The organism is Methylopila turkensis (assembly GCF_027922325.1).
GTDB classification, from domain to species: domain Bacteria; phylum Pseudomonadota; class Alphaproteobacteria; order Rhizobiales; family Methylopilaceae; genus Methylopila; species Methylopila turkensis.
The window spans coordinates 1,066,278-1,118,790 of record NZ_BSFL01000003.1; the positions used below are offsets into that span (position 1 = coordinate 1,066,278).

At 69.7% G+C, this 52,513-nt stretch carries 40 protein-coding genes (1 of these 40 running past the window's edge); 23 read left to right on the plus strand and 17 right to left on the minus strand.

Features of this window, described 5'->3' with window-relative positions:
- The 8 genes from PKE78_RS16220 to PKE78_RS16255 form a co-directional block, all read right to left on the minus strand.
- On the minus strand, positions 1-539 hold the 5' portion of the coding sequence (locus PKE78_RS16220; protein WP_271201937.1) for a DUF72 domain-containing protein. The gene continues 265 nt to the left of window position 1, outside the view; only the first 539 of its 804 coding nucleotides appear in the window; the start codon lies at positions 537-539; the stop codon falls past the left edge of the window.
- On the minus strand, positions 539-1,228 hold the full coding sequence (gene purQ, locus PKE78_RS16225) for a phosphoribosylformylglycinamidine synthase subunit PurQ (protein ID WP_271201938.1): 690 nt from the start codon (positions 1,226-1,228) through the stop codon (positions 539-541). The genes PKE78_RS16220 and purQ overlap by 1 nt, the downstream gene beginning before the upstream one ends.
- Positions 1,229-1,250: 22 nt before the next feature.
- Positions 1,251-1,805, minus strand: coding sequence for a hypothetical protein (locus PKE78_RS16230; protein WP_271201939.1), 555 nt, complete (start codon positions 1,803-1,805; stop codon positions 1,251-1,253).
- Positions 1,806-1,813: 8 nt separating this feature from the next.
- Positions 1,814-2,056, minus strand: a complete 243-nt coding sequence (gene purS, locus PKE78_RS16235; RefSeq protein WP_271201940.1) for a phosphoribosylformylglycinamidine synthase subunit PurS — start codon at positions 2,054-2,056, stop codon at positions 1,814-1,816.
- Between the two features lie 32 nt (positions 2,057-2,088).
- Complete coding sequence (locus PKE78_RS16240; RefSeq protein ID WP_271201941.1) at positions 2,089-2,670, minus strand: hypothetical protein; 582 nt, start codon at positions 2,668-2,670, stop codon at positions 2,089-2,091.
- Positions 2,671-2,759: 89 nt separating this feature from the next.
- On the minus strand, positions 2,760-3,563 hold the full coding sequence (gene purC, locus PKE78_RS16245) for a phosphoribosylaminoimidazolesuccinocarboxamide synthase (protein ID WP_271201942.1): 804 nt from the start codon (positions 3,561-3,563) through the stop codon (positions 2,760-2,762).
- Positions 3,564-4,366: 803 nt separating this feature from the next.
- Positions 4,367-6,436: a glycogen debranching protein GlgX gene (gene glgX / locus PKE78_RS16250; RefSeq protein ID WP_271201943.1), complete on the minus strand. Its 2,070-nt coding sequence runs from the start codon at positions 6,434-6,436 to the stop codon at positions 4,367-4,369.
- Positions 6,437-6,552: 116 nt separating this feature from the next.
- Positions 6,553-6,843, minus strand: coding sequence for a DUF2934 domain-containing protein (locus PKE78_RS16255; RefSeq protein WP_271201944.1), 291 nt, complete (start codon positions 6,841-6,843; stop codon positions 6,553-6,555).
- 114 nt (positions 6,844-6,957) lie between these two features.
- On the opposite strand from PKE78_RS16255, the gene PKE78_RS16260 reads away from it, so the two are divergent.
- The 16 genes from PKE78_RS16260 to PKE78_RS16335 all read left to right on the plus strand — a co-directional run bounded on the left by PKE78_RS16260 (position 6,958) and on the right by PKE78_RS16335 (position 37,674).
- Positions 6,958-8,958: an alpha-1,4-glucan--maltose-1-phosphate maltosyltransferase gene (locus PKE78_RS16260; protein ID WP_271201945.1), complete on the plus strand. Its 2,001-nt coding sequence runs from the start codon at positions 6,958-6,960 to the stop codon at positions 8,956-8,958.
- Positions 8,958-12,269 (plus strand): maltose alpha-D-glucosyltransferase, encoded by a 3,312-nt coding sequence (treS, locus tag PKE78_RS16265; protein WP_271201946.1) that lies wholly within the window; start codon positions 8,958-8,960, stop codon positions 12,267-12,269. The genes PKE78_RS16260 and treS overlap by 1 nt, the downstream gene beginning before the upstream one ends.
- Entirely contained in the window at positions 12,266-14,452 is a 2,187-nt protein-coding gene (gene glgB, locus PKE78_RS16270; RefSeq protein WP_271201947.1) for a 1,4-alpha-glucan branching protein GlgB, read from the plus strand. Before treS ends, glgB begins: the two co-directional genes overlap by 4 nt.
- Before the next feature lie 159 nt (positions 14,453-14,611).
- Positions 14,612-16,750, plus strand: a complete 2,139-nt coding sequence (gene glgX, locus PKE78_RS16275) for a glycogen debranching protein GlgX (protein WP_271201948.1) — start codon at positions 14,612-14,614, stop codon at positions 16,748-16,750.
- A gap of 4 nt (positions 16,751-16,754) precedes the next feature.
- Positions 16,755-18,509, plus strand: coding sequence for a malto-oligosyltrehalose trehalohydrolase (gene treZ / locus PKE78_RS16280; protein WP_271201949.1), 1,755 nt, complete (start codon positions 16,755-16,757; stop codon positions 18,507-18,509).
- Positions 18,506-20,593: a 4-alpha-glucanotransferase gene (gene malQ / locus PKE78_RS16285; protein WP_271201950.1), complete on the plus strand. Its 2,088-nt coding sequence runs from the start codon at positions 18,506-18,508 to the stop codon at positions 20,591-20,593. Before treZ ends, malQ begins: the two co-directional genes overlap by 4 nt.
- Positions 20,590-23,229, plus strand: a complete 2,640-nt coding sequence (gene treY / locus PKE78_RS16290) for a malto-oligosyltrehalose synthase (protein ID WP_271201951.1) — start codon at positions 20,590-20,592, stop codon at positions 23,227-23,229. The genes malQ and treY overlap by 4 nt, the downstream gene beginning before the upstream one ends.
- 156 nt (positions 23,230-23,385) lie before the next feature.
- Entirely contained in the window at positions 23,386-23,616 is a 231-nt protein-coding gene (locus PKE78_RS16295; protein WP_271201952.1) for a hypothetical protein, read from the plus strand.
- A gap of 127 nt (positions 23,617-23,743) precedes the next feature.
- The gene (locus PKE78_RS16300) at positions 23,744-26,254 is read left to right on the plus strand and encodes a glycogen/starch/alpha-glucan phosphorylase (protein WP_271201953.1); all 2,511 of its coding nucleotides are present in this window, start codon (positions 23,744-23,746) and stop codon (positions 26,252-26,254) included.
- Between the two features lie 106 nt (positions 26,255-26,360).
- Entirely contained in the window at positions 26,361-27,623 is a 1,263-nt protein-coding gene (gene glgC / locus PKE78_RS16305) for a glucose-1-phosphate adenylyltransferase (protein WP_271201954.1), read from the plus strand.
- A gap of 7 nt (positions 27,624-27,630) precedes the next feature.
- Positions 27,631-29,070, plus strand: coding sequence for a glycogen synthase GlgA (glgA, locus tag PKE78_RS16310; RefSeq protein WP_271201955.1), 1,440 nt, complete (start codon positions 27,631-27,633; stop codon positions 29,068-29,070).
- A 153-nt stretch (positions 29,071-29,223) separates the two neighbouring features.
- Positions 29,224-30,531: a UDP-glucose dehydrogenase family protein gene (locus PKE78_RS16315; protein ID WP_271201956.1), complete on the plus strand. Its 1,308-nt coding sequence runs from the start codon at positions 29,224-29,226 to the stop codon at positions 30,529-30,531.
- A 179-nt stretch (positions 30,532-30,710) separates the two neighbouring features.
- A complete protein-coding gene (locus PKE78_RS16320; RefSeq protein ID WP_271201957.1) occupies positions 30,711-31,328 on the plus strand; it encodes a L,D-transpeptidase in 618 nt (205 codons plus the stop codon).
- A 41-nt stretch (positions 31,329-31,369) separates the two neighbouring features.
- Entirely contained in the window at positions 31,370-32,890 is a 1,521-nt protein-coding gene (gene amaB / locus PKE78_RS16325; protein ID WP_271201958.1) for an L-piperidine-6-carboxylate dehydrogenase, read from the plus strand.
- 67 nt (positions 32,891-32,957) lie between these two features.
- Entirely contained in the window at positions 32,958-34,208 is a 1,251-nt protein-coding gene (locus tag PKE78_RS16330; RefSeq protein WP_271201959.1) for a metallophosphoesterase family protein, read from the plus strand.
- Positions 34,198-37,674, plus strand: coding sequence for a YhaN family protein (locus tag PKE78_RS16335; protein WP_271201960.1), 3,477 nt, complete (start codon positions 34,198-34,200; stop codon positions 37,672-37,674). The genes PKE78_RS16330 and PKE78_RS16335 overlap by 11 nt, the downstream gene beginning before the upstream one ends.
- A gap of 6 nt (positions 37,675-37,680) precedes the next feature.
- Here the strand turns inward: PKE78_RS16335 and PKE78_RS16340 are convergent, their stop codons facing one another.
- From PKE78_RS16340 to PKE78_RS16350, 3 genes are all read right to left on the minus strand, one after another.
- Positions 37,681-38,883, minus strand: a complete 1,203-nt coding sequence (locus PKE78_RS16340; RefSeq protein ID WP_271201961.1) for an ABC transporter substrate-binding protein — start codon at positions 38,881-38,883, stop codon at positions 37,681-37,683.
- A 157-nt stretch (positions 38,884-39,040) separates the two neighbouring features.
- Positions 39,041-39,451 carry a DUF930 domain-containing protein gene (locus PKE78_RS16345; RefSeq protein WP_271201962.1) on the minus strand — a complete coding sequence of 137 codons (411 nt, stop codon included), beginning with the start codon at positions 39,449-39,451 and terminating at the stop codon, positions 39,041-39,043.
- Positions 39,452-39,571: 120 nt separating this feature from the next.
- Positions 39,572-41,548 carry an acyl CoA:acetate/3-ketoacid CoA transferase gene (locus PKE78_RS16350; RefSeq protein WP_271202012.1) on the minus strand — a complete coding sequence of 659 codons (1,977 nt, stop codon included), beginning with the start codon at positions 41,546-41,548 and terminating at the stop codon, positions 39,572-39,574.
- Positions 41,549-41,909: 361 nt separating this feature from the next.
- Between PKE78_RS16350 and ygfZ the strand changes: the two genes are divergently transcribed.
- Positions 41,910-42,770 (plus strand): CAF17-like 4Fe-4S cluster assembly/insertion protein YgfZ, encoded by an 861-nt coding sequence (gene ygfZ / locus PKE78_RS16355; protein WP_271201963.1) that lies wholly within the window; start codon positions 41,910-41,912, stop codon positions 42,768-42,770.
- Positions 42,767-43,357 carry a DNA-3-methyladenine glycosylase I gene (locus PKE78_RS16360; RefSeq protein ID WP_271201964.1) on the plus strand — a complete coding sequence of 197 codons (591 nt, stop codon included), beginning with the start codon at positions 42,767-42,769 and terminating at the stop codon, positions 43,355-43,357. The genes ygfZ and PKE78_RS16360 overlap by 4 nt, the downstream gene beginning before the upstream one ends.
- A 56-nt stretch (positions 43,358-43,413) precedes the next feature.
- Here PKE78_RS16360 and PKE78_RS16365 read toward each other — a convergent pair whose 3' ends face one another.
- From PKE78_RS16365 to PKE78_RS16375, 3 genes are all read right to left on the minus strand, one after another.
- Positions 43,414-43,680 carry a Txe/YoeB family addiction module toxin gene (locus tag PKE78_RS16365; RefSeq protein WP_271201965.1) on the minus strand — a complete coding sequence of 89 codons (267 nt, stop codon included), beginning with the start codon at positions 43,678-43,680 and terminating at the stop codon, positions 43,414-43,416.
- Entirely contained in the window at positions 43,677-43,934 is a 258-nt protein-coding gene (locus tag PKE78_RS16370) for a type II toxin-antitoxin system Phd/YefM family antitoxin (RefSeq protein ID WP_271201966.1), read from the minus strand. The genes PKE78_RS16365 and PKE78_RS16370 overlap by 4 nt, the downstream gene beginning before the upstream one ends.
- A 62-nt stretch (positions 43,935-43,996) precedes the next feature.
- Positions 43,997-45,331 carry a dicarboxylate/amino acid:cation symporter gene (locus PKE78_RS16375; RefSeq protein ID WP_271201967.1) on the minus strand — a complete coding sequence of 445 codons (1,335 nt, stop codon included), beginning with the start codon at positions 45,329-45,331 and terminating at the stop codon, positions 43,997-43,999.
- A gap of 185 nt (positions 45,332-45,516) precedes the next feature.
- Between PKE78_RS16375 and PKE78_RS16380 the strand changes: the two genes are divergently transcribed.
- The 3 genes from PKE78_RS16380 to PKE78_RS16390 are packed head-to-tail and all read left to right on the plus strand — an operon-like array spanning position 45,517 to position 47,676.
- A complete protein-coding gene (locus PKE78_RS16380; RefSeq protein ID WP_271201968.1) occupies positions 45,517-46,134 on the plus strand; it encodes an HD family hydrolase in 618 nt (205 codons plus the stop codon).
- Between the two features lie 58 nt (positions 46,135-46,192).
- Positions 46,193-46,705: a tyrosine phosphatase family protein gene (locus tag PKE78_RS16385; RefSeq protein WP_271201969.1), complete on the plus strand. Its 513-nt coding sequence runs from the start codon at positions 46,193-46,195 to the stop codon at positions 46,703-46,705.
- Positions 46,702-47,676 (plus strand): NUDIX hydrolase, encoded by a 975-nt coding sequence (locus PKE78_RS16390; protein ID WP_271201970.1) that lies wholly within the window; start codon positions 46,702-46,704, stop codon positions 47,674-47,676. The genes PKE78_RS16385 and PKE78_RS16390 overlap by 4 nt, the downstream gene beginning before the upstream one ends.
- Positions 47,677-47,849: 173 nt before the next feature.
- Here the strand turns inward: PKE78_RS16390 and PKE78_RS16395 are convergent, their stop codons facing one another.
- Together PKE78_RS16395 and PKE78_RS16400 are read right to left on the minus strand one after the other, a co-directional pair.
- Positions 47,850-48,587, minus strand: a complete 738-nt coding sequence (locus PKE78_RS16395; protein ID WP_271201971.1) for an endonuclease/exonuclease/phosphatase family protein — start codon at positions 48,585-48,587, stop codon at positions 47,850-47,852.
- 24 nt (positions 48,588-48,611) lie between these two features.
- The gene (locus tag PKE78_RS16400) at positions 48,612-49,970 is read right to left on the minus strand and encodes a phospholipase D-like domain-containing protein (protein ID WP_271201972.1); all 1,359 of its coding nucleotides are present in this window, start codon (positions 49,968-49,970) and stop codon (positions 48,612-48,614) included.
- 229 nt (positions 49,971-50,199) lie between these two features.
- On the opposite strand from PKE78_RS16400, the gene PKE78_RS16405 reads away from it, so the two are divergent.
- The gene (locus PKE78_RS16405) at positions 50,200-50,925 is read left to right on the plus strand and encodes a 4'-phosphopantetheinyl transferase family protein (protein ID WP_271201973.1); all 726 of its coding nucleotides are present in this window, start codon (positions 50,200-50,202) and stop codon (positions 50,923-50,925) included.
- A gap of 6 nt (positions 50,926-50,931) precedes the next feature.
- On the opposite strand, the gene PKE78_RS16410 is transcribed toward PKE78_RS16405, so the two are convergent.
- Positions 50,932-51,648 (minus strand): type 1 glutamine amidotransferase, encoded by a 717-nt coding sequence (locus tag PKE78_RS16410; protein WP_271201974.1) that lies wholly within the window; start codon positions 51,646-51,648, stop codon positions 50,932-50,934.
- Positions 51,649-51,715: 67 nt separating this feature from the next.
- On the opposite strand from PKE78_RS16410, the gene PKE78_RS16415 reads away from it, so the two are divergent.
- The gene (locus PKE78_RS16415) at positions 51,716-52,114 is read left to right on the plus strand and encodes a rhodanese-like domain-containing protein (protein WP_271201975.1); all 399 of its coding nucleotides are present in this window, start codon (positions 51,716-51,718) and stop codon (positions 52,112-52,114) included.
- Positions 52,115-52,513: the final 399 nt, after the last annotated feature.

Sequence of the window (52,513 nt, forward strand, 5' to 3'; positions counted from 1 at the left end):
ATGGGATGGTCCGGATCGTCGAGGACGACCTGCGCCACATCGGCCTCGGCCGCGCGCAGCATGTCCACGAAGCGCGGATCGCCGAAGCTCTCGTGACGCGCCTCTACCGCATGGCGCAGCCTGACGCCGTGGCGCTCGGCCGGAAGCAGCTTCAGGAAGCCGCCGAGGTCGTCCGGATCGAAGCGCTTGGTCGCGGGCAGCTGCCAGAGGATCGGGCCGAGCTTCGCGCCGAGCTCCGTCACGCCGCCGTCGAGGAAGCGCGCGACCGATTCAGCGCCCTCCGCGAGCACACGGCGCTGCGTCGCGAAACGCGGCCCCTTGACCGCGAACACGAAGTTTTCCGGCGTCTCCGAAGCCCACTTGCGGAAGCTCTCGGGCTTCTGCGCGCCGTAGAAGGTGGCGTTGATCTCGATCGCGGTCAGGCGCTCCGCGGCGTAGGCGAGTTCGCGCTTCTGAGGCAGGCCGTCCGGATAGAACGCGCCGCGCCAGGGTTCGAACGTCCAGCCTCCGATCCCGACCCGGATCGCTCCGGCCGCCATCACGCCGCCTTCGCGAGCCCCGCGAACATCGCGAGGCCGTCCACGCCTCCGACGGCCGCGTCGATCAGGTTCTCAGGATGGGGCATCATGCCGAGAACGTTCAGCTGCTCGGAATAGACGCCGGCGATGTCGTTGATCGAACCGTTGGCGTTGGCGAAGCCGCCGAGGTTTCCTGCGGCGTCGCAATAGCGGAACGCCACCAGCCCCTCGCCCTCGATCCGCGCGATCGTCTCGGGGTCGGCGAAGTAGTTGCCCTCGCCGTGGGCGCAGATGACCTCAATGACCTGGCCGGGCTTGTACCCGCTCGTGAAGCGGGTGTCGGCGCGCTCGACCTTGAGATGCTGGGTCTTGCAGACGAAGCGCAGGCCCTTGTTGCGGGTCAGGATGCCCGGCAGCAGTCCGCTCTCGACCAGAATCTGGAAGCCGTTGCAGATGCCGAGGACATGGCCTCCGCGGGCGGCGTGGGCGCGCACCGCGTCCATAATGGGCGCCCGCGCAGCGATCGCGCCGCAGCGGAGATAGTCGCCGTAGGAGAACCCGCCCGGCAGCACCACGAGGTCCGTGCCGTCGGGAAGCTCGGTCTCCGCGTGCCAGACCATGGCGGGCGTCTTGCCGGAGCCCGCCTTCAACGCCGCCGCGACGTCGCGCTCGCGGTTGGAGCCGGGAAAGACGATGACGGCGGCGTTCATGGCCTAAGGTCCTCGACGAGCGCTACTGCGTGATGTGGACCGAGGCGAGCAGGGCCTCGATCTTCGGCTGGTGCGCCGCCCAGCTCTCGGACGGCGTCACGCAGTTGAAGGCGACGTCGTAGCCTTTCGCGGCGACGAGGAACAGCCCGAAGCGCAGATTGCCGGGCGCGCCCTCGGCCTTCAGCTCGGCCCAGTGCCCCGCGTTTGGCCCGAAGCGCCTGGGCGTGAACGGAGCGACGTAGTCCGTCTTGAACTCTTTCGGCGCGTTGGCGAGCACGCCGTCGCCGAAGGCCTTTGCGGTCTCGTCCGGCAGGGTCACGCCCGGCCGCGCCTTCTCGTCGGCCCGCGTCTGGATGGTGCAGAACACGCGCTCGCCGCCGCAGGCCTTGTCGACGCATTTCACGCCGATCTGCCGCACGGTCTGGAACTTCTCCCAGCTGGCGCCGTCGGGCAGCAGTCGGAACGAGCCGTTCGGGCCGATGATGTCGGGCACCCCTTGCGCGGAAGCCGCGCCGGCGGCGAGCAGGAGGGCCGCCGCGGCGGCGAGGCCGCGCGCGAGGCTTGAGCTTTCGGTCATGATCGGGATCACCCCACGATGTCGTAGCGATAGCTCTCGATGACGGTGTTCGCGAGCAGCTTTTCGCACATGGCTTTCAGCGTGGCTTCGGCCTCGGCGCGGTCCTCGGTCGCGAGCTCGACGTCGAACAGCTTGCCCTGGCGCACGCTCTCGACGCCTGCGACGCCGAGGGAGCCGAGCGCCCCCTCGATCGCCTTGCCCTGAGGATCCAGAACCCCGTTCTTGAGGGTGACGGTGACGCGCGCCTTCATGACCGGGAGAACCTCGCTGGCGGTGGAGCGGACTACAATGTGGCGTCCAGCGCTTGCGCGATCTTCGCGGCGCTGTCGTCCCGCAGCTTGAGAGCAGCGCTCTCGCCCTTCGTCAACACCTGAACCGCCATCAGCCGCTTCGCCTTGGCGTCGAAGATCGTCGCCATCACGGCGGAGGAGCCGTCCGGGCAGCCGCCCGCGCTGTCGATCTGGACCCGGCTGTCGCTCAGCTTCTTGACGTCGTAGGTCTTGAACGCGCAGCCGGTGGCCTTCATCGACTCCTCGTTGCCGTATTTGAAGCTCGGCAGCGCGCCGTTCGGATCGGCGACGATCTTCTTGAGGTAATCGTCGCTCGGCTTGGCCGCGCTGACCCCGAGCACGCCGCGGCCGCCGCAGCTGTCCTTGTCGCAGATGTAGGTCACGCTCTCGCCCGTGGCCGAGTGCTTGGTCCACCCGGCGCCGACCTCGCCCAGCACCTTCTCGATGTTGATGGACGGTCCCGCATCGTCGGCCTCCGCCGCGGCGGGCGCGGGAGCCGGCGCTTGCGCGGCGACCGAGCCCGCGAACGCCACGCAGCTGACGGCGAGCGCCAAAGCCCTGATCTTTATGGGCATATTATTATCCTCCCTTCCGAAACGACGACGCCCCGCTCGGGGGAGCGGGGCGTCGGCAGTTCTATGAACGCGGCGTCAGAGACGCGCCATCAGTCTTTCGACGTCACCAGCACCGGACCGCGGCCATTGGGGACCTCGGACTCCGGCAGGATGCCGAGCCGGCGCGCGACCTCGGAGTAGGCCTCCACCAGCCCGCCCATGTCGCGGCGGAAGCGGTCCTTGTCGAGCTTGTCGTTCGACTTGATGTCCCACAGCCGGCACGAGTCGGGGCTGATCTCGTCGGCGACGACGATCCGCACCGTGTCGTTCTCCCAGAGCCGGCCGGTCTCCATCTTGAAGTCGACGAGGCGAATGCCGACGCCGAGGAACAGGCCGGACAGGAAGTCGTTGACGCGGATGGCGAGCGCCATGATGTCGTCGATCTCCTGAGGGCTCGCCCACCCGAAGGCGGTGACGTGCTCCTCGGAGACCATCGGGTCGTTCAGCGCGTCGTTCTTGTAGTAGAACTCGATGATCGAGCGCGGCAGCTGGGTGCCCTCCTCGATGCCGAGCTTCTGCGCCAGCGAGCCGGCGGCCACATTGCGCACCACGACCTCGAGCGGGATGATCTCGACTTCGCGGATCAGCTGCTCGCGCATGTTCAGCCGACGGATGAAATGCGTCGGCACGCCGATGTCGTTGAGGTTCTGGAAGACGAACTCGGAGATCCGGTTGTTCAGGACGCCCTTTCCGTCGATCACCTCATGCTTTTTGGCGTTGAAGGCGGTGGCGTCGTCCTTGAAATGCTGGATCAACGTGCCGGGCTCGGGTCCTTCATAGAGGACCTTCGCCTTGCCCTCATAGATGCGGCGGCGGCGGTTCATCGGCGTATACCGTGGCTTGAGGAAATCCATATCACCTGCCGGTTTTTCGTGTCTGACCGGATGGTCGTCGGTCCGGCGGCGCGCAGGAATCGGTCGTCTCCGTCCGGACGGAGACGCCATGCGCGCGGCCGGACCCTAGCCGATCAGGGGGGCAAGCACAACGAGAGCGGTGAAAGGGGCTGAGGCGATCGTGCCGGAGGCGCGCTGGAATCGCAGCGCCCCGCCCCGTCTCCCCGCGCGTCTCAGGCCGATGCGCGGAACGCGCCCGATCGCTCCGCGGCGGGGCGCCGGGGAGGCCGCTCGGTCGGGGCTTGCGAAACGACGGATGGAGGCACGGGAACGCCGCGACGCCTCTGAGTGAATTGCGCTTTGATCTGACGCCGCGGCGTCCCCATGCGCGGTTTTCGGCAGGATCGAGACGCTCTGGACACGCCCCGGTCGTAGTGCCGGGGGTATGACGTGTTGCCGACGGAGCATTCCATCTCCGCCCCACGATCCGGTTCCCGGGACAGGAGGGCCGGTCCCTCCTGGCGCAGGCTCCGCCCGCCTCCCGCGCCGCCGGACGGCCCGGCGACGCCTCCATGGATGGGAGACGGCAGAGACACGATGCCCAATCTTGCTGCGAACGGCAAGAAAAAATTCCTATAACCGCAACCGCTGCAGTCTTGCTTCGCGTGACGCGGGGTCTCTACGGCCTTCTTCGCGAGATAGCCCTCACTCGGCGCATTCGTGTCTCGGCGGCGAGGGGTGGAGCGCGACGCCCGGGGCGTCGACGCCGCGGGGGATGTTATCCGCCGCGGCGTTGCGCAGGATCCCTCGCGGCCGACCGCGTTTCACTCCAGCAGCAGCAGCGAGCGCGCCGCGACGTCGAAGGCTTCGCCGCCGGCGAGCTTGCGGGGGTCGTCGTCCGGGGCCGCGGTGTCGATCAAGGCCGACCATTCAGCGCCCCCGTCGCGTTCGGGCAGCGTGAAGGGCACCGCGCCGTCATGGGCGTTGAAGATGAGGATGACCTCGTCGTCCTCCGTCTTCAGCTTCAAGCCGATGCAGTCGGCGTTTCCGTCGCCCCATTGCTCGGCGGTCTGCTCGCCGCCGCCGGGGTTCAGCCACGTCACCTCCATGCCGTCGCGGAAGCTCGCGCGGCGCAGGATCGGGCGCTCCGCCCGCAGCGCGGTGAGGCGCTTGGTGAAGCCGAGCAGCTTCTCGTTGTTCTCGTTGAGGTCCCAGTGGACCCACGAGATTTCGCTGTCCTGGCAGTAGCCGTTGTTGTTGCCGCCCTGGGTGCGGCCGAACTCGTCGCCCGCAAGGATCATCGGCGTGCCGTGAGAGAACAGCAGCGTCGCCAGGAAGTTTCGCTTCTGCCGTTCGCGCGTGGCGACGATGCCCTCGTCGTCGGTCTCGCCCTCGACGCCGTAGTTGTAGCTGCGGTTGTCGGAATGGCCGTCCTTGCCGTCCTCGCCGTTCGCCTCGTTGTGCTTCTCGTTGTAGGTGACGACGTCGTGCAGCGTGAAGCCGTCATGGGCGGTGACGAAGTTCACGCCCGCCCAGGGCCGACGCCCTTGCCGGTCGTAAATGTCGCCGGAGCCGGTGACGCGGGCGGCGAAGTCGCCGAGATGGCCGGCGCCCGCCTTCCAGTAGTCGCGGACGTTGTCGCGGTACTTGTCGTTCCACTCCGCCCATCCCGGGGGGAAGCCGCCGACCTGATAACCGCCGGGGCCGATGTCCCAGGGCTCTCCGACCAGCTTCACGCCGCGCAGCACCGGATCCTGGCCGATCGCGTCGAAGAAGCCGGAGCGGGAGTCGAAGCCGTAGGTCTCGCGGCCCAGAATGGTGCCGAGGTCGAAGCGGAAGCCGTCGACATGCATCTCCTCGACCCAGTAGCGCAGGCTGTCCATCACCATCTGCAGCACGCGGGGATGGCTGATGTTGACCGTGTTTCCGGTGCCGGTGTCGTTGATGTAGTAGCGGTGGTTGTCGGGCAGCGTGCGGTAGTAGCTCAAGTTGTCGATGCCCTTGAACGACAGGGTCGGCCCGAGCTCGTTGCCTTCCGCGGTGTGGTTGTAGACGACGTCCAGGATCACCTCGAGACCGGCGTTGTGGAGCGCGCGGACCATGTGCTTGAAGCTTGCGAGCTTGGCCCGGCCGGATTTGTTCGGATCCCCGGCGTAGCGCCCCATCGGCGCGAAGAAGCCGATGGTGTTGTAGCCCCAGAAGTTCTTCAGGCCCTTGCCCTCGAGGTGCTGGTCGTCGAGGAAGGCGTGGACCGGGAGCAGCTCGACGGAGGTCACGCCGAGCGCCTTGATGTGGTCGATGACCTCTTTCTGAGCGAGGCCGTCAAAGGTGCCGCGCAGCCCCTCGGGCACGGCCGGATGCAGCATGGTGTAGCCGCGGACATGGGTCTCGTAGAACACCGTCTTGTCCCACGGGATGTCCGGCTTGGTGTCGCGCGTCCAGTCGAAGGCCGTGTCGGCCACCTCGCATTTCGGGGTGAACGGCGCGCTGTCGCGCTCATCGAAGGTGAGGTCCTTGTCCGCGGCGTGGAGGTCGTAGGCGAAGTGAGCCTCGTTCCATTCGATCGAGCCGACCAGGCTCTTCGCGTAAGGGTCGATCAGCAGCTTGTTGGGGTTGAAGCGGTGCCCCTCTTCGGGGCGGAACGGCCCGTGGACGCGGTAGCCGTAGATCTGGCCGGGATGCACCCCGTCGAGATACCCGTGCCAGACCTCGTCGGTGTACTCGGGAAGCGTGATCCGCTCGACCTCGTTCTGCTTCTCATCGAACAGGCACAGCTCCACCCGCTCCGCGTGGGCTGAGAACAAGGCGAAGTTCGTGCCCGCTCCGTCGAACGTCGCGCCGAGCGGGTACGGCCGCCCGGCCTCGGCCCGGCGGTTCGTCTTGATATCGCCCATGTAAGTGTCGCCTCGCCTGAAAGCGGACCGTGACGCCCGCGTGGTCCCGCCATCACAACGGCGGGAAACGAACGGCGTTCCAGCGTGATCGCGCGTTCAGAACAGGAAAAGGCGCCTCATTCCTTCGCCGCTTTGGGTTTTTTCGCCTTTTTCGGCTTCGGGACGACGGCCGGCGCGGACGCCGCCGCTTCGGCCGCCGCGCGCTTGGCGGCCAGCCCCTTAAGAATCTTGGCCCGCTGGGCCTTCGACATGGTTTTCTTCTTTTTCGGCGCCGCGGGCGGCATCCACTGTGCGGCGTAGCGCCGCTCCGCTTCGGCCCAGTGGTCGCCGTCACGCCCTTCGGGCCGGCCTTCCTCTTCCCAGATCCGGTACGCAAGCTCGCTGATCCGGGCGTCCCGATCGCTCATGCTCCGCTCCTTTAGCTCACCCTGCGGGGTTGTCGGACACAACCGCTGACCGACCTATGGGTCCGCTGCTGCACACCCAAAGCCGTCACAAACCGAATGACCGCGGAGAGACGCATGACCGACGCCCCCCTCGACGCCATCGAAGCCGCCCGCCGGCCAAGGATCGCGATCGAGGCGGTCTCCCCGACCGTCGACGGAGGGCGTTTTCCGGTCAAAACCGTAATCGGGCGGGGCATCGTGGTCGAGGCCGACGTGTTCGCCGACGGGCACGAAGTTCTGCGCGCCGAAGTCGTCTGGCGTCCCCGCGGCGCAAGCGATTGGCGCCGCGCCGAGATGGCCGAGCTGCCGAACGACCGCTGGCGCGCCGCGTTCACGCCCGACGCGATCGGGCGGCACGAGTTCGCTGTCGAGGCGTGGTGGGACGACTTCGGCACCTTCCGCCGCGACCTGACGAAGAAGCGGGAGGCCGGCCTCGACGTCGCCCTTGAGACCGACGAAGGCCTGATACTGCTGGAGGAAATCGCCTCGACCGCGCCCCAGCAGGCGGCGAAGGCGCTGGCGGACATCATCCTCGCCACGCGGGCGCTCGGCGTCTCGGATCGGGTCGCCGCGCTGCTGTCGCCGGAGACGCACGCCGCCGTCGAGGCCGCCGGCCACCGCGCGTTCCTGACGCGGAGCGCCGCCTACGGGCTCGAAGTGGACAGGGTCCAGGCCGCCTTCGCGAGCTGGTACGAGCTCTTCCCGCGCTCCGAGAGCGGCGATCCGACGCGGCACGGCACCTTCCGCGACGTCATCCGCCGCCTGCCGCAGATCCGGGACATGGGCTTCGACGTGCTCTACTTCCCGCCGATCCACCCGATCGGAAAGACCAACCGCAAGGGTCCGAACAACACGCTGACCCCCGGCCCCAGCGACGTCGGCAGCCCCTATGCGATCGGCTCGCCCGACGGCGGCCACGACGCGCTGCATCCCGAACTCGGGTCGCTCGAAGATTTCCGGGCGCTGGTGGCCGCGGCGGCGGACAGCGGTCTGGAGATCGCCCTCGACTTCGCCATCCAGTGCTCGCCGGATCACCCCTGGCTCAAGGACCATCCGGGCTGGTTCAAATGGCGGCCCGACGGCTCGATGAAATACGCCGAGAACCCGCCGAAGAAGTATCAGGACATCGTCAACGTCGACTTCTACGGCCCCGACGCGGTCCCCGGACTGTGGGCGGCGCTTCGCGACGTCGTGCTGTTTTGGGCTTCGGAGGGCGTGAAGACCTTCCGCGTGGACAATCCTCACACCAAGGCGTTCCCGTTCTGGGAGTGGATGATCGAGGAGGTGAAGCGCGAGCATCCCGACGCCATCTTCCTGTCGGAGGCGTTCACCCGTCCGAAGGTGATGTATCGACTGGCGAAGCTCGGCTATTCGCAGTCCTACACGTATTTCACTTGGCGCAACCACAAGGCCGAGATCGCCGACTACCTGACGGAGCTGACCACCACGGCGCCGAAAGACTTCTTCCGCCCGCATTTCTTCGTCAACACGCCGGACATCAACCCTTACTTCCTGCAGACGTCCGGCCGCGCCGGCTTCCTGATCCGAGCGGCGCTCGCGACCACGCTGTCGGGCCTGTGGGGCATGTACAACGGCTTCGAGATCTGCGAGAGCGCGCCGCTCCCGGGCAAGGAAGAGTATCTCGACAGCGAGAAGTACGAAATCCGTATCCGCAACTGGGCGCAGGCCGGCAACATCATTCCGGAGATCACGCGGCTCAACCGCATCCGGAAGGAAAACCCCGCCCTGCACAGCCATCTCGGCGTGCGGTTCTACAACTGCTTCGACGATCACGTGATCTACTACGGCAAGCCGCGCTTCGCCGAGGACGGCTCCGGCCGGATCGAGGACATGGTGCTGGTGTTCGTGAACCTGGACCCGTTTACGGTGAAGGACGCGCCTTACGAGGTTCCGCTGTGGGAGTTCGGCCTGCCCGACCAGGGGACGATCGCGGTCGAGGACCTGATGCGCGGCAACCGGTTCACGCTCACCGGCAAGCAGCACCGGATCCACCTTAATCCGAACGAACTGCCGTTCCACGTGTGGCGGCTGACGAACCTTTCGGGAGGAGCCTGATGAACGCCCCGGTCGCCCACGCGGAGCTCAAGCAGCCCAGCGGAACCGTCGTGTCGCGCGAAGGGATCGACCCGACGTGGTACAAGGACGCCATCATCTACCAGCTGCACGTGAAGTCGTTCTTCGACTCGAACGGCGACGGCATCGGCGACTTTCCCGGCCTGATCTCCAAGCTCGATTACATCGCCGACCTCGGCGTAAGCGTGATCTGGCTGTTGCCGTTCTATCCGAGCCCCCGGCTCGACGACGGCTACGACATCGCCGAATACAAGGGCGTCTCGCCGGACTACGGCACGCTCGCCGACGTGAAGCGCTTCATTCAGGAAGCGCACAAGCGCGGCCTGAAGGTGATCTCCGAGCTGGTCATCAATCACACGTCCGACCAGCATCCGTGGTTCCAGCGCGCGCGCAGGGCGAAGAAGGGCTCGGCGCACCGCAACTTCTACGTGTGGTCGGACAACGACACGCTCTATTCCGGCACGCGGATCATCTTTCTCGACACCGAACGCTCGAACTGGACCTGGGACCCGGTCGCCGGCCAGTACTTCTGGCACCGGTTCTACAGCCACCAGCCCGATCTGAACTTCGAAAACCCGGCGGTGCTGAAGGCCGTTTTCGGCGTCATGAAGTTCTGGCTCGACCTGGGCATCGACGGCCTGCGCCTCGACGCCGTGCCCTACCTGATCGAGCGCGACGGCACGTCGAACGAGAATCTCCCCGAGACCCACGACATCTTGAAGAAGATCAGGGCCGAGCTCGACCGCACCTATCCCGACCGGTTTCTGATCGCCGAGGCCAACATGTGGCCCGAGGACACCAAGGACTACTTCGGCGAGGGCGACGAATGCCACATGGCGTTCCATTTCCCGCTGATGCCGCGCATGTACATGTCGATCGCGCGGGAGGACCGCTTCCCGATCACCGACATCATGCGCCAGACGCCGGCTATCCCCGACAACTGCCAGTGGGCGATCTTCCTTCGCAACCATGACGAGCTGACGCTCGAGATGGTGACGGACAAGGAACGGGACTACCTCTGGAACACCTACGCCTCTGACAAGCGGGCGCGCATCAATCTGGGCATCCGCCGGCGGCTCGCCCCTCTGATGGAGCGCGACCGCCGGCGCATCGAGCTGATGAACGCACTGTTGCTGTCGATGCCCGGAACGCCCGTCATCTACTACGGCGACGAGATCGGCATGGGCGACAACATCCATCTCGGCGACCGCGACGGCGTGCGGACGCCGATGCAATGGTCGATCGACCGCAACGGCGGCTTCTCGCGCGCCGATTTCGCGTCGAACGTGCTGCCGCCGATCATGGACCCGCTCTACGGCTATTACGCCGTGAACGTCGAGGCGCAGGCGCGCGATCCGCACTCGCTGCTGAACTGGACCCGCCGCATGCTCGCCACGCGCCGGCAGCACGCGGCCTTCGGGCGGGGAACGATCCGCTTCCTGTTCCCGTCGAACCGCCGCATCCTCGCCTATCTGCGCGAGCATGACGGCGAGACGATCCTGTGCGTCGCCAACATGGGGCGCAGCCCGCAGGCGGTCGAGCTTGAGCTGTCGGAGTTCGAAGGCCGCGTGCCCGTCGAGCTGACGGCCGGCTCGGTGTTTCCGCCGATCGGCCAGCTCACCTACCTGCTGACGCTGCCGCCCTACGGCTTCTACTGGTTCGTGCTGACGACCGCGCAAGCCGCGCCAGCCTGGCACACGCCGGCGCCCGAGCCGTTGCCCGACTACGTGACGCTGGTGCTGCGCGCCGGCGTCGACGACGCCATGCAGACCGAGGCGCGCAAGACGCTCGAGACGGCGGTGCTGCCGGCCTATCTCGCCAAGCGCCGCTGGTTCTCGGGGAAGGACCAGAAGCAGATTCTTCCGCGCATTAAGTCGCTGACCCGCCTGCCGTCGCGCGGGCAGGACATCGCGCTCGTGGAGGTGGAGGTCACAGGCGGTGCGGAGCCGACCCGATGGCTGCTGCCGCTTGCGGTCGTGTCCGAGGATGAGACGCTCACGGCTCTGCCCAGCCGGCTCGCCCTGGCGCGCGTCCGCAAAGGCCGCGAGGTGCACCTGCTTACCGACGCCTTCGCCCTTCCAAGCTTCGCCTTCGCGATCGCCCGCGCGCTCAAGGACGGCTCCGCGATCCCGACCGCGAACGGCGAGGTCCGGTTCGAGAAGGCGGAGGGCGTCGAGATTCCCGCGCTCCCGGACGACGCCGAGATTCTCTGGCTGTCGGCGGAGCAGTCCAACTCGTCGCTGATCGCCGGCGACCTCATGATGATCAAGCTGCTGCGCAAGATCGCCCCCGGACGCCACCCGGAAGCGGAGATGGGCCGCTATCTCACCGAGCAGGGCTACGCCGCCGCGGCGACGTTCCTCGGCGAGATGGTGCGCGTCGACGCCGACGGACAGCGCGCCACGCTCGCAATCGTCCAGGGTTTCGTGCGCAATCAGGGCGACGCCTGGAGTTGGACGCTCGACCACCTGACCCGCGCGCTGGACGACTTCGGGGCCCGCGGCGGAGGCGCGATGTCGGAGGACCACCGCTTCGGCGAATTCACCGAATTCGCCGCGACGCTTGGGACCAGGCTTGGCGAACTGCACGCGACGCTTGCGCGGCCGAGCGAGAACCCGGACTTCGACCCGCGTCCGGCCACCACCGCGGATGTCGAGAGCTGGAAGACGCGCGCGCTGTCGCTGATCGACGACGCGTTCCACGCGCTGCAGGCGAAGCCCGGCTGGGACGCCGAGGAGCAGGGCCGGCGCGCGGCCTCGCTGGTCGCGCGGAAAGGGGCGCTCGTCTCCGCGATCGGCCGCCTCGCAGAGGCGGGGGTCGGCACGACCGTCAGCCGCATTCACGGCGACCTGCATCTCGGCCAGATCCTCGTCGCGAGCGGCGACGTCGTGTTCATCGACTTCGAGGGCGAGCCCGCGCGGCCGCTCGATGAACGCCGCGCCAAGGCGAGCCCGCTCCGCGACGTCGCGGGCGTCATGCGCTCGTTCGATTACGCCGCGGCGATGGTCGGACGCAACGAGCAGGCGTCCGCCCATGTGGGCGGTCAGCGGCGCGAGGAGTTCCTCGAGCGCTTCCGCGCCGACGCCGAACAGGCGTTCCTGTCCGCGTACCGCACCAGCATCGAAGCCGCCGGCGGCGGCGTCTCGACGGAGCTGCTCGACATGTTCCTGATCGAGAAGGCGGCCTACGAGATCGCCTACGAGGCCGCGAACCGGCCGGCCTGGATCGACGTTCCGCTCGGAGGCCTGCACGCGCTCGCCGCTCGGCTGGCGCCCGAAGGAGATTCCGCATGACGCTCACGACCACGCTCGACCGCGCGACGCTGGAAGCTCTGGCGCATGGGACGCATGCCGATCCGTTCGCGGCGCTTGGGCGCCGGGACGACGGCGCCGGCCCCTATGTGCGCGCCGTGCTGCCGGGCGCCGAGGCCGCCGAGGTCGTGGCGCGTTCGGACGGCGCAGTGGTCGGCACGCTCGCCGAGATCGACGGCTCGGGCGTGTTCGAAGGACCGGTGCGCGGCGCCGATCCGTACCTTTTGCGCGTCACCTGGCCGGGCGGCGTGGTTCACGAATCCGAAGACCCTTACGCTTTCGGACTTCTGCTGGGCGATCTCGACCTGCATCTGCTCGGCGAGAGCCGCCACTTCGAGCTCGCGTCCGCGCTCGGCGCGAACGCGCTGACGATCGACGGGGTCGCGGGCGTCCGCTTCGCGGTCTGGGCGCCGAACGCGCGCCGGGTCGCGGTCGTCGGCGACTTCAACGCCTGGGACAGCCGCCGCCATCCGATGCGGCTGCGCCATCCTTCGGGCGTGTGGGAGCTGTTCGTGCCCCGCATCGGACCGGGCGAACGCTACAAATATGCGATCATTGGAGCTGACGGCGCGAGACTGCCCGACAAGGCCGACCCCGTCGCCCGAGCCAGCGAAAAGGCGCCGGCCACGGCCTCCGTCGTCGCCTCGCCGGAGCCGTATGTCTGGACCGATGGCGACTGGCTCGCCGGGCGCGACGCGCGCCACCGGCCGGATGCGCCGCTGTCGTTCTACGAGGTCCACCTCGGCTCCTGGATGAAGCCCGACGGCCGCGAAGTCGACTGGGCGTTCGCGGCGGAGAAGCTCATCCCTTATGTCGTCGGCATGGGCTTCACCCATCTGGAGCTCCTGCCGGTCAGCGAGCACCCGTTCGGGGGATCTTGGGGCTACCAGCCGCTCGGGCTGTTCGCGCCGACCGCGCGCTATGGCGCGCCGGAGGACTTCGCGCGCTTCGTCGACGCGGCGCACGCGGCGGGCGTCGGCGTCGTGGTCGACTGGGTGCCGGCCCACTTTCCGACCGACGCCCACGGTCTCTACCGCTTCGACGGCACCGCGCTCTATGAGCACGCTGATCCGCGCGAGGGGTTCCATGTCGACTGGAACACCGCGATCTACAATTTCGGCCGCAAGGAGGTGCAGAACTACCTGATCGCGAGCGCGCTGCACTGGATCGAGGTTTTTCACGTCGACGGGCTGCGCGTCGACGCCGTCGCCTCGATGCTCTACCGCGACTACTCCCGCAACGCCGGGGAGTGGGTCCCGAACCAGTATGGCGGACGCGAGAACCTCGAGGCCGTCCAGTTCCTGCAGCACCTCAACGCGGTGGTGCGGGAGCGCGCGTCCAGCGCGATCATGGTGGCGGAAGAATCGACCGCCTGGCCCGGCGTCACGCGCACGACCGAAGAAGGCGGCCTCGGCTTCCATTTCAAGTGGAACATGGGTTGGATGCACGACACGCTCCATTACATGGAGCAGAATCCGATCTACCGTCAGTACAACCATGACGGGATCACCTTCGGGCTCGTCTACGCTTTCTCCGAAAAGTTCGTCCTGCCGCTCAGCCATGACGAGGTCGTGCACGGCAAGGGCTCGCTGCTGGGCAAGATGCCGGGCGACGCTTGGCAGAAGCTCGCCAACCTGCGCGCCCTGTTCGGGCTGATGTGGACCCATCCCGGCAAGAAGCTGCTGTTCATGGGCTGCGAGGTGGCCCAGGGGCGCGAATGGAACCATGACGATCAGGTCGACTGGGGTCTGCTTGACGACCCTGGCCACGCCGGCGTCCAGCGCCTGATCCGCGACCTGAACCGCATCTACGTCGGCGATCCTGCGCTGCATGGCCGCGACGCGGAGCCAGAGGGCTTCCGCTGGGTCATCGGCGACGACCGCGCCAACTCCGTGTTTGCCTTCCTGCGCCTTGGGCCGGAGGGGACGCCGCCGGTTCTCGTGGTCGCCAACATGACGCCGGTGCCGCGCAGCGACTATCGCGTCGGCGTGCCGACCGCAGGGTTCTGGAGCGAGATCGTCAACACCGACTCCAACCTCTATGGCGGCTCCAACCTGGGCAACGGCGGCGGCGTGGCGACGACCGACGTCGCAAGCCATGGCGAAGCGCAGTCGCTGCTGCTGACGCTGCCGCCGCTGGCCGTCGTCGCCCTGCGGCTCGCCTGAGCCCCGCATCGGCGGGGGGCGCGACCTCGTGTCCCGCCGATCCGCCGCGACCGACGGTGATCCAAGCGTCAGAATGAGACGGGCAGGATCGCGCCGCTCGGCGGACGCGCGCTTTCCGCGCTAAGCTCCGCCGTCGTCCCGATTTCATTCCCGAGGCTCATGACCACGAAGCTCGAACCCGGCTCCCCCTACCCGCTCGGCGCGACCTGGGACGGGCTCGGCGTGAACTTCGCCGTGTTCTCCTCCAATGCGGAGCAGATCGACCTCTGTCTGTTCGATCCCTCCGGGCGCCGCGAGATCGCGCGGGTCGCGCTTCCGGAGAAGACCGACGAGGTGTTCCACGGCTACCTCGCCGGCGCCCGCGCTGGCCTGCTCTACGGCTTCCGCGCCCACGGCCCCTACGACCCGCAGCACGGCCATCGCTTCAACCCCAACAAGCTGCTGCTCGACCCCTACGCCAAGCAGATTTCCGGCGAGGTGCGCTGGTCGGACGCGCTCTATGGCTACCGGCTGCACAGCCCACGCGGCGACCTGTCCTACGATCGGCGCGACAGCGCGCCCGGCATGCCGAAGGCGATCGTCACCGACGACGCCTTCAACTGGGGCGACGACCGGCCGCCGAACGTGCCGTGGTCGGAGACGGTGATCTACGAGGCGCACCTGCGCGGCCTCACGATGCAGCGCCCCGACATCCTGCCGCACGAGCGGGGCACCTTCGCGGCCCTCGCCAGCCCGCAGATGATCGAGCATTACAAGCGGCTCGGCGTCACCGCCGTGGAGTTGCTGCCGATCCACGCCTTCGTACAGGACAGGCGCCTGATCGAGCAGGGCCTCAGGAACTACTGGGGCTACAACACGCTCGGCTTCTTCGCGCCGGAACAGCGCTACCTCTCGGATGGCTCGCTGACCGAAATCAAGGTCGCGGTGCGCCGGCTGCACGCGGCCGGGATCGAGGTGATCCTCGACGTGGTCTACAACCACACCGCCGAAGGCAGCGAAGAAGGCCCGACGCTGTCGTTCCGCGGCCTCGACAACTCGAGCTATTACCGTCTGGCGCGGGAGGACCGGCGCTACTGCGTCAACGACACCGGCACCGGCAACACGGTCAACGTCAGCCATCCGCGCGTGCTGCAGATGGTGATGGACAGCCTGCGCTACTGGGTCGATGCCTACCATGTCGACGGCTTCCGCTTCGATCTCGGCGTCACGCTCGGACGCGAGGAAGACGGCTTCGATCCGGGCTCCGGCTTCTTCGACGCCATCCGTCAGGATCCCGTGCTCCAGCGCGTGAAGCTGATCTCGGAGCCCTGGGACATCGGCCCCGGCGGCTACCAGCTCGGCCATCATCCGCCCGGCTTCGCGGAGTGGAACGACCGCTACCGCGACAGCGTGCGCCGGTTCTGGCGCGGAGACGGCGGCCAGCGGCCGGAGATCGCGGCGCGGCTCGCGGGCTCGTCCGACCTGTTCGACCGGCGTTCGCGCAAGCCCTGGGCGTCGATCAACTTCGTGGCGAGCCACGACGGTTACACCCTCGCCGACGCCACCTCCTACGAACGGAAGCACAACCTCGCCAACGGCGAGGACAACCGCGACGGCCACGGCGAGAACTACTCCTCGAACTGGGGCGTCGAAGGCCCGACCGACGACGAGGCCATTCTCGACATTCGCGCCCGCGCGGCCCGCGCGATGCTCGCGACGCTGCTGTTCTCCAGCGGTACGCCGATGCTGCTCGCCGGCGACGAGTTCGGCCGCACCCAGAACGGTAACAACAACGCCTACGCTCAGGACAACCCGACGTCGTGGGTCGACTGGACGCTCGCGGCCTCTCCGGCCGGACGCGACCTGACCGCTTTTGTCGCGCGCCTGATCCGGCTGAGGGCCGCGCACACGATCCTGCGCTGCAAGAACTTTCTGCACGGACGCGAGGAGCCCGCCCCCGGCGTGCTCGACATCGCCTGGTTCGACGAAGCCGGGCTCGAACTCACCGCAGGCGCCTGGAACGATGGCGGAGAACGGACGTTGACGCTTCGCCGCGCCACGCGGGGCGCCGGCGGCTCCGCTCCGATCCTGACCCTGATGCTGAATCCCACTGCCGACGACCGCACGTTCCGGGCGCCTCCGCCCGCGTTGCCGACGACGGTGCTTCTCGACACGGCGGCGCCGGACGCGCCCGAACGGCCGCTCGAAGGCGACACGATCGTGGTCGCCGCCCGAAGCGCAGTGCTGCTTTACGCCGTGGCGTCGTCCGGACGCCGCCGGAACCACGCCCCTCCACCGAACGACCTGACTGGAGAATGACCGCTTGAGCGCCGCCTTCGAACGCAAGCTGCCTTTCGGCGCCTCAGCCGGCGCGGATCAGACGCTCTTCCGGTTCTGGGCTCCGGCGCATCCCGAGGTCCGTATCGAAATCGAAGGTTCGGATCCCGTCGCCATGGCGCCTGAGGACGGCGGCTGGTTCTCGGCGGCGCTTCCGGCACCCGCGGGCTCCCGCTACCGCTTTCACCTGCCCAGCGGCCTCGCCGTGCCGGACCCCGCGTCGCGTTTTCAGGACGGCGACATCCACGGCTGGAGCGTCGTGGTCGATCCCAAGAGCTATGACTGGAAGACCGGCGGCTGGACCGGGCGTCCGTGGGCGGAGACGGTGGTCTACGAGCTCCACGTCGGCTGCTTCGGCGGCTTCGCCGGCGTCACCGAGGCGCTGCCGCTGCTGGCCGAGCTCGGCGTCACCGCCGTGCAGCTGATGCCGATCGCGGACTTCCCGGGCGCGCGGAACTGGGGTTACGACGGCGTGCTGCCCTACGCGCCGGACGCCGCCTACGGGACGCCGGACGAGTTGAAGGCGCTGATCGATCGCGCGCACGGGCTCGGCCTGATGGTGTTCCTCGACGTGGTCTACAACCACTTCGGACCGGACGGAAACTACATCGGAGCCGCGGCGCCGACCTTCTTCCGCGACGATCTCCAGACGCCTTGGGGCGGCGCGATCGACTTCCGGCTGCCGGAAGTGCGGAGCTACTTCACCGAGAACTCGCTCTACTGGCTGATGGAGTACCGCTTCGATGGCCTGCGGCTCGACGCGGTGCACGCGATCTCCGAGCAGGACTGGATCGACGAGATGGCCGCGGCGGTCCGTTCGACCGTCGAGGCCGGCCGCCACGTCCACCTGATCCTCGAGAACGAGCACAACCAGCAGTCCCATCTCGCCGGCGACGTCGACGCGCAGTGGAACGACGACTTCCACCACGTCATCCACGTGCTCCTGACCGGCGAGCGCGAAGGCTATTACGAGGACTACGCCGACGACGCCGCGGCGAAGCTCGCGCGGACGCTCTCGGAAGGTTTCGTCTATCAGGGCGAGCCGTCGCCGCATCTCGACGGCAAGCCGCGGGGCACGCCGAGCGGCCATCTGCCGCCGACGGCCTTCATCAGCTTCCTGCAGAACCACGACCAGATCGGCAACCGCGCCTTCGGCGACCGGCTGACGGCGCTCGCCGACCCGCGCGGCGTGGAGGCCGCGACCGCCGCTCTGCTGCTCATCCCGCACATCCCGATGATCTTCATGGGGGAGGAGGTCGCGAGCGAGACGCCGTTCCTGTTCTTCACGGACCACAATGACGAGCTCGCCGAGGCCGTGCGCGTCGGCCGGCGCAAGGAGTTCGCCAAGTTCGCCGCCTTCGCCGGCGCGGAGATTCCGGACCCCAACGCGCCGTCGACGTTCGAGCGCTCGATCCCCGAGCCGCACCCGGAGCGCGCCGAGGAGCGGACGGCGCTCTACCGCAGGCTGCTCGCGCTGCGCGCCGCGAAGATCACGCCCGGCGTCCCAGGCGCGAAATCGGCGGGCGCTGAGCCGCTCGGCCCGAAGGCCGCGCTCGCCCGCTGGAAACTGGGCGACGGCTCGCGCCTCACCGTCGCGCTGAACCTCGCTGAAGCGCCCGCGTCGATCGCGCCGATCGAAGGCCCGGTTCTGTTCGAGACCACGCCAGGCGCCGCCGACGCCGCGCGCTCCGGCCAGCTGCCCGGCTACGCCACCATCGCTCTCCTGGAACCCGCCGCGTGAATCACGACGAGGCCGTTCTTTCGCTGGCGCGCCGCGCCGGGTTCTCTGTCGACTGGATCGACCAGACCGGACGCAGCCAGACCGTGACGCCAGACAGGCTGCGCCGCTTGCTGGAGGCGATGGGGCTGCCGTGCGAAACCGGCGCCGAGGCGGCGGACTCGATCCACCGGCTCGAGGCGATCGACGCCGCGCGCCCTGCTCTCGTCACCGCCCGCGTCGGCGAGCCGTTCGCCTTGAAGGCCGCGGTGGGGGCGTCCGCCAGATTTGTCCGAGAGGACGGCGCTACGTTCGACGTGACGCTCGGCGAGGGCTCCGATGGCCTGGCGCTGATGCGCCCCGTGATGGAGCCTGGCTACCACCGGCTGCTGGTGGGCGACGAGGAGACCATTCTCGCGGTCGCGCCGCAGAGCGGCCTGAGCATCGTCGCGGCCGGCGGCGGGCGGCGGATGTGGGGGCTTGCGGCGCAGGTCTACGGGCTGACGCGCTCCGGCGACGGCGGGATCGGTGACCTCGGCGGCGTCGCCGCGCTGGCGGAGGTCGCGGCGCGCGCCGGCGCCGACGCGCTGGCGCTGTCTCCGTTGCACGCCGGCTTCACCGCCGACCCGCACCATTTCGGCCCCTACTCGCCGTCGAGCCGCCTGTTTCTCAATCCGCTCAACGGCGATCCCGACTTCCTGTTCGGGGAGGAACGGGTGGCGGCGGCCTCGGACGTCGCGGGCGTCTCGGGCGTTCGCGCGCGTCATGAGCGGGCGGCCCTGATCGACTGGCCCGACGCGGCTCGCGCGAAGCTCGCCACGCTGCGCGCGCTCTACGACAGCTTCCGCGATTTCGAACTCGCCGAGGCGTCGCCCGGCCGTCTCGCCGCGGATTTCGCCGCGTTCCGCGCCGAGGGCGGCGCGCTGCTCGAGGAGCACGCCCGGTTCGAGACGCTGCACGGCGCCCGCTTCGCCGCCGACGCCGGCCAATGGAGCTGGCGGCGCTGGCCCGAGGCGCTGAGGAACCCGGCGAGCGGGGACGTCGCGGCCTTCGCGGCCGAGCACGCCGACACGGTGACGTTCCACGTCTTCCTGCAATGGATCGCCGACCGCTCCTTCGCCGCGGCCCAGAAGGTCGCGCGCCAGGCCGGCATGGCGATCGGGCTGATCTCCGACCTCGCGGTCGGCATGGACGCCGGCGGCAGCCACGCCTGGGGCCGGCAGGACGACGTGCTGGTCGGCCTCTCGGTCGGCGCCCCGCCGGACCTGTTCAACGCCGACGGCCAGGCCTGGGGTCTCGCCACCTTCTCGCCCATCGCTCTGAAAAAGAGCGGCTTCGCGCCGTTCCTCGCCACGTTGCGCGCCTGCATGAAGAACGCTGGCGGCGTGCGCATCGACCACGCCATGGGTCTGACGCGGCTCTGGATGGTCCCCGAGAACGAGGGCGCGGAAAACGGGGCCTACCTTGCCTATCCCGCCGACGACATGCTCCGTCTCGTCGCGCTTGAATCCCATCGCAACCGCGCGGTCGTCGTCGGCGAAGATCTCGGCACGGTGCCGGACGGCTTCCGCGAGCGGCTCGCGGCGACGGGAATCGCTGGCATGCGCGTGCTGCAGTTCGAGCGCGACGCCGCGCGGTTCTATCCGCCGGACTATTATCCAGACGACGCGCTCGCGATGACCACGACCCACGACCTGCCGACCACGGCCGGTTGGTGGCGTGGGGCCGACATCGATCTCCGCGCTGGCATCGCGGGCGACCAGTTCGGCGAAACGGCGGCGAACGACCGCGCCACGCGCGCCGAGGACAGGAGCAAGCTGTGGGCCGCCTTCGTCGCGGCGCGGGTCGCCGAGGGCGCTCCGCCGCCGCAAGAAGAGCCTGACGCCGCCGTCGACGCGGCCGTGAGCTTCCTCGCTTTGACGCCTTCGAAGCTCGCGCTCGTCCCGCTTGAGGACGCGCTCGGGCAGACCGAGCAGCCCAACCTGCCCGGCACCCTCGACGAACACCCCAATTGGCGACGCCGGCTCCCCGCGCCGGCCCCCGAGCTTCTCGCCGTGCAGGCGGCGAAGGACCGGCTCGCCAGCCTCAACCGGAGACGAGACCCGTGACCGCAGCGCCGCCGCCCCCGCCCTCTCCCCCGCGGGCCACGATGCGCCTGCAGTTCCACAAGGACTTCACCTTCGCGGACGCAATCCCGCTGGTCGGTTACCTCAAGGCGCTCGGGATCAGCCACCTCTACTCGTCGCCGATCCTGACGGCCCGTGCGGGCTCGATGCACGGCTATGACGTGGTGGACCCGACGACCGTGAACCCGGAGCTCGGCGGCGAGGACGGTTTTCGCGCGCTGGTCGCGGCGCTTCGCGCGGAGGGGCTCGGCGTCATCGTCGACATCGTCCCGAACCACATGGCGGTGGGCAAAGACGACAACGCCTGGTGGCTCGACGTTCTGACCTACGGGCGCGGCAGCCGGTTCGCGCATTTCTTTGACATCGACTGGGAGCCGGCTGATCCCGCGCTCCACGGCAAGATCCTGCTGCCCACGCTCGGCTCGACCTATGGCGAAGCGTTGCGCAACGGCGACCTTCAGATCACGCGCGAAGGCAAGCGCGGCGGCCTCGTGGTGCGCTACGCCGACCACATGTTCCCGCTGCGCCCGGAAGACCGCTACGAGATCGAGAACGTCGGCCTCGAGGCCTACGATCCCTCGACGGACGAGGGCCGCGAGCGCTTCCACGCCCTGCTCGAGAAGCAGAACTGGCGGCTCGCGCACTGGATGGTCGCGGGCGACGAGATCAACTGGCGGCGCTTCTTCGACGTGAACGAGCTCGCGGGCCTGCGCATCGCCGACCCCGCCGTGTTCGACGCGACCCACGAGCTGTTGCTGCGGCTCTATGGCGAGGGGCTGATCGACGGCTTCCGCGTCGACCACATCGACGGGCTGATGGACCCCGGCGGCTACGCGCGCCGCCTGCGCGAGCATCTCGACGCGGTCCAGCGCGACCGGCCGGGCCCGCTCGCCGAACAGCGCGCCTATCTCGTGATCGAGAAAATCCTGGGCCCCGGCGAAGAGCTCGCCTCGGACTGGGCGGTGGACGGTGCGAGCGGCTACGACTTCATGGACGACGTCAGCGCGCTTCTGCACGACGCCGCCGGCGAAGCCCCGCTCGCGGCGTTCTGGGCCGAAGTGAGCGGGCGGCCCGCGGACTTCCATGCCGAGGAGGAGATCGCGCGCCGCGAGATTTTGGACCGCTCTTTCTCCGCCCAGCTCGACCAGGCGGCGCATGCGCTGCATCAGGTGGCCCGGCTGGACTACGACACGCGCGACACCTCGCGCGCCGCGATCCGACGGGCGCTCGTCGAATTGCTGGCGCACTTCCCCGCCTACCGCACCTACGCCAACGCTGCGGAGCCGCGCGGCGAGGCCGATCGCGCGCTGTTCGAGCGGGCGATGGAGAAGGCGCGGCAATCCATCCTGCCGGCCGATCTCAGCGTGCTGGAGCTGCTCGACGGCTGGCTCGGCGGCGCGGTCGGCCCCGAAGACCAGCGTCTGCTGCGCGACAAGGCCATCCGCCGCTTCCAGCAGCTCTCAGCCCCGGTCGCGGCCAAGGCGGTCGAGGACACCGCGTTCTATCGTTACGGCAAGCTTGTCTCCCGCACCGACGTCGGTTTCGACGTCGCGACCTTCGCGATCGACGTCCCGACGTTCCATGCCCGGACCGCCGCGCGGGCCCGCGCCTTCCCCGACGCGATGCTCACGACCGCGACCCACGACCACAAGCGCGGCGAGGACGTGCGCGCCCGCGTCGCGGTGCTGAGCGAGATTCCGGAGGAGTGGATCACGACCGCGCGGCGTTGGCGCGAGCTCGCCGAGCCGCTGCGGGCTCCCGACGCGCCGTCGGCCGCCGACGAGCTGATCCTGTTCCAGATCCTCGTGGGAGCGTGGCCGGACGACCTGTCGCCGGACGACGCCAAGGGCTGCGCGGCCTTCGCCGAACGCGTGGCGGGCTGGCAGCTGAAGGCGATGCGCGAGGCCAAGCTCGCGACCGATTGGTCGGCCCCGAACGAAGCCTATGAGGCCGCGGCGAGGCGTTTGCTCGACGGCGTGCTAACCGGTGGCGACCCGACGCTCCGCCGCGCGATCGCGGCCTTCGCGGAGCGGATCGGCGCGCCCGGCGCCGCGAACGGGCTGCTGCAGGCACTGCTGAAGCTCACCATTCCGGGCGTTCCCGACACGTACCAGGGGACGGAGTTCTGGGACCTGACACTGGTCGATCCGGACAACCGGCGGCCCGTCGACTACGCCGCCCGAGCCGACGCGCTGGCGCGGGGCGAGACCGCCGGCGCGGCGGCGGCCCATTGGCGCGACGGCGCCGTCAAGCAGGCGCTGATCGCCGCGGCGCTCGGCGAACGCGCCCGGCGGCCGTCTCTGTTCGCCCGCGGCGCCTACGAACCCCTCGCGGTGGATGGTCCCGTCGCCAGCGACGTCATCGCCTTCGCCCGTTCGCTCGATGGCGAGACAGCGGTCGCAATCGGTCTGCGCGCGACCGCGGGACGGCTGGCCGCGAACGGGTCGATCGCGCCCGACGCCATCGCTCTGCGCGATACGACTGTCTCCCTGCCGTCACAGCTTGCGGGAAAGACGCTGACCGATTGCCTGACGGGACGGCGGCTCGAACCGGGCGGCGCCCTGCAACTGTCTGAATTGACTGAGCTTCCGGTCGCGCTTCTGGTCGCGACGGACTGACGCGCCGGCCGTTCGTCGTATGTCAATCTGTCGACTTCGTGGTTCAATCGAATCGTTCTAGGCGGCGTCTCGGGGGAGAACCGGCTATGGCCGGATCGCCGTTGCGGTGCGCGCGCATTGCGCGCGCCGCCGGACAGATCGTCGGGGAAGACGTCGATGAGCACATTCAAAGTTCCGTTGTCGGAGCAGGACGCCGAACTGATCGCGCAGGCCCTCGACGTCTACGCGACGACGCTGATGTGCGCGCCGCTGGGTCTCGGCCTCGAGCTGCTGATGGACGTGCGCGAGCTGCGCAGCCGGATCGCCGCGGCGTCCGACGAGCATGAGGCCGCGCAGGATGCGCCGACCGCGGCTGGCGGCAACGTGGTGGCCTTCGCCCGCGCCTGACGTCTCCCCGCGACCGCGGCGAGTTTTTTCGTCCGATCCCGCATCGCAGCATTGCCAAGCCGAGGTCGTGCGTGCCTGACTGGCGCGATCGCGCCGGTGCGGGCGCCGCGACTGAGGGAGACCTCGCATGAACGATGCAACGACCCCACCGGACGACGACGTCGCTCGCCGTCCAGTGCGTGAAGCGGGTCTCGTCGGGACCGCCGACGCCGGCGTCGACGCCAAAAAGCTCCAGAAGGAAATCCTCGCCGAACTGACCTACTCGGTCGGCCGTTCGCCGGAGACGGCGAGCCCGCGGGATTGGTTCGTCGCGACGGCCTATGCGGTGCGCGACCGCATCGTCGACCGCTGGGTCGTCGACCACGCGACCAAGCAGAACAAGCCGGAGAAGAGGGTCTACTATCTCTCGCTCGAGTTCCTGATCGGGCGCCTGCTGTTCGACGCGCTCAACAACCTCAACCTGACGGAGGTGGCCCGCGAGGCGCTGTCGGGCCTCGGCGTCGATCTCGACCGCATCCGCACCGCCGAGCCGGACGCGGCGCTGGGCAATGGCGGCCTTGGCCGTCTCGCCGCCTGCTTCATGGATTCGATGGCCTCGATCGGCGTGCCGGCCTTCGGCTACGGCATCCGCTACGACCACGGCCTGTTCCGCCAGGGCATGCGCGACGGCTGGCAGCAGGAGTATCCCGAGGACTGGCTGTCCTTCGGCAATCCGTGGGAGTTCGCCCACCCCGAGATCGACTACCCCATCGGCTTCGGCGGCTATGTCGAGCAGATCAACGAGGGCGGCGCGGCGAAGCACGTCTGGCGGCCGGCCGAGACCGTCGAGGCGGTGGCCTTCGACACCCCCGTCGCCGGCTGGCGCGGGCGGCACGTCAACACGCTGCGGCTGTGGTCGGCGCGCGCCGGCGACGTGCTGAAGCTCGACGCCTTCAACCGCGGCGACTACGTCGGCGCGCTGGCCGACCGTGTTCGCGTCGAGTCGATCTCGAAGGTGCTCTATCCCTCGGACGAGACCCCGGCGGGACAGGAGCTGCGGCTCCGGCAGGAGTATTTCTTCGCCTCCGCTTCGCTGCAGGACCTGGTGCGCCGCCATCTCGAGGAGTGGGGCGACCTTCGCTCCCTGCCCGATCATGTGGCGATCCAGCTCAACGACACCCATCCCGCGATCGCGGTGCCGGAGCTGATGCGCATCCTCGTCGACCTTCACGGCGTCGCCTGGGGCGAGGCGTGGAAGATCACGGTCGCCACCTTCTCCTACACCAACCACACCTTGCTGCCCGAGGCGCTGGAAAGCTGGCCGGTGCCGCTGATGGAGCGGCTGCTGCCGCGCCACATGCAGATCATCTATCTGATCAACGCTCTCGAGCTCGACGCCGCCCGCAAACGCCACCCGGGCGACGACGCCCTGCTGGCGTCGGTCTCCCTGATCGAGGAGACGAACGGCCGGCGCGTGCGCATGGGCCAGCTCGCCTTCACCGGCTCGCATAAGGTCAACGGCGTCTCGGCGCTCCATACCGACCTGATGAAGCAGACGGTGTTCCGCGACCTGCATCGCCTGCACCCCGGCCGCATCGTCAACAAGACCAACGGCATCACGTTCCGCCGCTGGCTCGCGCAGGCCAATCCCGGGCTGACCTCGATCCTGATCGACGCGGTCGGCCCCGAACTGCTCGACGACCCGATGCGGCTCGAGAAGCTGCTGCCTATGGTCGGGGACACCGGCCTGCACGAACGCCTGACCGAGTCGAAGCGCGCCAACAAGATCGCGCTCGCCAAGGTGATCGCGGATCGGCTCGACGTGCAGGTCGACCCGGACGCGCTGTTCGACGTCCAGATCAAGCGCATCCACGAGTACAAGCGCCAGCTCCTGAACATTCTGGAGACGGTCGCGATCTACAACGCCATGCGCGCCCAGCCGATGCGGGCCTGGATGCCGCGGGTGAAGATCTTCGCCGGCAAGGCGGCGGCGAGCTACCATCAGGCCAAGCTGATCATCAAGCTCGCCAACGACGTCGCCCGGGTGGTGAACTCCGACCCCACCGTGCGCGGCTTGCTGAAGGTGGCGTTCCTGCCGAACTACAATGTCAGCCTCGCCGAGATCATCATCCCGGCCGCCGACCTGTCCGAGCAGATCTCGACCGCCGGCATGGAGGCCTCGGGCACCGGCAACATGAAGCTGGCGCTGAACGGCGCGCTCACCATCGGCACGCTCGACGGCGCGAACGTCGAGATCAAGGAGCATGTCGGCGACGAGAACATCTTCATCTTCGGCCTGACGGCGCAGGAGGTGGAGGCGCGCAAGCGCCGCGGCTACGACGCCCACGCCGCGGTCGAAGCGTCCTCGACCCTGCGCGAGGTGCTGGAAGCGATCCGCAACGGCGTGTTCTCGCCCGACGATCCCAACCGCTACCGCGGATTCGTGGACGGACTGCTCGCGCACGACACCTTCCTGGTGACGGCCGATTTCGACGCCTACTTCGCGGCCCAGCGGCGGGTCTACAAGCTCTGGCGCGACAGGGCGGCCTGGATGAAGGCGAGCGTCACCAACACCGCGAAGGTCGGCTGGTTCTCCTCCGACCGCACCATCGCGGAATACGCCGACGATATCTGGGGCGTAACGCCTGCGAACGGCTGAACCTGCGTCTCCAATTCGGCTAGCATGACTCAACCGGCGCGCGTCGCTCCCCTGACCGGGGAGCTGCGACGACGACCGGACCACAACATTTCAGAGGAACGCCGCCATGTCCGCCAAAGCGCCGCTCGGCCCGCCCTACGCCCGCGGGGCGATGGCCTATGTGCTCGCCGGCGGCCGCGGCTCGCGCCTGATGGAGCTGACGGACCGCCGCGCCAAGCCCGCGGTCTATTTCGGCGGCAAGACGCGCATCATCGACTTCGCGCTCTCGAACGCGCTGAACTCCGGCATCCGCCGCATCGGCGTCGCCACCCAGTACAAGGCGCACAGCCTGATCCGCCACCTGCAGCGCGGCTGGAACTTCTTCCGCAGCGAGCGCAACGAGAGCTTCGACGTGCTGCCCGCCAGCCAGCGGGTCTCGGAGGAGGCCTGGTATCTCGGCACCGCGGACGCCGTCTATCAGAACCTCGACATCATCGAGGACTACGCGCCGCGCCACATGGTGATCCTCGCGGGCGACCACATCTACAAGATGGACTACGAGCAGATGCTCGCGCAGCACGTCGAGAGCGGCGCCGACGTCACGGTCGGCTGTCTCGAGGTCGCCCGCTCGGAGGCCTCCGGCTTCGGCGTGATGCACATCGACGAGCGCGACCGGATCATCGACTTTCTGGAGAAGCCGGCTGACCCGCCCGCGATGCCCGGCAAGCCGGACGTCTCGCTCGCGAGCATGGGCATCTACGTCTTCGACACGCCCTTCCTGTTCGACCTGCTGCGCAAGGACGCGGAAGACCCGAACTCATCCCACGATTTCGGCAAGGACATCATCCCGGCGATCGTGAAGGGCGGCAAGGCGGTGGCCCACCACTTCGCACGGTCGTGCGTGCGCTCGGCCACGGAGCAGGAGCCCTATTGGCGCGACGTGGGCACGGTCGACGCCTATTTCGAGGCCAACATCGACCTCACCGATTTCGTGCCGGCGCTGGACCTCTACGACAAGGAATGGCCGATCTGGACCTTCGCCGAGATCACCCCGCCGGCGAAGTTCATCCACGACAAGGACGACCGCCGCGGCCGCGCGATCTCCTCGCTCGTGTCCGGCGGCTGCATCGTGTCGGGCGCCGGCGTGAAGGAATCGCTGCTCTTCACCGGCGTGCGGGTGAACTCCTACGCCGACGTCGAGCGCGCGGTCATCCTGCCTTACGTCGAGATCGGACGCCATGCGCGTCTCCGGAACGTGGTCATCGACCGCGGCGTCGCAATCCCGGAAAAGCTGGTCGTCGGCGAGGATCCTGAGCTCGACGCCCAGCGCTTCCGCCGCACGAGCAAAGGCGTCTGCCTGATCACGCAGTCGATGATCGACCGGCTGTGAGACGCCGATGACCGCTGTTCTGTCCGTCGCCTCCGAAGCTTATCCGCTCGTCAAGACCGGCGGGCTGGCCGACGTGGTCGGCGCGCTCCCGGGCGCCCTCGCCCCGCACGGGGTCGCCGTGCGGACGCTGCTCCCGGGCTACCCGTCGGTTCTTTCCGCCATGCCAGACGGGGAGACCGTCGCGCATTTCGACGACCTGTTCGGCGGACCCGCCGAGATCGTGGCGGCCGCGCCGCGCGGGCTCGACGTGCTCGCGATCGACGCGCCTCACCTCTTTGGCCGCCAGGGCAATCCCTATGTCGGTCCCGACGGTCGCGACTGGGACGACAACGCCTTGCGTTTCGCGGCGCTCGGCAAGGTCGCGGCCGAGGTCGGACGCGGCGTCGCAGGACTGCCGGCGCCGGATATAGTGCATATGCACGACTGGCAGGCGGGCCTTGCCGCCGCCTACCTTGCCTTCGCGCCCCATCCCCGGCCGAAGACGGTGGCGACCATCCACAACATGGCCTTCCAGGGCTGGTTTCCGGCCTCCGTCTTCGGCGCGCTCGGCCTGCCCGAGGCGGCCTTCGGGATCGACGGCGTCGAATACTTCGGCGGCGTCGGCTATCTCAAGGCCGCTCTCCAGTTCGCGGACCGCATCACCACCGTCTCGCCGAGCTACGCCGCTGAGATCATGGAGCCGGACGGCGGGCTCGGGCTCGACGGGCTGTTGCGCGCCCGCGCCGACGTCGTCTCGGGCGTCCTGAACGGCGTCGACGTCGAGGTCTGGAATCCGGAGACCGATCCGGCCCTGGCCTCGCCCTACTCCGCCGCCAATCCCGGCGGCAGGGATGCGAACCGCCGCGCGCTGGCGCAGGAGTTCGGGCTCGACGTGGGCGACGGCGTGCTGTTCGCGGTCATCAGCCGCTTGTCGAGCCAGAAAGGTCTCGACCTGCTCGCCGACGCCATGCCCACGCTTCTCGGCGTCGGCGGCACGCTCGCGCTCGTCGGCGCGGGCGAACCCTGGCTCGAAGAGCGCTTCAGCCGCCTCGCGGCAGAGCATCCCGGGCGGATCGGCGTCTTCATCGGCTACGACGAGCGCAAGGCGCATCTCGTGCAGGCCGGCGCGGACGCGCTGCTCGTGCCCTCGCGGTTCGAGCCCTGCGGCCTGACGCAGCTCTGCGCGCTCCGCTACGGCGCCCTGCCGGTCGTTTCACGCGTCGGCGGCCTCGCCGACACCGTCATCGACGCCAACCCGGCGGCGATCGCCGCCGGCGTCGCGACCGGCGTCCAGTTCTCGCCGACGTCTCAGGGCGCGCTGGAGGCGGCGCTTCGCCGGACCGCTGCGTTGCACGCCGACAGCGACCTCTGGACCGGGATCCAGCGCAACGGCATGCGGTCCGACGTGTCGTGGGACGCGTCGGCCCGGACATACGCCAAACTCTACGCGGAACTCGCGCGGACGTGACGCTGCGGCGGTGGGGCGCATCCCTGCCTCGTTTTGTTGCGTTTGCGAAGGTGCTCAAATAAGAAACATTCGTCGCGTTGAGCGACGTAACAGGCGCGGCTTCGTGCTGGCGTCGGCAGATGAACGCAAGATGACTTCCCTGGGGGATTGCGCATGCGCGTGACGATGATCGGTTCAGGCTATGTCGGGCTCGTGTCCGGCGCATGCTTCGCGGACTTCGGCCACGAAGTGACCTGCGTCGACCTTGACCAGGCCAAGATCGACGGACTGAAGCGCGGCGTAATGCCCATCTTCGAGCCGGGCCTCGACGATCTCGTCGCCCGCAACGTCGAGGCTGGCCGCCTCACCTTCACGACCGAACTCGCGCCCGCCGTGAAGGACGCGGCTGTGGTGTTCATCGCAGTCGGCACGCCGTCCCGTCGCGGCGACGGCCACGCCGACCTGACCTACGTCTACGAAGCCGCCCGCCAGATCGGCCAGGCCGTCAACGGCTACACGGTGATCGTCGACAAATCGACCGTCCCGGTCGGCACCGGCGACGAGGTCGACCGCATCCTGCGCGAGGCCAATCCGAGCGCCGACGTCTCGGTCGCCTCGAACCCCGAATTCCTGCGCGAAGGCTCCGCGATCGGCGATTTCAAGCGCCCGGACCGCATCGTGGTCGGCGTCGAGGACGATCGCGCCAAGGACGTGATGGAGGAGCTCTACCGTCCGCTCTACCTCAACGTCGCGCCGCTGGTGTTCACCGGCCGCCGCACCGCCGAGCTGATCAAGTACGCCGCCAACGCCTTCCTTGCGACCAAGATCACCTTCATCAACGAGATCGCCGATCTCTGCGAGAAGGTCGGCGCGAACGTCCAGGAGGTCGCCCGCGGCATCGGCCTCGACAACCGCATCGGCTCCAAGTTCCTGCACGCCGGCCCCGGCTTCGGCGGTTCGTGTTTCCCCAAGGACACCCGCGCCCTCGTGCGGACCGGCCGCGACTACGGCGCGCCGATCAAGATCGTCGAGATGGTCGAGGAGGTGAACGAGGCCCGCAAGCTCGCCATGGCCGAGCGCATCATCGCGGCGAGCGGCGGCGACGTCTCGGGCAAGCGCATCGCGGTGCTCGGTCTCGCGTTCAAGCCGAACACCGACGACATGCGCGAAGCGCCCTCGCTCGCGATCGTTCCGGCGCTCGAAAAGGCCGGCGCCACCGTCGCCGCGTTCGACCCGGAAGCGATGGAGCAGGCCAAGCCGCTGCTGCCCAACGTCGTCTACGCCGAGGACGCCTACTCCGCGATCAAGGACGCCGATGCGCTCGTGATCCTGACAGAGTGGGACCAGTTCCGCGCGCTCGACCTCGCCCGCGTGAAGTCCACGCTGAAGTCCCCGGTCGTCGTGGACCTGCGCAACGTCTACCGCCCCGACGACATGGCCCAGCGCGGCTTCACCTACAGCGGCATCGGCGCCGCCGGCTAAGCCGGACGACGTCCACTGTGGCGCCGGGGCGACAAGGCCCCGGCAAACGCAAGCGGCGCTCGTGATCCATCGCGCCGCGTGGCCAACCGCGCCCTATTCTCACCGCCAAGGCGACAAGAAGCCGTCGACGGACAGGGCTCCGTGAACGGCCGCGTCGGGCGTGAGGGCAGGTCGGTTCGATGACATCCGCGTTTCGTGCTTTCCCGGCGGCGCGCTCCGCGCTCGCGTCCGTAGGCTTCGCCGTCCTGCTCGCCGGCTGCGGCGGCTCGTCCTCGCTGTCGACCACCGGCGGAGCGCCCGGCGTCGTCGCCGCCATGTCGACGAGCTACCCGTCGGCGCTGCCGGTGCAGTACCGCCGCACGGAAGTGACGGACCCGACCGGCGAAGCGCCGGGCACCGTCGTCATCGACACCGCCGACAAGTTTCTCTACCTCGTCGAGCCCAACGGCCGCGCGGTCCGCTACGGCGTCGGCGTCGGCAAGGAAGGCTTCGGCTGGAGCGGCGAGGCCGTGGTCGGCGCCAAGCAGGAATGGCCGGACTGGGTGCCGCCCCCCGAGATGCTGCAGCGTCGGCCGGACCTCCCGCTGCGCATGGCGGGCGGGCCCGAGAACCCGCTCGGCGCGCGAGCGCTCTATCTTCACCGCGGCGGCCGGGACACGCTGTTCCGCATCCACGGCACCAACGAGCCCCACACCATCGGCCGGGCGATGTCGTCGGGCTGCATCCGCATGATCAATTTCGACGTCGAGGACCTCTACACCCGGGTCCCGATCGGCGCGAAGGTGGTGGTGCGCTGAGACGGACGGGCCTGCGCGCGGCCTGAAGGAACGGAACCGACGTGACCACCGAAGGCGCGCCCGCCGAAGCCCAGGCTTTGCTCGCCGCGCTCGGCGTTCCGGCGGAACGCCTCGTCGGCGGGCCCGCCACCCGGACGCCGATCACAGGCGAGACGCTGGCCGAACCGCGCCTAGCCGACGCCCCGGCGCTGGACGCGGCGATCGGGCGGGCCTCCGCCGCGTTCGAGAACTGGCGCGAGGTCCCCGCCCCGCGCCGCGGCGAGCTCGTGCGCCTGTTCGGCGAGGAGCTCCGCCGCTCCAAGGCGGAACTCGGCCGTCTCGTCACGCTCGAGGCCGGCAAGATCGTCTCCGAAGGCCTCGGCGAGGTGCAGGAGATGATCGACGTCTGCGACTTCGCCGTCGGTCTTTCGCGCCAGCTTTACGGACTGACCATCGCGACCGAGCGTCCGGACCATCGCATGATGGAGACGTGGCGGCCGCTCGGGGTCGTCGGCGTCATCTCGGCCTTCAACTTCCCCGTCGCGGTGTGGGCGTGGAACGCGGCGCTCGCGCTCGTCTGCGGGAACGCGGTCGTCTGGAAACCGTCGGAGAAGACGCCGCTGACGGCGCTCGCGACGCAGGCGTTGTTCGAGCGCGCAGCGGCTGAGTTCGGCGACGCGCCGGACGGCCTGTCGTCCGTCGCCCTCGGCGGGCGCGACCTTGGCGAACGACTGGTCGACGACGCCCGCGTCGCGCTGGTCTCCGCGACCGGCTCCACGGCCATGGGCCGCGCCGTCGGCCCGCGCGTCGCGGCCCGGTTCGGGCGCTCGCTGCTGGAGCTCGGCGGCAACAACGCCGCGATCGTGCGGCCCTCGGCCGATCTCGACCTCACGCTGCGGGCGGTAGCGTTCTCCGCCATGGGCACCGCCGGCCAGCGCTGCACCACGCTCCGGCGCCTGTTCGTGCACGGCGAGGTCTACGACAGCCTGCTGCCGCGCCTGCGCCAAGCCTACGCCTCGGTCGCGATCGGGGACCCGCGCGAACCCGGCGTTCTGGTAGGCCCGCTGATCGACGGCGACGCTTTCTCGGCCATGGGGCGGGCGCTCGAACGCGCGCGGCTCGCGGGCGCCACGGTGTCCGGCGGCGAGCGTGTGGAAGGCCCCGGCGGCGCCGAAGCGTTCTATGTGCGTCCCGCGTTGGTCGAGATCGCGGAGCACGCCGGCCCGGCGCTTGAGGAGACCTTCGCGCCGATCCTCTACGTGCTGCGCTGCGACGACCTCGACGAGGCGATCGCGCTCAACAACGCCGTTCCGCAGGGCCTCGCCTCCGCGATCTTCACCAACGACCTGCGCGAGGCGGAGCGCTTCCTCTCCGCGCGGGGGTCCGACTGCGGCATCGTCAACGTCAACATCGGTCCCTCGGGCGCCGAGATCGGCGGGGCCTTCGGCGGCGAGAAGGAGACCGGCGGCGGCCGTGAAAGCGGCTCGGATTCGTGGAAGGCCTACATGCGCCGGGCCACCAACACCGTGAACTACGGCGCGACGCTTCCGCTCGCGCAGGGCGTGCGGTTCGATATCGACTGAACTGCCCACAGGCTTGTTCGCCGCAGCGCCTGCATCGGCCCTGCCGGCGGAGTAGGCTCGCCTGCGCATGACCGGCTTCAGCTTCCTCCACGCCGCCGACCTGCACCTCGACAGCCCGCTCATCGGGCTCGCCGGGCGCTCGCCCGACTTCGCCGAGCGCGTAGAGAACGCGTCCCGCGCCGCGCTCGACGCGCTGGTCGAGCTGGCGATCGCGGAGGATTGCCGCTTCGTCCTGCTGGCGGGCGACGTGTTCGACGGCGACCTGCGCAACATCCGCGCCGGGCTTTATTTCGTGTCCCGCATGCGGCGGCTGGCGGAGGCCGGCGTGCCGGTCGTGGTCATCCTCGGCAACCACGACGCCGAGAACCGGTTCATGAGCCGCCTGGAACTGTCGGACAACGTCCGGTTAATTTCAGCGCGCAAGCCCGAGACCGTCCGGATCGACGGACTGGACGTCGCGATCCACGGCCGCAGCTTCCCGCAGCGCGACGTCACCGAGAACCTCGCCCGCGCCTATCCGCCCCCCGTTCCCGGCTGCTTCAACATCGGCCTGCTGCACACCGCGCTGATTGGGCACGAGGGCGAGCACGCGGCCTATGCGCCGTGCTCGCTCGAGCAGCTTCGGCTGCACGGCTACGACTACTGGGCGCTCGGGCACGTTCACGACCGCCAGGTTCTCTCCGAGCGGCCGCATGTGGTCTATCCCGGCAACCTTCAGGGCCGCAGCGTGCGCGAGACCGGGGCGAAGGGCGCGTCGCTCGTGCGCGTGCTCGACGGCGAGGTCACGGCCGTCGAACATCGCGCCCTCGACGCGGTGCGCTGGGACAGCGCCGTCGTCAGGCTCGACGGCGTCGCGGACCGCCCCGCCGCGCTCGATCGAATCCGCGCGGCGATGGTCGAGGCGCTGGACAAGGCCGGCGGGCGTCCGCTCGCGCTGCGGCTGCGGCTCACCGGCGAAACGCCGCTTGCGGGGGCGTTCGCGCTCGGCCGCGGCGAGCTGCGCGACGACGTCGAGACGCTTGCGGCGGGTCTGTCGGGCGATCTCTGGCTCGAAAAGCTGTCGCTCGGCCTGACGCCGCCGTCGGCCCGCTCCCCATCGCTCGATCCGACCGTCGCCGGACGGCTCGACGCCGAGATCACGGCCATCGCCGACGACGCCTCCTTCGCCGCCCGCAGGGACGCCCGGCTGGCCGAGGTGCTGGCGAAGCTGCCCCAATCCGCGCGCGCCGCCGAGTTCGCGGCGCAGATCCGCGCCGAGGCCGGCGCCCGCGCGGCGACGCTCGCCCGCGCCCTCGTGGAGGGCGACGATGCGCTTTGAACGGCTGACGCTCGAGCGCTACGGCGCGATCGAGACGCGCGAGATCGCCTTCTCCGGCCACGGGCTGACCGTGATCTACGGGCCGAACGAGGCCGGCAAGAGCACGGCCCTGTCGGCGGTGGGCGACGTGCTGTTCGGCGTGCCGGCCAGAAGCGTCCGCGGCGCGGTGTTCGGCAACGACGCCATGCGCCTCGGCGCCGAGATCACGCGGGCGGACGGGAGTTCGCTCTCGGTCCGCCGGCGCAAGGGCAAGGCCGGCCGCACGCTGACCGGCGAGGACGGCGCGGCGCTGGACGAGGCCGCGCTGGCCGCGCTTCTCGGCGCCACCACGCGCGAGCGCTTCGAGGCGCTGTTCGGGCTCGATCACGAGCGGCTGCGGGACGGCGGCGAGTCGCTGTTCAAGGCCGACGGCGAGATCGGCCGCCTCATCGTCGAGGCGGGCGGCGGGCTTCGCGCGCTGGTGGCGCGGCTCGAGCGCATCGATCAGGAGCGCGACCGTCTCTTCGGCGCCCGGAAAAGCGACCAGCGCGTCTTCTATCGCGCGCTCGACGCGTTCGACGCCGCGGACGGACAGGTCAAGGCCGGGCTTCTCACCCGCGAAGCCTACGAGCGCGCCAAGGCCGCCCACGCGGAGGCGGCCGCCGCCTGCGAGCGGCTGCGCTCCGAACGGCGCGCGGCGGTGGTGACCGTTTCGGCGCTGGAGCGCCTCGGCCGCGTGGCCCCGCTGCTGCAGCGGCTCGACCGGATCGAGGCCGAGGCGGAAAGCTTCGTCGATCTGGCCGAGCTGCCGCCCGCCTTTGACCGCGAGGTCGGCCAGGCGCTCGCCGCCGCCGCCGAGGCCGGCCGCGCGCTGGAGGACGCGGAAGCGGCCGTCGCCGCGGCGGAAGCCCGGTTGCGCGGCGTGGCGGTCGATCCCGCACTGCTGGCGCAGGAGGTCGCGATCCGCGACATCGGCGTCGCCGCCGTCCATGTCGCGGAAGCGCGCGAGCACCGGGCGAACCGGCAGGTGGAGCTGGCGCAGGCGGAGGCGAAGCTCGCGCGACTGCGACGACGGCTCGAGGTCGCGCCGGACGCGGACCTCGCCGCCCGGCTGCCGCCGCCCGAGGCCATCGAAGCCGTCCGGCGTCTCGCCGCGGCGGCCCAAACCCGCGCGCCGTCCATCGTCGCAGAGGACGCCCGGATTCGCGAACTCGCCGCCCGTCTCGCGGCGCTCGACCAGCGCATCGCGGACGCCGACGCGCGCGGCCACGACCGGCCCGCAGGCGTGACCGCGGCGGAATTCGCAGGCCTCTCCGCCGCCGACGCGGCGGCCCGGGCGCTCGGGACGGAAGCGGACGCCGCCGCCGCGCTGGCGCAGGAGCGGCTGCAGGCGCTCGGCTTCGCCGATTTCGCCGCGTTGGCGGCGTTGCGCACGCCGGACCCCAACACGCTCGCGGCGCTTCAGGCCCGCGACGACGCGGCGGAGGCCGAGCGGCTCCGCCGTTTCGGCCAGCGCGACGACGCGCGCGGCCGGCGCGAGGCCGCCGAGATCGAGATCGCGCGGCTGACCGCCGGCGGCGAGATCGCGACCGACCAGGCGCTCGGCGAGGCGCGGCGCGCGCGCGCCGACGCCTGGAGCGCCATCCGGCCCGCCTATATCACGGGCCGGAGCGACGACGACGAGACGACGCGGAGGCTGCGCGCGACGCATCTGGAGCGCGCCGTCGCCGAGGCGGACGAACTCGCCGACCGGCGCGCGGCGGAGGCCGGCCGCGCCGCGGCCCTGGCCGAGGCGGAACGGCGTCGCGGCGAGGCACGAATCCAGTTCGAGGCTTCCGAACGCGCCCTTGCCGCCATCGCTGAAACCCGCAAGGAAGCTCTGGCGACGCTGGCCGGTGATTTCTCCGAAGCGTGCGCGCGCGCCGCTGGACTGCCGGCCCTCCGGGCGTTCGCGGAGGAGCGCCGCACCGTTATCGAGCTCGGCGAAGCCGCGACGCGGCGGCGGCGGGAGGCCGAGGCGGCGCGCGCCGCCCTGTCGACGGCCCACGCGGCGCTCGCCTTCGCGGAACGGCTTGGAGGTCTGTCCGCCGATGCGTCCACTCTGCTCACCGACCGGGTGCGCGCCGCGCAGGGCTCGCTGGCGCGTCATGAGGAGGCGCATGTGGAGCGCCGTCGCGACGCGCGCGACCGCGACGAGGCGCGCGCGTCGCTGGACGCCGCCCGCGCCCGGCGCGACGCGCTCGGGGAGGAGGCGGAGCTGTGGCGGCGGGCCTGGGAGCCCGCCGTCGCGCGGCTTGGCCTGACCGCCGACGCGACGCCGGACGACGGCGCCGACGCTGCGCTGGAATGGGCCGAGGCGCGCGGCGTGATGGATTCCCTGGAGCTCATCCGCCGCCGCCTCCGCCGGATGGACGAGGACGAGCAGGCTCTCGGCGTGGCCGTCGCCGCAGCGGGCGGCGCGGTTGGGCTCGCGCTGCCGCAGGATGCGGTCGCGGCGGCGCGCATGCTGCAGGAGCGCTTCGCCGAGAACGACGCCCGCCGGCGCGAGCGCGAAACCCTGACGCCCCATCTCGAGGACGCGACGGCCGCCGTCGAACGCCGCCGCGCGGGAAAGGCGGCGGCGGACAATCGGGTCGCCGCCCTGGCGGCGCTCGCCGGCGCGTCATCGCCCGAAGAGCTCGCCGCCGTCGCCGCCCGGCACGCGGAGCGACGGACGCAAGCCGAGGAGGCGCGCCGCCTGCGCGACACCATCGACGCCGCCGGCGACGGGCTGTCGCTCTCGGCCCTGCGCGCGGAGGCGGAGGGGCGCGAGCCGGACGGCCTGCGCGCCGATCGCGAGGCCGCGATCGCGCGCGCCGAGGCGATCGAGCGCGAACTCGACGCCGCCGCGCGCGCCGAACACGAGGCGGAGACGGCGCTTGCGGCCTGTTCCGATCCGGCCGGCGTCAACCGCGCGGTCGCGCTGCGCGAGGCCGCCATCGCCGAACTGCATGAATCGGCCGAACGCTACGTGGAGCTCTCGCTCGCCCGCGATCTGGTGGAGGCCGCGATCGCGCGGGTGCGCACCGAGCGGCAGGACCCGCTGATCGCGCGCGCCGGCGCGCTGTTCGCGCTCGCGACCCGGGACGCGTTCTCGGGCGTCGCCGCCGACGTCGACGCGGACGGCCAGCCGGTCGTGGTCGGCGTACGTGCGGGCGGCGGCGCCGTGCCGGCCAAGGCCATGAGCGACGGCACCCGCGACCAGCTCTTCCTGGCGTTCCGGCTCGCGAGCATCGAGAACTACAACGCCTCGACCGAGCCCCTGCCCTTCGTGGCCGATGACATCCTCGTGCATTTCGACGACGCCCGCAGCCGGGCGGCGCTGGAGCTGCTGGCGGCCTCCCCTCGGGACGCGCAGGCACTGCTGTTCACCCACCACCGCAGCGTGCTGCGCATGGCCGAGGAGCTGGCCGCCGAGGGCCGCTGCGGGATCGCGACCCTCGGCTGAGCCCAGTCATTGCGCGAGCGGGCAGCCGCTTTCGGACGGCTTGATGTAGGCCTGATCGCCGGGGACCGTCGCGACCACCTTGTAGTAGTCCCACGGCTTGGTGCTCTCCTCCGGCTTCTTCACCTCCATGAGGTACATGTCGTAGATCAGCCGGCCGTTCTTGCCGACGCTCGCGCCGCGGCCGAACACGTCGTCCACCTTCATCTCGTGCAGCTTCGCCGCCACCTTCTCGGTGTCGTCGGAGCCCGCGGCCTTGATCGCCTTGAGGTACTGCGTCACGGCCGAGTAGGTGCCGGCGTGCACCATGTTGGGCATGCGCTGGGTGCGGTCGAAGAACCGCTGGGAGAAGGCGCGGCTGTCGTCGTCGCGGTCCCAGTAGAACCCTTCAGTGAGCGACAGCCCCTGCGCCGCCTGCAGGCCGAGGCCGTGCACCTCGGACAGCGTGAACAGCAGCGCGGCGAGCCGCTGGCCGCCCTCGACGATGCCGAACTCCGACGCCTGTTTGATGGCGTTGGCGGTGTCGAGGCCGGCGTTGGCGAGCCCGATCACCTTGGCGCCGGAGGACTGGGCCTGCAGCAGGAACGAGGAGTAGTCGGCGTTGCTCAGCGGGTGCCGCACGGAGCCCGCGACCGATCCGCCCTGCCCCGTGACGAACTTCGTGACCTGCGCCTCCAGCGAATAGCCGAAGGCGTAATCGGCGGTCAGGAAGAACCAGGTGTCGCCGCCCTGCTTCACCAGCGCGCCGCCGGTGCCGACCGCGAGCGCGTTGGTGTCGTAGACCCAGTGGAAGCCGTAAGGCGAGCACTGCTTGCCGGTGAGTTCCGTCGTCGCCGCGCCGGTGACGATGTCGATTTTCTTCTTCTCCTTGGACAGGCCCTGCACCGCGAGCGCGACCGACGAGGTCGTCAGCTCCATGATGCTGTCGACCTGGCCGGTGTCGTACCACTGGCGGGCGATGTTGGAGGCGATGTCGGGCTTGTTCTGATGGTCGGCGCTGACGATCTCGACCGGCGCGTCCAGAACCTTGCCGCCGAAGTCCTCGACCGCCATCTTCGCCGCCTCGACCGACCATTTGCCGCCGAAGTCGGCGTAGACGCCGGACTGGTCGTTCAGGATGCCGATCTTCACCTTTCCATCCGACACCTGCGCCGCGGCGGGCAACGCGCTCGCGGCGAACAGGACCGCGGCGACGGTCGCTGAAAGCTTCATGCCGATCTCCTCCCGAGACGGGCCGCTCGTTCTTCACGGGGGTCGCTCCCCGCGCCGGCGGCCTTCCGCTCCGCCCGATCTTCGCCGGGCGGGTCGACGGTAGCACCGGAAGCGGCGCCATCAAGCGTCAAGTTCGGATCGGCTTTCGCTCCGCGCCTCAGCGCCAGAGGCCGTAGCGCTCCCAGTCCTGCTCGGGGATCGGCGCTCCGAGCGTGTAGCGCAGGGCCGTCACCGTCATGCGGTCGGGCGTCGCGCTGCAGGTGAAGGCGAGCCGACGCCAGACGCCGCCCGCCCGGACGGCGGCGCCGGTTCCCGACAGCGTGTCGCCCTTCCGCTCCGGCTCGGCCAGCGCGTCGATCGCCATGCGGTCAGGCTTCAGCTCCGGCTCGTTCTTGCGGATCTTCTCCATGGCCGCGAGGTCGCACACCTGGTTGAAGCGGGTCTCGGGCTCGAGCTTGCGGAGCGCCGCCTCGGTGCGGCGGTCGTAGGAGAACGCGTAGGCGGGAACGGAGGCGACAAGGGAGTACGCCAGCGCCCCAGCGGCGGCGAGGCTGACACGTGTTCGCATGCGATTCGAGCACTCGTAACGGTCTGAGGAGCCGTCCGGGTAGCACCCGAAGCGTTCGATCGACAACCGACCAGAGCGAGAGAACGAGGCCGGACGACGACCGCCCGGCCTCCGTCGCCGTCAGGCGGCCGCGGTTTCGCTGCGGCGGGCCAGGTTGGCGGCGTTCGCGGTCGCTTCGAGGAAGGCGTGCGCGTCCTCCTTGCGCTCGAACACATGCGGCGCGACGCCCCGGCGCTTCAGCGCCTCCTGCATCTTCAGGCGCAGGAAGGCGTTGGTCGCATAGCGGGTCGTGGTCTCGTAATAGTTCTCGAGCAGATACTGGATCATCTCGGCGTAGTCGTCGTAGAGCGACTCGCTGAGCTTGAAGCCGTCGTGGTTGACGACCGACTTGACGCGCTTGCCGGCCTTTTCGCAGGCGTCCACCAGAACCTTGCGCAGGTCCGCGATGTCCTCCTTCGAGCGGCAGTGCCAGCCCTCGAGATTGAGGAAGAGCATGTTCCGGTCGGCGTCGTAGCTCACCCGCTCGCACAGGTTCAGGTTGAGCAGATCGGCGAGCAGATCCATCGGCTCGTCGCGGAAGATGCGGATGTCCATCATCTTCGGACGGTTGATGATCGGCTTGAAGTCCATGTGCGCGAGGATGTCGCGATGGATGTCGACGCCGGGCGCGATCTCGGTCAGCTCGAGCCCGTCGGGCGTCAGCTCGAACACGCAGCGCTCGGTGACGTAGATGACCGGCTGCGACCGCTGCTTGGCGTAAGGCCCGGAGAAGGTGTTCTGCTCGACCTGGCGGATGAACTTCCGCGAGCGGCCCTCTTGCCGGATGACGAGGCGGCCGTCCTCGATCGCGACGTCGAGGCCGCCGACCGTGAAGGTGCCGGCGAAGACCACGGAGCGGGCGTTCTGGCTGATGTTGATGAAGCCGCCGCAGCCGTTCAGCTTGCCGCCGAAGGACGAGGTGTTGACGTTGCCCTCCTCGTCGCACTCGGCCATGCCGAGGCAGGTCATGTCGAGCCCGCCGCCGTCATAGAAGTCGAACATCTGGTTCTGATCGATGATGCAGTCGGCGTTGGTCGCCGCGCCGAAGCTCGACCCGCTCGCGAGCACGCCGCCGACGGCGCCGGCTTCGGTCGTGAGCGTGATGTAGGGCGTGACCCTCTCCTCGTTCGCGACTGCGGAGATGCCTTCCGGCGCGCCGACGCCGAGGTTCACGACGCCGTTCGGCGGCAGCTCGAAGGCGGCGCGCCGCGCGATCACCTTGCGCGCGTCGAGCGGCATCTTCGCCATGTTTGCGACCGGCACGCGGATCTGCCCGGCGAGCGCGGGGTTGTGCATGACGCCGTAGTTCATGCGGTGCATCTCGGGTTCGGCGACGACGACGCAGTCCACCAGGATGCCCGGCACGCGCACGTCCTTCGGCAGCAGGAAGCCGTCATCGACGATGCGCTCGACCTGGGCGATTACGATGCCGCCGTTGTTGCGCGCGGCCATGGCCTGGGCCAGGACGTCGAGCGTCAGCGCCTCCTTCTCCATGGAGATGTTGCCATGGGGGTCGGCGCTGGTGCCGCGGATGAAGGCGACGTCGATCTTGGTCGCCGTGTAGAACAGCCACTCCTCGCCGTCGACCTCGACGACCTTGACGATGTCGTCGGAGGTCAGGTCGTTGACGCGGCCGCCGCCGTGGCGCGGGTCGACATAGGTGTGGAGGCCGACCTTCGAGAACAGGCCGGGCTGGCCCGCGGCGCAGGCGCGGTAGAGCTGCGAGATCACGCCCTGGGGGAGATTGTACCCGCGGATGCGGTTCTCCTTCGCGGCTTGCGCGACCTTCGGCATGCGGCCGAAATTCGCCGCGATGACGCGGCCGAGCAATCCCTCATGGTGAAGCCGGCCGGTGCCGAGCCCTTTGCTGTCGCCGGCGCCGGCGGTCATGATCAGCGTCAGGTTTTTCGGCGAGCCCGTCTCGACGAAGCGCTCCTCCAGCGCCGCGTGCAGGGCCTCCGGAATGCAGCTCTGGACAAATCCCGTCGTCGTGACGACGTCGTTCTCCCGGATGAGCGCGATCGCCTCCCTCGCGGAAATCACCTTGTTCTTTTTCATTTGCGCCATGGATTTCGCACGCTCCGCTGTCTAGTGGCCGCCGTTCGTGACGTTTCGGCGGGCGAGCCGATACGCGAAGGACGGGGCGCGATTGAACCCCGAGGTTAGAGCGTGTGTTGGCGGGCCGCAATGCAGCGTATGTCTCGATCATTCTGTCGCAGCCGCAATATTGTGATTTGGCATACTTGACGCCATCCAGTCGCGTGTAGACGCACGGCTGCCTATTCAGAAGATCTTCTGTTCGAAAGCAGTTTTTCTGAAGCGAGGGCCGCCTGGACGAGCGCCTTTCGGCCGCTTGAGGCGCGGCGCGGCTGGGCCTAACGTCCGTGGCCGGGGGACGCGGATGCTGAGGAGAACGCCGATGCGCGGCGCGGTTTTGGATGTCCGTGGGGTGATCGAGGTGACCGGCGCGGAGGCCGGCCGGTTCCTGGACAACCTGCTGACCAACGACGTCAGCGGGCTGGCCCCGGGACGCGCCGCCTTCGCGGCGCTGCTCTCGCCGCAAGGCAAGATCGCGGTCGACATGCTGGTCTCGCCCATCGACGGCGGCTTCCGAATCGATCTGCCGCGCCTGCTCGCTCCGGACCTTCTGCGCAAGCTCGCGCTCTACAAGCTGCGCTCGAAGGTCGAACTCAGGGACGCAAGCGACGACACGCGCGTCGCCGCCTTCTGGGGCGACGGCCTGCTGCCCGACATCGCGGGACTGGCGTTCGATCCCCGGATCGCGGCGCTCGGCGCGCGCGCCTATCTCCGCGCCGGCGAAGGCCTGCCGGAGGGCGTCGCGGACGTCGGCCAGGAAGGCTGGCGCGCGCATCGCATCGCGCTCGGCGTGCCGCAGGGCGGGCTCGACTTCGTTTACGGCGACGCCTTCCCGCACGAGGCCTGCATGGACCAGCTCAACGGGATCGACTTCCGGAAGGGCTGCTATGTCGGCCAGGAGATCGTGAGCCGCATGGAGCACCGCGGCACCGCCCGCACGCGCGTGGCGCCCGTGGTGCTCGACGGGCTGGCGCCGGAGATCGGCGCCGCCGTCGTGGCGGGCGAGCGCACCATCGGCCGCATGGGCTCATCGGCGGACGGCCGGGGCCTCGCGCTGCTGCGGCTCGACCGGGCCGAGGAGGCTCGCGCGGCCGGCACGCCTCTGATCGCCGGGGCCGCCATGCTGACGCTCGTGAAGCCCTCCTGGGCGCGGTTCGCCTTCCCGGGCGAGACCGCGGCGTGAGCGACGCCGCGCCGCGGCACGCCGACGGCAAATGCCGCTGCGGATGGTGCGGAACCGATCCGCTCTACGTCGCCTATCACGACACCGACTGGGGAACGCCCGAACGCGACAGCCGGGCGCTTTACGAGAAGCTGGTGCTCGACGGCTTTCAGGCCGGTCTCGCCTGGATCACGATCCTGCGGAAACGCGAGGGCTTCCGCGCCGCGTTCCGGGGCTTCGAGCCGGACGTCGTCGCAAAGTTCGGCGAGCCCGACGTCGAACGCCTGCTGGGCGATCCCGGCATCGTGCGCTCGCGCGCCAAGATCGCGGGCGCGGTCAAATCCGCCCGCGCCTATCTGGCCATGCGCGACCGCGGCGAGGATTTCTCCGACTATCTCTGGGGCTTCGTCGACGGCGCGCCGGTCGTGAACCGCTGGACCGAGCGCGCCCAGGTCCCGGTCTCGACCCCGATCTCGGAGGCGCTGTCGAAGGACCTGAAGCGCCGCGGCTTCACCTTCTGCGGGCCGGTGATCGTCTATGCCTTTATGCAGGCCGTCGGCATGGTCGACGACCACATGGCGGAGTGCTGGCGGAAGGGAGAGGCCTGAACCGGGTCAGCCGCACAGCGACCGCGCGCCCAACACCACAGCAAGGCGCTGCGTCGTCAGTAGTGAAACCGGCAGGTCGCGATCTCAAGCGTCTGGTCGTCGCCCGTTCCGACCACCCGGTAGATCAGCCGGTGTTCCCGGTTGATGCGGCGCGACCACCAGCCTTTCAGCTCATTCTTCAGCGGCTCGGGTTTTCCGAGTCCTGAGAAAGGCGAGCGCTTCGCGTCCCGGATCAGCACGTTGATCTTTTCGAGAATCTCGGCGTCGTGTTCCTGCCAGTACAGGTACGCCGCCCAGGACCTCTCCGAGAACGTGAGCTTCATTTTTCGATCAGGTCATGCTCGACGCCCTTTCCGGCGTTGAGCTCCGCGATCGAATCCAGAAGATGCTGGGCGTTCCGGGGATTGCTCATGAGATAGAGCGTCTCCTCCATCCCGCGCCATTCTTCCTCGGAGATCACGACGACCGAACGGCCGCCTTTCCGGGTGACGAGCAGCGGCGCGCGGCTGTCCACCACCTCGTCGAGATGGGTGGCGAGGTTCTGGCGAAATTCGGTGAAACCAACATGCGACGGCATGGCTGCGCCTCCGGGCGATTGATGTACGTCAATATGTACATTAATCGCCCGGCGCTCAATCCTCACGCCCGCGCGGGAGCCGCCTCCGGCTCGTCGTCTTCCAAGCTTCCGCCGCTGTCGAGTTCGGCGTGGAGCCTGCGCTCGTCGAGCGCGCCCTCCCACTTCGCCACAACGATGGTGGCGACGCCGTTGCCGACGAGGTTGGTGAGCGCGCGCGCCTCCGACATGAAGCGGTCGACGCCGAGGATCAGCGCGATCGCCGCGATCGGGATGTGCTCGACCGACTGCAGCGTCGCGGCCAGCACGATGAAGCCGGAGCCGGTGACGCCGGCCGCTCCCTTCGACGTCAGCAGCAGGATGGCGAGGATGCCGATCTGCTGCCACAGCGTCTGCTCGGTGTTGGTCGCCTGCGCCAGGAAGATCGCGGCCATGGTCAGGTAGATGCAGGTGCCGTCGAGATTGAACGAGTATCCGGCCGGGATCACGAGGCCGACCACGCTCTCCTCCGCGCCCGCCTTCTTCATCTTGTGCAGCATGCGCGGCAGCACCGACTCCGAGGACGAGGTGCCGAGCACGATCAGCAGCTCCTCGCGGATGTAGCGGACGAACTTGAAGATCGAGAAGCCCGCCAACCGCGCCACGACGCCGAGCACCACGAAGACGAAGATCAGGCAGGTCGCATAGAAGCCGAGCATCAGGTAGAGCAGCGACGCCAGCGCGCCGACGCCCTGCGAGCCGACGGTGTAGGCCATCGCGCCGAAGGCGCCGATCGGCGCGACCTTCATGACAATGCCGATGATCTTGAAGAAGATGTCCATGGAGCTGTCGATCAGCGCCATGACCGGCTTGCCCTTGTCGCCCACCATGTGGAGCGCGAAGGCGAACAGCACGGCGAAGAACAGAACCTGGATGATCTCGCCCTGCGCGAAGGCGCCGACGACCGCGTCCGGGATGATGTGCAGGAAGAAGTCGGTGACCGTCTGGCCTTCCGCGGCCTTCTGGTACTTGGCGATGGAGCCGGCGTCGAGCGTCGCCGGATCGACGTTCATGCCGGCGCCCGGCTTCAGCACGTTCACCACGACGAGGCCAATGACCAGAGCGACGGTGGTCAGCGCCTCGAAATAGATGATGGCCTTGAGCCCGACCCGGCCGACCTTCTTCATGTCCTCCATGCCCGCGATGCCGTGCACCACGGTGAGGAAGATGATCGGCGCGATCAGCATCTTGATCAGCTTGATGAAGGCGTCGCCGAGCGGCTTCATCTGCTTGCCGAGATCGGGCGCGAAGTAGCCCAGCGCGACGCCGAGCGCGATGGCGATCAGGACCTGGACGTAGAGGATGCGGTACCAGGGACGCCTGGCGCCGTGGCCGGCGTCCTCCGCGGTTACGGCCGTCATGCGTTTCTCCCGCTCACGTCGTGATCGCGGTCGCGTGATGGGCCGCGCCAGCGCTATCTAACCGGCGACGAACAAAAGTCCAGCGCGCGAACGACGGTCGCAGTTCCGCTTCGGAGGCCGTCTTTGGCGTTCCTTCAGGCTCAGGCCGCATGCTCACCGCGCAGCCGATCGATTCGCGACCACCGATGACACGCACGCCGACCGCCCGTTCCTCCGCCAAGCCCGCGGCGCCCCGCGCCTGGCAGCGCATGCTGTCCGGCCGCCGGCTCGACCTCCTCGATCCCTCGCCGCTCGACATCGAGATCGGCGACATCGCGCACGGCCTCGCGCGAGTGGCGCGCTGGAACGGCCAGACGCTCGGCGAACACATCTTCTCGGTCGCCCAGCACTCCCTGCTGGTGGAGCGGATCGCCGGTCGGATCGCGCCGGGCGCGGACGCCCGGTCGCGGCTCGCGGTGCTACTGCACGACGCGCCGGAATACGTCATCGGCGACATGATCAGCCCGTTCAAGGCGGTGCTCGGCGGCGACTACAAGACGGTGGAGAACCGGCTGATGGCGGCGATCCACCTGCGGTTCGGCCTGCCGGCGGAACGAAGCCCGGAGATCACGAAGCTGCTCAAGCGGGCCGATTCCTGCGCCGCCTTTCTGGAGGCGACGCGGCTCGCCGGCTTCGCGCTGGAGGAAGCGCGGAAGATCTTCGGCCGGCCCGACGGCGCGCCGGCCGACGCCGACCTGACGCCTTGGCCGGCGGAGGTTGCCGCGGCGCGCTTCCTCGAAAGGTTCCACGCGCTCGCGGGATGACGCGCGTTCCCGCCCGCAGCCGTTTCGCGCGCCCGCGGCGGCGCGTATCATCGCAGCGATGATCTTCGTCTGCCCCCTGTCCCAGCTCGAACGCACGGTCGCCGCGTGCGGCGCGCGGCGCGTGTTGACCCTGATCGCGGACGGCGCGGTGGTCGAGCGGCCGGCGAACGTCGCTCCCGCCGATCACCTGGCGCTCCGCTTTCACGACATCGCGGAGCCGCGCGCGGGCCTCGTCGCCCCGACCGCCGGGATGGTAGAAGAGGCGCTCGCCTTCGCCGCAGCCGACGACGGGCCGCTGGTCGTGCACTGCTACGCCGGCGTCAGCCGCTCGACCGCCATGGCCTACGCCATCGCCTGCGCGCGCGAACCCGGACGCGACGAGTCCGAGCTCGCCGACGAACTCCGGCGTCTCAGCCCGACCGCCACGCCGAACCGCCTGATCGTGGCGCTCGCGGACGCCGCCCTCGCGCGCGCCGGCCGGATGAGCGCGGCGATCGCGCGGATCGGGCGGGGCGAAGAGACCTTCGAGGGCGAACCCTTCGCGCTGCGTCTCGCCGGCGTGCGCGCATGAGCGACGCGCTCGCCGTCAGCGTCGGCCTTTCGGCCGCGGTCGTCGCCGTCGAGGGCGACGCGCCGCAGATCCTGCTCGCCCATTCCGGAGGCGGTTCCGCCGCCCTCGGCCTGCCGTCCGGCCCGTTCGAGCCGCTGCGCCACCGCACGCTCGAGATCGGCCTGCGCACCTTCATCGCCGAACAGTCCGGCCTCGATGTCGGCTATGTGGAGCAGCTCTACACCTTCGGCGATCGCGGCCGCTCCGCCGCCCCCGGCGACACCGCCCCGCACATGGTCTCGATCGGCTATCTCGCGCTGACCCGCCGGCCGCGCGACGGTTCGGCGCTTGCGCAGGCCGGCGCGCTGTTCCGCCCGTGGTACGCCTTTTTCCCCTGGGAGGACTGGCGCCGGCGCCGTCCGGAGGTGCTGGACGCGACGATCCTGCCGGCGCTCGAACGCTGGATCGCCGCGGCGCCGGACGCCGAGACCGGCCGCGCGCTGCCCCGCCGCGTGCGCGCGAGGCAGTGCTTCGGCATCGACGGCGCGCCCTGGGACGAGGAGAAGGTCCTCGACCGCTACGAGCTGCTCTATGAAGCCGGGCTCGTGGAGGAGGCCGCCCGCGACGGCCGCCGCGCCGCCCTCGACCGCGACCGCCTGCCCCAACTCGGCGAGCCGATGCGCGACGACCACCGTCGCATCCTCGCGACCGCCATGGGCCGGTTGCGCGCCAAGCTGAAATACCGGCCCGTGGTGTTCGAGCTGATGCCGCGCCGCTTTACCCTCAGCGCGCTGCAGGGCGCGGTGGAGGCGATCGCCGGCCGCAAGCTGCACAAGCAGAACTTCCGCCGGCTGGTGGAGACGACCGCGCTGGTCGAGCCCACGGGCGCCGCCGAGACCGCGACCGGCGGACGGCCGGCGCAGCTCTATCGCTTCCGGCGCGAGGTGCTGGAGGAGCGTCCCGCGCCGGGCCTGCGCTTCGGCCGCGGCTGAGGCGTCCTGCCGACAGCCTCGCCGCGGGCTCTCTCCGCGGCCGCCGAACAAACTCCGTCGTCCTCCGGCTTGACCGGAGGACCCATCGTCGGCGTCGAACGCCAGGTCGGCCATGGATGGTCCGGTCAAGCCGGACCATGACGAAGGGTCAGAAGGGGAACGCGGCTGACGCCTCAACCCTCCGCATGCCCCGCGACGGTGCGGATCGCGACGCCGGTCTTTTCGACGTCGATCTCCGCGGTCAGCGGCAGGTGGTCGGAGGCCTTGCGGGCGAGCGGGGTGTTGTGCACCGCGAGGTTCCGCACCAGCCCGCGCGGCCAGCCAAGGATGCGGTCGAGCGGGAAGATCGGCCGCCGCGACGGGAAGCTCGGCAGCGGATGCGGTTCGCCGAACAGCGGCTCGAACACGCTCAGCGAAGAGCGCCGCCGCCGGCGCCACTCGTTAAGATCGCCGAGCAGCACCGTCGGCATCGGCTGCATCCAGGTGAAGGCCGAAAGCAGCACGTTCGCCTGGCTGACGCGCGACCGCCGCAGCAGGCCGAAATGCGCGGCGATCACCCGGAACGGCCCCTCCCCGAGGTCGAGCTCGGCGATGATCGCGCCGCGCGGCTCGACGCCCGGAAGCTGGATGCGAAGCCGGCGGTAGGACTGCGGCTCGCGCGCCACCAGCAGCGCGTTGCCGTGCCAGCCGTGCCCTTCCGGCGCGTCGGACTGGGCGAGCAGGTGAAGGCCGGTCTCCGCCCGCAGCGCCTCGGGGTCGAGCAGCCCGATCCGCTTGCCGAAGCGGTGGTCGACCTCCTGCAGGGCCACGAGCTCCGCCCCGATCTCCCCAAGGACGCCGACGATCCGGTCCGGACGCACCTTCCCGTCCGTGCCGCGGCATTTGTGGATGTTGTAGGAAGCGATCTTCACGACGTCCGTCGGCGTTGGGAGCTGTCAGAGATAGGGCGCCATCAGGCGCACGGTCGCGTCGCGCAGCTTTGCGGGCAGCGGGCGCCCGTCGATCTCCTCGATCGTTATGCGCGCCCCGCACTTCTCTTGGATCATCTTCGACAATGTCCCCGCGAGCTCTGCGTCATAGACCTCGACCGCCAGCTCGAAGTTGAGCCGCAGACTGCGTGCGTCCCAGTTCGCGCTGCCGATCAGGCACCATTCGTCGTCGACCGTCATCAGCTTCGAGTGATCGAAGGGCGGCGGCGAGCGGTAGAGCCGGCAGCCGGCTTCGATCAGAGGCCGGACATGGGCCTCGAACGCCCATGCGACCATCCTGTGGTTGTTCCTTTCGGGCGTCGTCAGCGTCACCTCGACCCCGCGCAGCGCCGCGAGCTGGAGCGCGGTCAGCAGCGGCTCCTCGGGCAAGAAATAGGGCGTCGCGATCCGGATGCTGCTGCGGGCGGAGGCGATCGCCGCCTGCAGCACGAGCGCGAGCTGGTCGATCGCGAGGTCCGGCCCGCTCGGGATCGCGCGCATGCGCGCCGACCGCTCCGGCCTCGCCGCAGGCCGATGGGCGGCGAAATCCCGCTCGGGCGCCTCTTCGCCGGTGGCGAAAGTCCAGTCGTCGTCGAAGCTCGCCGCGATCTGGCGCACGACGCCGCCGGACACCCGGAAATGGACGTCCTGCACCGGCTCCGCGGTCGGCTTCTCCAGCACGTTCTCGGCCGCGATGTTGAGGCCGCCGACGAAGGCGACGGCGTCGTCGACGATCAGCGCCTTCTTGTGCAGCCGCAGGTCGAGCAACGGCATTCGCCAGGGCAGGACCGAGTGCAGAAAGCGCGCCGCAGGAACGCCCTCGGCCCGCAGCCGGCGATAGGCGCGGGACAGGAAGAAGCCGCCGCCCATGCCGTCGATCAGCACGCGCACGGCGACGCCCCGCTTGTGCGCCCGCGTCAGCGCCGCGATGAACCGCTCGCCGACCTCGTCGACACGGAAGATGAAGGTCGACAGCTCGACGCTCGTCTTCGCGCGGTCGATCGCCGCGAGCATTTCGGGATAGCCCTCGTCGCCGGCGCGCAGGACCTGGTCGACCGTCGCGGCTCGGAGCGGCAGCCCGCTGATCGCCTCGATCGCCAGCGCGAGCCGCGCGCGCGGCGAATCCTCGTCCGCGCCGCCGCCCTTGCCGAAGGCGTGGCTCTGCTTCATGCCGCGCAGCCGGCGCGCCTTGCGGTGCACCCGGTTCACGCCGAATCCGACATAGAGCAGCGCGCCGAAGATCGGCGACAGCCAGACCACGCCGATCCAGCCGATCGCCGCGCGCACGTCGCGCTTGTTCATGAGCACATGCGCGGTGGCGGCCACGGCGGCCGCCACGTGCGTCAGGCTGAAGAGGACGCCCTCGAGGGGCAACAGCTCGAAAGTGATCGCGGCGGTCTCCGGCGGTTCCCGCCTCTATCTAGGTCACCGGAGCCGGGACGCGCCATGCCCGCATCGCCGCTCGCGGAAGCCGGCGGGCGAAGCTAGGCTGCGGGCCCTTCCACAACGCCCGGAGCCTCCGCTGACGTTCGAACCGCCGATCACGCCCGCGCCGATGCGTGCGGTCCTCTCTCCTCAGCGGGCGGACCTGTGGCTGGCCGATCCCGACGCCGTGTCGCCGGAGCGGGAGGAGCGCCTGCTGCGGCTTCTGACCCCGGAAGAAACGGGACGGTGGGAACGCTTCGCCGTGCCCTCCCCTAAGCGTCAGCACCTCGTCGCCCGCGCCCTGCTCCGCCTCACCCTGTCGCGCTACGCCGACGTCGCGCCGGAACGCTGGCGCTTCGTCGCGAACGAGCACGGCCGGCCGCGCCTGGACGGGCCCGAAGCCGCGCTCGGCCTGCAATTCAACCTGTCCCACACGGACGGCCTTGTGGCGCTCGTGGTCGCGGCGCAGAGCGAGATCGGCGTCGACGTCGAGGACCTCGGCCGCCGCGCGGACATGGACCGGCTCGCGCCGGCGGTGTTCGCGCCGGAGGAGGCTGCGGCCTTCGCCGCCGGTCCGGCCGAGCTCAGGCGCGAAACCTTCTTCGCGCTGTGGACGCTGAAGGAGGCCTATGTGAAGGCGCGCGGCCGCGGCATAGCGATGGGGCTGAAGACCTTCGCCTTCCAGCTCGACGGGCCGTCGCCAGCCGTGACCTTCGGCCCGTCCTGCGCCGACGATCCCGCGCGCTGGCGGTTCTGGCGCCTGCGTCCGACGCCCCGGCACGCGCTCGCGCTCGCGGCCTCGGCCGAGGTCGCCGAGGTCCGCGCGCACTGGACGACCTTCGACGACGCTCCCTGATAACCCTCAGCGGCCGATCAGCGCCGCGAAATTGGCGTCGATCCGCTCGGCGTCGGCCCGGAAGGCCGCGAGCCGCGGCTCGACCTCGGCGGCGAGCCGCGCCGCCGCGCCGGCGCCGAGCGCCGCCTCGAGGCTCGCGGCGTATTCCGGGATGCGGCCCCAGTCCGGCACGGTCGATGGCGTGATCTCGGAATGGTACTGGAAGCCATAGGCGTGGCGGCCGAACCGGAACGCCTGCACGGCGCAGGCGGCGTTCGAGGCCAGCACCTCTGCGCCCTCCGGCGGACGGGCCACCTGCGCGCCGTGCCACTGCAGCGTCTCGAACGCCGGCGGGAACCCGGCGAACACCGGGTCGGCGCGGCCGGCGTCCGTGAGCTCGACGGTCGCAAGCCCGACTTCGGGCCGCGCCATCAGCCCGACCTCGCCCCCGAGCGCGTCGGCGAGCAACTGGCAGCCGAGGCAGACGCCGAAATAGGGCCGGCCGAGATCGCGAACCCAGGTCCGGATCGCCGCCTTCTCCGCGAAGAGCCAGGGATGGGCGTCCTCCTGCCAGACGTCCATCGGGCCGCCCATGACGGCGAGCAGATCGAAGCCCTCGAAATCCGGGATCGGCTCTCCGACGTCGAGCTCGACCGTGACCCAGTCATGGCCCTTCGTCCGCCAGATGTCGCGGAACACGCCGGGATGCTCGACGTCGAGATGCTGCAGGACGAGAATGCGCATGCGGTGTCCCTGCGTTGCGGCCGTCGAGGGTGGACACGTTGCGACCGATGAAGGACGCGGAGCGGTGATGCGCAAGGGATACAAGCAGCTTCTGGCCGAGGCGAGCGCCGAGATCGAGACGCTCGCGGTCGACGAGGCGATCGCCCTCCACGGCGCGCCGGACGTGGTCTTCGTCGACCTGCGCGACCCGCGCGAGATCGAGCGCGACGGCCGCGTCGCGGGCGCGTTCTCCTGCCCGCGCGGCATGCTTGAGTTCTGGATCGATCCCGAAAGCCCCTACGCGAAGCCGGTCTTCGCCGCGCCGAACCGCTTCGTGTTCTACTGCGCCAGCGGCTGGCGCTCGGCGCTCGCCGCCAAGACGGCGCAGGACATGGGCCTCGCCGGAGTCGCCCATGTGGGCGGCGGATTCACCGCCTGGCGCGAGCGCGGCGGCCCGGTCGAGCCGCCGAAAGCGCGTCCGGCGTGATCGCGCCAGGGACCTGCGGCGGGGCGCCGCGGCGCAGCGAAGATCGGCGCGTTCCGCCGGATTTTTTTGCCCGCCGCCCGCCATCACCCTTCGCACCCCGAACGTTTTCCGACGCCGGCCCAACACGTTACGCGATTTCGCGACAGGTTTTTCACAGCTGAAAGAACCGCGTTGACAGGCTCCATGGGGCGCGCCTATAAAGCGCCACACCGGACGACGGGGCGGCCAACAGCGGCCTCGGCGATCCGGAAAACAGTCTTCAAAGCATGGTGTAGCCGAGCGTTCGGCGAAAGCCGAATGCGGACGGGATTGAACGGCTCGGTGGGGACACCCATCTAGCCGAACGCGGCTGGTTTTGGTCGCGGGTTCTTTGACAGTGTGGATAATTGAAAGAGAAAC

Coding starts and splice junctions, on each gene's coding strand:
- purQ (WP_271201938.1), bottom strand. CDS start 1,228: ATGAACGCCGCCGTCATCGTCTTTCCCGGCTCCAACCGCGAGCGCGAC.
- PKE78_RS16230 (WP_271201939.1), bottom strand. CDS start 1,805: ATGACCGAAAGCTCAAGCCTCGCGCGCGGCCTCGCCGCCGCGGCGGCC.
- purS (WP_271201940.1), bottom strand. CDS start 2,056: ATGAAGGCGCGCGTCACCGTCACCCTCAAGAACGGGGTTCTGGATCCT.
- PKE78_RS16240 (WP_271201941.1), bottom strand. CDS start 2,670: ATGCCCATAAAGATCAGGGCTTTGGCGCTCGCCGTCAGCTGCGTGGCG.
- purC (WP_271201942.1), bottom strand. CDS start 3,563: ATGGATTTCCTCAAGCCACGGTATACGCCGATGAACCGCCGCCGCCGC.
- glgX (WP_271201943.1), bottom strand. CDS start 6,436: ATGGGCGATATCAAGACGAACCGCCGGGCCGAGGCCGGGCGGCCGTAC.
- PKE78_RS16255 (WP_271201944.1), bottom strand. CDS start 6,843: ATGAGCGATCGGGACGCCCGGATCAGCGAGCTTGCGTACCGGATCTGG.
- PKE78_RS16260 (WP_271201945.1), top strand. CDS start 6,958: ATGACCGACGCCCCCCTCGACGCCATCGAAGCCGCCCGCCGGCCAAGG.
- treS (WP_271201946.1), top strand. CDS start 8,958: ATGAACGCCCCGGTCGCCCACGCGGAGCTCAAGCAGCCCAGCGGAACC.
- glgB (WP_271201947.1), top strand. CDS start 12,266: ATGACGCTCACGACCACGCTCGACCGCGCGACGCTGGAAGCTCTGGCG.
- glgX (WP_271201948.1), top strand. CDS start 14,612: ATGACCACGAAGCTCGAACCCGGCTCCCCCTACCCGCTCGGCGCGACC.
- PKE78_RS16295 (WP_271201952.1), top strand. CDS start 23,386: ATGAGCACATTCAAAGTTCCGTTGTCGGAGCAGGACGCCGAACTGATC.
- PKE78_RS16300 (WP_271201953.1), top strand. CDS start 23,744: ATGAACGATGCAACGACCCCACCGGACGACGACGTCGCTCGCCGTCCA.
- glgC (WP_271201954.1), top strand. CDS start 26,361: ATGTCCGCCAAAGCGCCGCTCGGCCCGCCCTACGCCCGCGGGGCGATG.
- glgA (WP_271201955.1), top strand. CDS start 27,631: ATGACCGCTGTTCTGTCCGTCGCCTCCGAAGCTTATCCGCTCGTCAAG.
- PKE78_RS16315 (WP_271201956.1), top strand. CDS start 29,224: ATGCGCGTGACGATGATCGGTTCAGGCTATGTCGGGCTCGTGTCCGGC.
- PKE78_RS16320 (WP_271201957.1), top strand. CDS start 30,711: ATGACATCCGCGTTTCGTGCTTTCCCGGCGGCGCGCTCCGCGCTCGCG.
- PKE78_RS16330 (WP_271201959.1), top strand. CDS start 32,958: ATGACCGGCTTCAGCTTCCTCCACGCCGCCGACCTGCACCTCGACAGC.
- PKE78_RS16335 (WP_271201960.1), top strand. CDS start 34,198: ATGCGCTTTGAACGGCTGACGCTCGAGCGCTACGGCGCGATCGAGACG.
- PKE78_RS16340 (WP_271201961.1), bottom strand. CDS start 38,883: ATGAAGCTTTCAGCGACCGTCGCCGCGGTCCTGTTCGCCGCGAGCGCG.
- PKE78_RS16345 (WP_271201962.1), bottom strand. CDS start 39,451: ATGCGAACACGTGTCAGCCTCGCCGCCGCTGGGGCGCTGGCGTACTCC.
- PKE78_RS16350 (WP_271202012.1), bottom strand. CDS start 41,548: ATGAAAAAGAACAAGGTGATTTCCGCGAGGGAGGCGATCGCGCTCATC.
- ygfZ (WP_271201963.1), top strand. CDS start 41,910: ATGCGCGGCGCGGTTTTGGATGTCCGTGGGGTGATCGAGGTGACCGGC.
- PKE78_RS16365 (WP_271201965.1), bottom strand. CDS start 43,680: ATGAAGCTCACGTTCTCGGAGAGGTCCTGGGCGGCGTACCTGTACTGG.
- PKE78_RS16370 (WP_271201966.1), bottom strand. CDS start 43,934: ATGCCGTCGCATGTTGGTTTCACCGAATTTCGCCAGAACCTCGCCACC.
- PKE78_RS16375 (WP_271201967.1), bottom strand. CDS start 45,331: ATGACGGCCGTAACCGCGGAGGACGCCGGCCACGGCGCCAGGCGTCCC.
- PKE78_RS16380 (WP_271201968.1), top strand. CDS start 45,517: ATGACACGCACGCCGACCGCCCGTTCCTCCGCCAAGCCCGCGGCGCCC.
- PKE78_RS16385 (WP_271201969.1), top strand. CDS start 46,193: ATGATCTTCGTCTGCCCCCTGTCCCAGCTCGAACGCACGGTCGCCGCG.
- PKE78_RS16390 (WP_271201970.1), top strand. CDS start 46,702: ATGAGCGACGCGCTCGCCGTCAGCGTCGGCCTTTCGGCCGCGGTCGTC.
- PKE78_RS16405 (WP_271201973.1), top strand. CDS start 50,200: ATGCGTGCGGTCCTCTCTCCTCAGCGGGCGGACCTGTGGCTGGCCGAT.
- PKE78_RS16410 (WP_271201974.1), bottom strand. CDS start 51,648: ATGCGCATTCTCGTCCTGCAGCATCTCGACGTCGAGCATCCCGGCGTG.
- PKE78_RS16415 (WP_271201975.1), top strand. CDS start 51,716: ATGCGCAAGGGATACAAGCAGCTTCTGGCCGAGGCGAGCGCCGAGATC.